This window comes from Clostridium malenominatum (assembly GCF_039521365.1).
Lineage (GTDB): Bacteria > Bacillota > Clostridia > Clostridiales > Clostridiaceae > Clostridium_AW > Clostridium_AW malenominatum.
The window spans coordinates 1,716,723-1,774,393 of record NZ_BAAACF010000001.1; the positions used below are offsets into that span (position 1 = coordinate 1,716,723).

The 57,671-nt window shown below is 31.0% G+C and carries 63 protein-coding genes, 1 pseudogene and 1 riboswitch (1 of these 65 only partly in view); of the genes and pseudogenes, 7 read left to right on the forward strand and 57 right to left on the reverse strand.

What is annotated here, in order from left to right:
* The 5 genes and pseudogenes from ABDZ69_RS08780 to ychF all read right to left on the reverse strand — a co-directional run.
* Positions 1–320: pseudogene (locus ABDZ69_RS08780) on the reverse strand (DegT/DnrJ/EryC1/StrS family aminotransferase); the annotation flags it as partial.
* 18 nt (positions 321–338) lie between these two features.
* On the reverse strand, positions 339–1,511 hold the full coding sequence (locus ABDZ69_RS08785) for a DegT/DnrJ/EryC1/StrS family aminotransferase (RefSeq protein ID WP_343768857.1): 1,173 nt from the start codon (positions 1,509–1,511) through the stop codon (positions 339–341).
* A 26-nt stretch (positions 1,512–1,537) separates the two neighbouring features.
* Positions 1,538–2,737, reverse strand: a complete 1,200-nt coding sequence (locus ABDZ69_RS08790) for a MerR family transcriptional regulator (RefSeq protein WP_343768859.1) — start codon at positions 2,735–2,737, stop codon at positions 1,538–1,540.
* A 104-nt stretch (positions 2,738–2,841) separates the two neighbouring features.
* A complete protein-coding gene (locus tag ABDZ69_RS08795) occupies positions 2,842–2,976 on the reverse strand; it encodes a hypothetical protein (RefSeq protein WP_343768861.1) in 135 nt (44 codons plus the stop codon).
* Positions 2,977–3,035: 59 nt separating this feature from the next.
* Entirely contained in the window at positions 3,036–4,133 is a 1,098-nt protein-coding gene (gene ychF / locus ABDZ69_RS08800) for a redox-regulated ATPase YchF (protein ID WP_343768863.1), read from the reverse strand.
* A gap of 456 nt (positions 4,134–4,589) precedes the next feature.
* Between ychF and ABDZ69_RS08805 the strand changes: the two genes are divergently transcribed.
* Positions 4,590–6,080: an LTA synthase family protein gene (locus ABDZ69_RS08805; RefSeq protein WP_343768865.1), complete on the forward strand. Its 1,491-nt coding sequence runs from the start codon at positions 4,590–4,592 to the stop codon at positions 6,078–6,080.
* 317 nt (positions 6,081–6,397) lie between these two features.
* Here ABDZ69_RS08805 and ABDZ69_RS08810 read toward each other — a convergent pair whose 3' ends face one another.
* From ABDZ69_RS08810 to deoC, 6 genes are all read right to left on the reverse strand, one after another.
* Entirely contained in the window at positions 6,398–7,702 is a 1,305-nt protein-coding gene (locus ABDZ69_RS08810; protein ID WP_343768867.1) for an FtsW/RodA/SpoVE family cell cycle protein, read from the reverse strand.
* Positions 7,693–8,034 carry a PadR family transcriptional regulator gene (locus ABDZ69_RS08815; protein WP_343768869.1) on the reverse strand — a complete coding sequence of 114 codons (342 nt, stop codon included), beginning with the start codon at positions 8,032–8,034 and terminating at the stop codon, positions 7,693–7,695. Before ABDZ69_RS08815 ends, ABDZ69_RS08810 begins: the two co-directional genes overlap by 10 nt.
* 80 nt (positions 8,035–8,114) lie before the next feature.
* Positions 8,115–9,455, reverse strand: a complete 1,341-nt coding sequence (locus ABDZ69_RS08820; protein ID WP_343768871.1) for a hypothetical protein — start codon at positions 9,453–9,455, stop codon at positions 8,115–8,117.
* The gene (locus tag ABDZ69_RS08825) at positions 9,452–10,006 is read right to left on the reverse strand and encodes a sigma-70 family RNA polymerase sigma factor (RefSeq protein ID WP_343768874.1); all 555 of its coding nucleotides are present in this window, start codon (positions 10,004–10,006) and stop codon (positions 9,452–9,454) included. Before ABDZ69_RS08825 ends, ABDZ69_RS08820 begins: the two co-directional genes overlap by 4 nt.
* A 110-nt stretch (positions 10,007–10,116) precedes the next feature.
* The gene (locus ABDZ69_RS08830) at positions 10,117–12,411 is read right to left on the reverse strand and encodes an AAA family ATPase (protein WP_343768875.1); all 2,295 of its coding nucleotides are present in this window, start codon (positions 12,409–12,411) and stop codon (positions 10,117–10,119) included.
* A 114-nt stretch (positions 12,412–12,525) separates the two neighbouring features.
* The gene (deoC, locus tag ABDZ69_RS08835) at positions 12,526–13,206 is read right to left on the reverse strand and encodes a deoxyribose-phosphate aldolase (protein ID WP_343768877.1); all 681 of its coding nucleotides are present in this window, start codon (positions 13,204–13,206) and stop codon (positions 12,526–12,528) included.
* Positions 13,207–13,441: 235 nt separating this feature from the next.
* Between deoC and ABDZ69_RS08840 the strand changes: the two genes are divergently transcribed.
* Complete coding sequence (locus tag ABDZ69_RS08840; RefSeq protein ID WP_343768879.1) at positions 13,442–13,849, forward strand: hypothetical protein; 408 nt, start codon at positions 13,442–13,444, stop codon at positions 13,847–13,849.
* Between the two features lie 28 nt (positions 13,850–13,877).
* Here the strand turns inward: ABDZ69_RS08840 and ABDZ69_RS08845 are convergent, their stop codons facing one another.
* Positions 13,878–16,436: a calcium-translocating P-type ATPase, SERCA-type gene (locus ABDZ69_RS08845; protein WP_343768881.1), complete on the reverse strand. Its 2,559-nt coding sequence runs from the start codon at positions 16,434–16,436 to the stop codon at positions 13,878–13,880.
* A gap of 136 nt (positions 16,437–16,572) precedes the next feature.
* Here ABDZ69_RS08845 and ABDZ69_RS08850 point away from each other — a divergent pair, with 136 nt between their 5' ends.
* Together ABDZ69_RS08850 and ABDZ69_RS08855 are read left to right on the forward strand one after the other, a co-directional pair.
* Positions 16,573–18,213, forward strand: coding sequence for a putative manganese-dependent inorganic diphosphatase (locus ABDZ69_RS08850; protein WP_343768883.1), 1,641 nt, complete (start codon positions 16,573–16,575; stop codon positions 18,211–18,213).
* Between the two features lie 233 nt (positions 18,214–18,446).
* Positions 18,447–19,214, forward strand: a complete 768-nt coding sequence (locus tag ABDZ69_RS08855; RefSeq protein ID WP_343768885.1) for a hypothetical protein — start codon at positions 18,447–18,449, stop codon at positions 19,212–19,214.
* Positions 19,215–19,250: 36 nt separating this feature from the next.
* On the opposite strand, the gene ABDZ69_RS08860 is transcribed toward ABDZ69_RS08855, so the two are convergent.
* From ABDZ69_RS08860 to ABDZ69_RS09030, 35 genes are all read right to left on the reverse strand, one after another.
* Positions 19,251–20,036 (reverse strand): flagellar hook-basal body complex protein, encoded by a 786-nt coding sequence (locus ABDZ69_RS08860; RefSeq protein ID WP_343768887.1) that lies wholly within the window; start codon positions 20,034–20,036, stop codon positions 19,251–19,253.
* 22 nt (positions 20,037–20,058) lie between these two features.
* Positions 20,059–20,841, reverse strand: a complete 783-nt coding sequence (locus ABDZ69_RS08865; protein ID WP_343768889.1) for a flagellar hook-basal body complex protein — start codon at positions 20,839–20,841, stop codon at positions 20,059–20,061.
* Positions 20,838–20,966, reverse strand: a complete 129-nt coding sequence (locus ABDZ69_RS08870) for a hypothetical protein (RefSeq protein ID WP_343768891.1) — start codon at positions 20,964–20,966, stop codon at positions 20,838–20,840. The genes ABDZ69_RS08865 and ABDZ69_RS08870 overlap by 4 nt, the downstream gene beginning before the upstream one ends.
* A gap of 71 nt (positions 20,967–21,037) precedes the next feature.
* Positions 21,038–21,436 carry a DUF6115 domain-containing protein gene (locus tag ABDZ69_RS08875; RefSeq protein WP_343768893.1) on the reverse strand — a complete coding sequence of 133 codons (399 nt, stop codon included), beginning with the start codon at positions 21,434–21,436 and terminating at the stop codon, positions 21,038–21,040.
* A 13-nt stretch (positions 21,437–21,449) separates the two neighbouring features.
* Entirely contained in the window at positions 21,450–22,184 is a 735-nt protein-coding gene (locus tag ABDZ69_RS08880; RefSeq protein WP_343768895.1) for a FliA/WhiG family RNA polymerase sigma factor, read from the reverse strand.
* A 2-nt stretch (positions 22,185–22,186) separates the two neighbouring features.
* Positions 22,187–22,819 carry a flagellar brake protein gene (locus ABDZ69_RS08885; protein WP_343768897.1) on the reverse strand — a complete coding sequence of 211 codons (633 nt, stop codon included), beginning with the start codon at positions 22,817–22,819 and terminating at the stop codon, positions 22,187–22,189.
* Between the two features lie 11 nt (positions 22,820–22,830).
* The gene (locus ABDZ69_RS08890) at positions 22,831–23,703 is read right to left on the reverse strand and encodes a MinD/ParA family protein (RefSeq protein ID WP_343768899.1); all 873 of its coding nucleotides are present in this window, start codon (positions 23,701–23,703) and stop codon (positions 22,831–22,833) included.
* Positions 23,697–24,782, reverse strand: coding sequence for a flagellar biosynthesis GTPase FlhF (gene flhF / locus ABDZ69_RS08895; protein ID WP_343768900.1), 1,086 nt, complete (start codon positions 24,780–24,782; stop codon positions 23,697–23,699). The genes ABDZ69_RS08890 and flhF overlap by 7 nt, the downstream gene beginning before the upstream one ends.
* A gap of 1 nt (position 24,783) precedes the next feature.
* Positions 24,784–26,805, reverse strand: a complete 2,022-nt coding sequence (gene flhA, locus ABDZ69_RS08900) for a flagellar biosynthesis protein FlhA (protein ID WP_343769635.1) — start codon at positions 26,803–26,805, stop codon at positions 24,784–24,786.
* 61 nt (positions 26,806–26,866) lie between these two features.
* Positions 26,867–28,690, reverse strand: coding sequence for a fused FliR family export protein/FlhB family type III secretion system protein (locus ABDZ69_RS08905; protein ID WP_343768901.1), 1,824 nt, complete (start codon positions 28,688–28,690; stop codon positions 26,867–26,869).
* A 23-nt stretch (positions 28,691–28,713) separates the two neighbouring features.
* Complete coding sequence (gene fliQ, locus ABDZ69_RS08910) at positions 28,714–28,980, reverse strand: flagellar biosynthesis protein FliQ (protein WP_343768902.1); 267 nt, start codon at positions 28,978–28,980, stop codon at positions 28,714–28,716.
* A 9-nt stretch (positions 28,981–28,989) separates the two neighbouring features.
* Entirely contained in the window at positions 28,990–29,709 is a 720-nt protein-coding gene (gene fliP, locus ABDZ69_RS08915) for a flagellar type III secretion system pore protein FliP (RefSeq protein ID WP_425544646.1), read from the reverse strand.
* Between the two features lie 53 nt (positions 29,710–29,762).
* A complete protein-coding gene (fliO, locus tag ABDZ69_RS08920) occupies positions 29,763–30,104 on the reverse strand; it encodes a flagellar biosynthetic protein FliO (RefSeq protein ID WP_343768904.1) in 342 nt (113 codons plus the stop codon).
* Between the two features lie 28 nt (positions 30,105–30,132).
* Positions 30,133–30,642: a flagellar basal body-associated FliL family protein gene (locus tag ABDZ69_RS08925; RefSeq protein WP_343768907.1), complete on the reverse strand. Its 510-nt coding sequence runs from the start codon at positions 30,640–30,642 to the stop codon at positions 30,133–30,135.
* Entirely contained in the window at positions 30,639–31,379 is a 741-nt protein-coding gene (locus ABDZ69_RS08930; RefSeq protein ID WP_343768909.1) for a flagellar motor protein MotB, read from the reverse strand. Before ABDZ69_RS08930 ends, ABDZ69_RS08925 begins: the two co-directional genes overlap by 4 nt.
* Complete coding sequence (locus tag ABDZ69_RS08935) at positions 31,372–32,199, reverse strand: motility protein A (protein ID WP_343768910.1); 828 nt, start codon at positions 32,197–32,199, stop codon at positions 31,372–31,374. The genes ABDZ69_RS08930 and ABDZ69_RS08935 overlap by 8 nt, the downstream gene beginning before the upstream one ends.
* A complete protein-coding gene (locus ABDZ69_RS08940; RefSeq protein WP_343768911.1) occupies positions 32,196–32,405 on the reverse strand; it encodes a flagellar FlbD family protein in 210 nt (69 codons plus the stop codon). The genes ABDZ69_RS08935 and ABDZ69_RS08940 overlap by 4 nt, the downstream gene beginning before the upstream one ends.
* Positions 32,406–32,533: 128 nt before the next feature.
* On the reverse strand, positions 32,534–33,541 hold the full coding sequence (locus ABDZ69_RS08945; protein ID WP_343768912.1) for a flagellar hook-basal body complex protein: 1,008 nt from the start codon (positions 33,539–33,541) through the stop codon (positions 32,534–32,536).
* A 76-nt stretch (positions 33,542–33,617) separates the two neighbouring features.
* The gene (locus ABDZ69_RS08950) at positions 33,618–34,013 is read right to left on the reverse strand and encodes a TIGR02530 family flagellar biosynthesis protein (protein WP_343768913.1); all 396 of its coding nucleotides are present in this window, start codon (positions 34,011–34,013) and stop codon (positions 33,618–33,620) included.
* Between the two features lie 2 nt (positions 34,014–34,015).
* Positions 34,016–34,531 carry a flagellar hook assembly protein FlgD gene (locus tag ABDZ69_RS08955; protein ID WP_343768914.1) on the reverse strand — a complete coding sequence of 172 codons (516 nt, stop codon included), beginning with the start codon at positions 34,529–34,531 and terminating at the stop codon, positions 34,016–34,018.
* Positions 34,532–34,542: 11 nt separating this feature from the next.
* The gene (locus ABDZ69_RS08960) at positions 34,543–35,784 is read right to left on the reverse strand and encodes a flagellar hook-length control protein FliK (protein ID WP_343768916.1); all 1,242 of its coding nucleotides are present in this window, start codon (positions 35,782–35,784) and stop codon (positions 34,543–34,545) included.
* Positions 35,774–36,226, reverse strand: a complete 453-nt coding sequence (gene fliJ, locus ABDZ69_RS08965) for a flagellar export protein FliJ (protein WP_343768918.1) — start codon at positions 36,224–36,226, stop codon at positions 35,774–35,776. Before fliJ ends, ABDZ69_RS08960 begins: the two co-directional genes overlap by 11 nt.
* A gap of 18 nt (positions 36,227–36,244) precedes the next feature.
* Positions 36,245–37,549, reverse strand: coding sequence for a flagellar protein export ATPase FliI (gene fliI, locus ABDZ69_RS08970; protein ID WP_343768920.1), 1,305 nt, complete (start codon positions 37,547–37,549; stop codon positions 36,245–36,247).
* Between the two features lie 17 nt (positions 37,550–37,566).
* Positions 37,567–38,334 carry a hypothetical protein gene (locus ABDZ69_RS08975; RefSeq protein WP_343768922.1) on the reverse strand — a complete coding sequence of 256 codons (768 nt, stop codon included), beginning with the start codon at positions 38,332–38,334 and terminating at the stop codon, positions 37,567–37,569.
* Positions 38,327–39,349 (reverse strand): flagellar motor switch protein FliG, encoded by a 1,023-nt coding sequence (gene fliG / locus ABDZ69_RS08980; protein WP_343768924.1) that lies wholly within the window; start codon positions 39,347–39,349, stop codon positions 38,327–38,329. Before fliG ends, ABDZ69_RS08975 begins: the two co-directional genes overlap by 8 nt.
* A gap of 6 nt (positions 39,350–39,355) precedes the next feature.
* On the reverse strand, positions 39,356–40,912 hold the full coding sequence (fliF, locus tag ABDZ69_RS08985) for a flagellar basal-body MS-ring/collar protein FliF (RefSeq protein ID WP_343768925.1): 1,557 nt from the start codon (positions 40,910–40,912) through the stop codon (positions 39,356–39,358).
* 15 nt (positions 40,913–40,927) lie between these two features.
* Complete coding sequence (gene fliE / locus ABDZ69_RS08990; RefSeq protein WP_425544647.1) at positions 40,928–41,185, reverse strand: flagellar hook-basal body complex protein FliE; 258 nt, start codon at positions 41,183–41,185, stop codon at positions 40,928–40,930.
* Between the two features lie 44 nt (positions 41,186–41,229).
* Positions 41,230–41,643, reverse strand: coding sequence for a flagellar basal body rod protein FlgC (gene flgC, locus ABDZ69_RS08995; protein WP_425544648.1), 414 nt, complete (start codon positions 41,641–41,643; stop codon positions 41,230–41,232).
* 38 nt (positions 41,644–41,681) lie between these two features.
* Entirely contained in the window at positions 41,682–42,083 is a 402-nt protein-coding gene (gene flgB / locus ABDZ69_RS09000; RefSeq protein WP_343768931.1) for a flagellar basal body rod protein FlgB, read from the reverse strand.
* Between the two features lie 315 nt (positions 42,084–42,398).
* Positions 42,399–43,226, reverse strand: a complete 828-nt coding sequence (locus ABDZ69_RS09005) for a flagellin N-terminal helical domain-containing protein (RefSeq protein ID WP_343768933.1) — start codon at positions 43,224–43,226, stop codon at positions 42,399–42,401.
* Between the two features lie 73 nt (positions 43,227–43,299).
* Positions 43,300–44,247, reverse strand: a complete 948-nt coding sequence (locus ABDZ69_RS09010; RefSeq protein WP_343768935.1) for an NAD(P)-dependent oxidoreductase — start codon at positions 44,245–44,247, stop codon at positions 43,300–43,302.
* A gap of 181 nt (positions 44,248–44,428) precedes the next feature.
* Entirely contained in the window at positions 44,429–44,770 is a 342-nt protein-coding gene (locus tag ABDZ69_RS09015; RefSeq protein ID WP_343768936.1) for a single-stranded DNA-binding protein, read from the reverse strand.
* A 72-nt stretch (positions 44,771–44,842) separates the two neighbouring features.
* A complete protein-coding gene (locus tag ABDZ69_RS09020; RefSeq protein ID WP_343768938.1) occupies positions 44,843–45,343 on the reverse strand; it encodes a gamma carbonic anhydrase family protein in 501 nt (166 codons plus the stop codon).
* 242 nt (positions 45,344–45,585) lie between these two features.
* A complete protein-coding gene (locus ABDZ69_RS09025) occupies positions 45,586–45,720 on the reverse strand; it encodes a hypothetical protein (protein WP_343768940.1) in 135 nt (44 codons plus the stop codon).
* Positions 45,721–45,909: 189 nt separating this feature from the next.
* Complete coding sequence (locus ABDZ69_RS09030; protein WP_343768941.1) at positions 45,910–46,419, reverse strand: folate family ECF transporter S component; 510 nt, start codon at positions 46,417–46,419, stop codon at positions 45,910–45,912.
* 59 nt (positions 46,420–46,478) lie between these two features.
* Positions 46,479–46,585, reverse strand: a riboswitch (THF riboswitch).
* 129 nt (positions 46,586–46,714) lie between these two features.
* Here ABDZ69_RS09030 and greA point away from each other — a divergent pair.
* Positions 46,715–47,179: a transcription elongation factor GreA gene (gene greA, locus ABDZ69_RS09035; RefSeq protein ID WP_343768943.1), complete on the forward strand. Its 465-nt coding sequence runs from the start codon at positions 46,715–46,717 to the stop codon at positions 47,177–47,179.
* 27 nt (positions 47,180–47,206) lie between these two features.
* Here the strand turns inward: greA and ABDZ69_RS09040 are convergent, their stop codons facing one another.
* The 3 genes from ABDZ69_RS09040 to ABDZ69_RS09050 are packed head-to-tail and all read right to left on the reverse strand — an operon-like array spanning position 47,207 to position 49,699.
* Positions 47,207–47,539 (reverse strand): hypothetical protein, encoded by a 333-nt coding sequence (locus tag ABDZ69_RS09040; protein ID WP_343768944.1) that lies wholly within the window; start codon positions 47,537–47,539, stop codon positions 47,207–47,209.
* A gap of 47 nt (positions 47,540–47,586) precedes the next feature.
* On the reverse strand, positions 47,587–47,775 hold the full coding sequence (locus tag ABDZ69_RS09045; protein ID WP_343768946.1) for a DUF896 domain-containing protein: 189 nt from the start codon (positions 47,773–47,775) through the stop codon (positions 47,587–47,589).
* A 22-nt stretch (positions 47,776–47,797) separates the two neighbouring features.
* On the reverse strand, positions 47,798–49,699 hold the full coding sequence (locus ABDZ69_RS09050; RefSeq protein WP_343768948.1) for a sensor domain-containing protein: 1,902 nt from the start codon (positions 49,697–49,699) through the stop codon (positions 47,798–47,800).
* Between the two features lie 177 nt (positions 49,700–49,876).
* Here ABDZ69_RS09050 and ABDZ69_RS09055 point away from each other — a divergent pair, with 177 nt between their 5' ends.
* Positions 49,877–50,251 carry a DUF1622 domain-containing protein gene (locus ABDZ69_RS09055; protein ID WP_343768950.1) on the forward strand — a complete coding sequence of 125 codons (375 nt, stop codon included), beginning with the start codon at positions 49,877–49,879 and terminating at the stop codon, positions 50,249–50,251.
* A gap of 52 nt (positions 50,252–50,303) precedes the next feature.
* On the opposite strand, the gene ABDZ69_RS09060 is transcribed toward ABDZ69_RS09055, so the two are convergent.
* From ABDZ69_RS09060 to ABDZ69_RS09090, 7 genes are all read right to left on the reverse strand, one after another.
* Positions 50,304–50,996: an MgtC/SapB family protein gene (locus ABDZ69_RS09060; RefSeq protein WP_343768951.1), complete on the reverse strand. Its 693-nt coding sequence runs from the start codon at positions 50,994–50,996 to the stop codon at positions 50,304–50,306.
* A gap of 30 nt (positions 50,997–51,026) precedes the next feature.
* A complete protein-coding gene (locus ABDZ69_RS09065; protein WP_343768953.1) occupies positions 51,027–52,535 on the reverse strand; it encodes a tripartite tricarboxylate transporter permease in 1,509 nt (502 codons plus the stop codon).
* 18 nt (positions 52,536–52,553) lie between these two features.
* A complete protein-coding gene (locus tag ABDZ69_RS09070) occupies positions 52,554–52,991 on the reverse strand; it encodes a tripartite tricarboxylate transporter TctB family protein (RefSeq protein WP_343768955.1) in 438 nt (145 codons plus the stop codon).
* Positions 52,992–53,040: 49 nt separating this feature from the next.
* A complete protein-coding gene (locus tag ABDZ69_RS09075; protein ID WP_343768956.1) occupies positions 53,041–54,036 on the reverse strand; it encodes a tripartite tricarboxylate transporter substrate binding protein in 996 nt (331 codons plus the stop codon).
* A 147-nt stretch (positions 54,037–54,183) separates the two neighbouring features.
* Positions 54,184–55,965, reverse strand: coding sequence for a HAMP domain-containing sensor histidine kinase (locus ABDZ69_RS09080; protein ID WP_343768957.1), 1,782 nt, complete (start codon positions 55,963–55,965; stop codon positions 54,184–54,186).
* 12 nt (positions 55,966–55,977) lie between these two features.
* The gene (locus ABDZ69_RS09085) at positions 55,978–56,676 is read right to left on the reverse strand and encodes a response regulator (RefSeq protein WP_343768958.1); all 699 of its coding nucleotides are present in this window, start codon (positions 56,674–56,676) and stop codon (positions 55,978–55,980) included.
* 154 nt (positions 56,677–56,830) lie between these two features.
* A complete protein-coding gene (locus ABDZ69_RS09090; RefSeq protein ID WP_343769651.1) occupies positions 56,831–56,983 on the reverse strand; it encodes a hypothetical protein in 153 nt (50 codons plus the stop codon).
* A 199-nt stretch (positions 56,984–57,182) separates the two neighbouring features.
* On the opposite strand from ABDZ69_RS09090, the gene ABDZ69_RS09095 reads away from it, so the two are divergent.
* Positions 57,183–57,671, forward strand: the 5' portion of a protein-coding gene (locus ABDZ69_RS09095; protein ID WP_343768960.1) for an HDOD domain-containing protein. It continues 369 nt past the right edge of the window; 489 of the gene's 858 nt are visible here — the first part of the coding sequence; its start codon is at positions 57,183–57,185; its stop codon lies off the right edge, out of view.

The following is a 57,671-nucleotide window of genomic DNA, read 5'->3' on the forward strand; positions in this document are numbered from 1 at the left end:
GGATCTATATCCACGAAAACAGGTTTTCCTCCTTGTCTTGCTATACATGAAGTTGAAGCAAGAAAGGTGAAAGGAGTTGTTATAACTTCTTTACCATTTTTATATCCCATCATGTCTGATAAAAGAATTAATGCGTCTGTTCCTGAAGCTACACCTATAGCGTGCTTTGCTCCCGTAAAGTCTTCTATGGATTTTTCAAAATCCTTTACTTCCTGTCCTAAGGTAGAAATACCGTCCTTTAAAGCACTTTCTATGGCTATTTGAAATTCTTCTCTTTTCTCTGAATATTCTCTTTCTGATGTATAAAATCCAACTTTCATAAATAATCCTCCCTTAAACTATATTATTTCTTCTACAGCTTTTATAACTTCCTTAACCAGATAATCAGCATCCTCTAATGGAAGGATTGAATATACTGGCAGGCTAATTTCATTTTTATATTGATTGTATGCATTTGGATAATCCTCTATTTTATATCCCAAATTTTTATATAGAGTTAACATTGGCAATGGCATAAAATGCACATTGGTAGCTATGTCCTTTTCTGCCAATTTTTCAATAACTTTATTTCTATCCTTCTCCTCAAATCCTTTTATTCTTAAAGGAAATAAATGATAACAGGATTCCTCTATATCATCTTTAGTAAATGGTACAATAGCCCACTCTTTATCTTTTAAGTTATTATTATAAATTTCAAATATTTGTTTTCTATAATCGAGCATTTCTTCATAACGTTTCATTTGCGCAACTCCAATAGCCGCCATAATGTCTGTCATGTTACACTTAAATCCATCCGTTATAATATCGTATTGCCAAGCTCCTGCCTTCATCTTTGATAGAGCATCCTTTGTTTGGCCATGAAGAGCTGTAACCTTAAGCTCTCTTAATAATTCCTCTTTACCTTTTATATTATTGTTAAAGGTAATTCCTCCGCCCTCGGCAGTAGTTAGATTTTTTACTGCATGGAAGGAAAACACATGGAAATCACATTGAGTTCCCACTCTTTTGCCCTTGTATTTTGCACCATAGGAATGAGCAGAGTCACAAATAGTTATGATATCTTCCCTTCCTATTCTTTTTAGCATATTTTTCAACTTATCATAATCTACTGGCACACCAGCATAATCTACTGGCATAATTACCTTTGTACGTGGAGTTATTGCCTTTTCCACTGCATCTATATCTATTAAGAAACTATCCTTCTCCACATCTACAAAGGTTGGTTTTATTCCTCTATGAACAATTACATTTGCCGTAGCTGCATAAGTGTAGGTAGTAGTAATAACTTCGTCTCCTTCTTTTATATCAAATACCTTTAGTAAAAGCTCCATACCTGCAGTGGCACTATTTACCGCTACAGCATAATTTGCTTCACAAAACTTTTTCATAGCTTCTTCAAATTCTAATACTTTCGGTCCAGAGGTAATCCATCCTGATTCTAAAACTTTTACTACTTCATTAATTTCATCCTTAGTTATATCTGGTGGTGAAAAAGGTATCTTTTTTCCCATTACAAACACTCCTTTTATTTTTTTATTTATTTTATAGATTTAAAAAATCCTGTGTCCTTAGTTATGTGTATATAATTTTTATCTTTAATTAAACCTTTTATAATTTCTTCTAATTTAGAAAATTTATCACCTTTAAATACACTCTCAATATTACCTGGCATGGAAAAAATATAATCAATGATGGCGTAACCCTCAGAAACCTCTAAACTATCTTCATATTTATAAATTTCCACATTTTTAAACCACTTATTAAGTCTATCCTTACCGCTATCTAATTGAAACTTTTCCGTTAGTGTAAAGCCCTCCATATTAAGCAAATCCTTATCTACACAAGAAATAATATCTCTCATTTCTTTCATGTGGTTTTTACCCACTGTTGAAGCATAAAATATTCCATTAGGTTTTAGCACTCTTTTTATTTCACCAAGGGCTTTATCTAAATCATTTAAGTGGTATAGCATATGGTTAGCAATAACTACGTCAAAGCTTTCATCCTCATAAGGCAATTCCTGGGCGTCAACTACACCAAATGTAAAATTATGTTTCCATTCCTTTAAGTTCTTCTTAGCATCATTTAGCATACCTTCTGAAAAATCTGTCATGACTATCTGCCAGTCCTTAGATACTTCATTTATATTTTTAGCCCAAAAACTTCCGTCCCCACATCCAAGTTCAAGTATTTTAGAATTTTTAGGTATGTTAAGCTGCTTAAAATACCAAGGCATCCATCCTTCTTTATTTGTACTAAACTTTTCATGTATATTAATCCTAGCTCTTAAGTTAGATGCATTCTTATATTGATCAATCCACTTTTTATCTAAATTTATTAAGTTTATAACCTTTACAAACTTATCCCAGTTTAAAGCTTCTTGTCCTTCTACCATGAGCAATGTTTCATCAATGGCCTTCAATACAGTATGCATATGATTAATCTTATCTTCAATTATTTTCTTTTGAATATTAAGGGATTTTTTAAAATCTTTATCATTTATGTCATATTTCATAATATCCCCTATTTCCTCTAGTGATAAACCTACAAATTTTAAAGTGAGTATTTTTTGTAGCCTACCAAAGTCCTCCTTATTGTACAATCTATAACCTAAATCATTATAAGTGGAAGGCTTAAGAAGATTAATCTTATCATAAAATCTTAAAGTTCTAATAGTCACTCCTGCCTTTTTAGCGAATTGCCCCACAGTATACAATCCATCACTAAGCTTTGCCAAAGTTCTCACCTCTAATATTCATTTTAACCCATGACGTATGGTAATGGTCAATAGTTTTTGAGAAAATTTTTTTAATTTTCTTAGAAATTAAAAAAGAGAACAGATTACTGTTCTCTATCAGCTGATTGTTTTTTTGTTGTTCTATTGCTATTTTTGGCAGATTCTCTAGTAATAGGCGTTTGGTAATTAGCTTTTTCTAGTCTTGCCTTTTTATTATCTGGTTGACTATCCTTTGGCATTATAAATCTCTCCTTTTTAAATTATAGGTTTAAATTTATTATGCCTTTTATGATTTCACTTATACATTAAATCTAAAGTTTACAACATCTCCGTCTTTCATTACATACTCTTTTCCTTCAAGTCTGTAATAACCTTTTTCCTTTGCCGCTGCCTCAGAGCCACATTCTACTAATTTGTCGTAGGCTATAATTTCCGCTCTTATAAATCCTCTTTCAAAATCTGTGTGAATTTTCCCCGCTGCCTGAGGAGCCTTAGTTCCTTGCTTGATAGTCCAAGCTCTTACTTCTTGAACTCCTGCAGTTAAATAACTCATTAAACCTAATAATTTATAACTTTCTTGTATTAACTTATGAAGTCCTGGCTCTTCAATTCCATATTCCTTTAGCATTTCCAGCTTTTCTTCATCTTCTAAAGTTGATAACTCTTCCTCGATTTTAGCGCTTATTACTACAGAACCAGAGTTTTCTTTAGCTGCATATTCTTTAACCTTTTTCACATATTCATTTTCTATATTTCCAGTCATTAAATCTTCTTCTGAAACATTACAAACATATAAAACTGGCTTTGAAGTAATTAAGAAAAACCCTTTTATCATTTCTCCTTCTTCTTCCGTTACTTCTAAAGTTCTAGCTGGTTTTTCTGCTTCAAGATGTGCTTTTATTCTTTCCATTAAAGCAAGCTCATCCTTTGCCTTTTTATCTCCGCTTCTAGCTTGTTTAATAGTTTTTTCTATTCTTCTCTCTAATACTTCTAGGTCGGATAATATTAATTCAAGGTTTATAACCTCAATGTCTCTAATTGGGTCTACAGAACCTTCCACATGAACTACATTTCCATCATCAAAGCATCTAACTACATGAACAATGGATTCAACCTCTCTAATATGAGCAAGAAACTTGTTTCCTAATCCTTCTCCTTGACTAGCTCCCTTAACTAATCCTGCTATATCATAAAATTCAATTGTTGCATATAGCTTTCTTTTTGTATTATACATTTTTTCCAAAACATCTAATCTTTTATCTGGTACAGTAACTACTCCCACATTTGGCTCTATAGTACAAAATGGATAATTCGCCGCTTCTGCTCCAGCTTTAGTTATAGCATTAAACAAAGTACTCTTACCAACGTTTGGTAGTCCCACAATTCCTAACTTCATATATGTTACACAATCCTTTCATCTCTTTAGTTAATTCCTATAAAATTATACTCTAGTAAATATTTTATTTCAAGTGAAAGCATTATAATGTATATTATTTTGTAGTATAATGTAGAAAATATCATATTACGAACTTATGGAGGGGACATGGAAAATTCTAATATTAATTCTTCAAAAATTTTCAAATTTAATTATGCTTTTATATTATTAAAAACAATTCTTTTTATATTGTTAATTTCCAGCGATAAAGGTACAAGTATCTATAACCTAACCTTTCATAGCATGCCCCCTATTATGGTTTATTTAGCTTTTATCTCTATATACCTAAGCTTTTCATTTTTATTTAGTAAGGTTTATCATCCCTTAAGCAATATTGTTCTTAACGGGTGTTTAAGTATTATTTATATTGGAGACTTATGGTACTACAGGAGCAACCACTCTTTTTTAAATTATCATATGTTTAAAATAACAGGGAATTTAGAAAACCTAGGAGATAGTATTCTTGCTATGTTTAGGCCTATAGATATTTTATTTATAATAGACATTTTTATTCTATGTTATATATTTTATAAATCTAGGTCTCAATATAGGAATTTTAGGAAAAACATCTCTTCTTTTTTACTATTATCATTGATTCCTACTCTATATTTAGGTTATGCCCATTATAAAATAGATATATTAGATAAAGGATATTCTAATCAAATGCTTTTTAAAAGGAGCTGGGCTCAAAACCAAACAATGGCCTCCTTAACTCCTATAGGATATCATATTTTTGATTTTTATAATTATTATAAAGATAGTAAACCTTATATAATGAGTACAGAAGAAAAAGAAACTTTGAGCAACTGGATAAATAAAAAAGCTGAGCCTTTTCCTGAAAATAAATATAAGGGCTTATTAAAGGGTAAAAATCTAATACTTCTTCAAGTGGAATCTTTAGAGAACTTTGTTATTAAGTTAAAAGTTGATGGCGAGGAAATAACCCCTAACCTTAATAATTTACTTACAAATAGTATTTATTTTGATAATTTTCATGAGCAGACTCATAATGGCACAACTTCCGATGGAGAACTTTTGGCTAATACATCCCTTTATCCATTGAGAGTAGGTAGTACATTTTTTAGGTATCCAAATAATACTTATATTAATTCTCTTCCTAATATTATGAGTAGGTTAGGATATAAAACTTTAGCAGCACATCCTGATAAAGGTTCCTATTGGAATTGGTTAAATTCTTTAAAATCTATAGGTTTCGAGGAATGCTATGATGTTAGTTATTTTAATATAGATGAAGTAATTGGTCTAGGGTTAAGTGATAAAAGCTTTCTCAAGCAGCTGTCTTCACTGCTCACAAAGCAACCTACTCCTTTTTATTCTTTCTCTATAACCTTAACTAGCCACTCTCCTTTTTTTATACCTGAAGAACTTAAAGAATTAAACCTTTCCCCCAAGCTAGAAGAGTCAAAATTAGGAAAGTATCTTCAATCTATAAGATATACAGACTCTCAAATAGGAGAGTTTATTACCAATTTAGATAAGGAAGGTTTATTAGATAGTTCTATCCTGGTAATTTATGGGGATCACGAGGGAGTCCATAAATTTTTTAGCGATGAAATTAGCTCTATAAGCAAAGATTATGATATAAAAAATAATAATTTAGAAGTTCCTTTTATTATATACTCAAAGGATTTAAAGGGAGAAACCTTATCTACCATAGGTGGACAAGTTGATATCCTCCCTACTTTGTCCCACCTTATAGGCGCAGAAACAGAAGATTATATGTATACCTCTATAGGAAGAAACCTGTTAAATACAAAAGAAAGCTTTGTAATCACTTCCAAAGGTGAGTATATAGGCGATTCTAATGTAAAAGAAGAAATAGATTTTCGTATAAAAGGACTTGATTATAGCGATAAGATAATAAGAGGAAATTTCTTTAAAGAATAGGAGGAGGAACTTTGCTTAATTTTCCTAAATGGTGTTATATATTTATTGCAATATGCTTTTTAATACCTATACTTTTAATTGAAAGCATTATTCCTTGGATTATTTTTTTGTACTTTTCTTATAAATGTATAAAGACTTCTCAAAATAATTTATTTACCTTTAAAACTAAACTAACTAAATGCTTTATGTACTCTTTTGTAGCATGGGCTCTGGGATATTCCTTTAATTTTATGGTACTTAAGGGAACTGCTCTTTTATTTAATAATATTTTGTAAAATGACATGCGGTGCTTGGCACTTGCATGTCATTTATTCTTGTTAATTAATAATTGTAGCCTTACTTGAGTAATTTTTCCTTTTATAAACACTCATCATGAGTCCTATGGAAGCTATATTTAAAACCATGGCCGTACCTCCATAGCTTATAAAAGGGCAATTTATACTCATTATTGGAACTAGGTTTAAATTCATAAGTATGCTCCAGCTAAACTCTATAGAAAATACTGTAGCAAAGGACATTAATATTAATTTTCCATAATTATCTTTTACAACCCTTGAAGTAGAGAATATGCGATGTATAAAAAATATAACCATACCTACTAAGGCTAGAGCAAAAATCCATCCAAAAGTATATACAACGTAAACAAATACATAGTCTGTATGCAATTCTGGCAATAGCTGTAGGCTTTTATCTATGCCATTTCCAAATAGCTTTGATAAGCCTATTAAATTGTTTATTTGGTTATTTATATATCCCATCCCATTGGGATCTTTGCTCATATTTATAAAAGGAGCAATTCTAGCTTTCATGTATGGTGTAGTAATAATTTTCATACTTATATACCCTAACACTCCCCCTGGAAGCAAAAAAGCCTCTTTCTTTTGGAGTTTACTGTTTTTGACTAAAATTAAATACACACCTGTATATATAATAAAACTCATCACAGAAGGCATTAAAAATAACAAAGATGATGGAACTCCATAAATACCTATTAAATAAATTAAAGTTCTAGTACCCTTATCCTTTACCTCCTTCAAAACACCTGGTAAGGATAGGCATATTAAAAACAAAAATACTTGAATAATATCAATGCTGCTATTTCCTATGGTAAAAAACCTTTTTACTCCATGTATCTTATTACCCCAAAATACTGAAAATAATAATAGTAAATTAGCTCCAATAAATATTTTTAAGCAGTGCCTTTCCATTTTTCTATAATCAAATTTATATAAGAGTACAGCAAATATAACTCCCATTACGGAATATATTACAGTTCTTAATGCCATATTTCTACTAAAATTTTCATCATAGCCTACCATGAAAAACATTAAAAATACGCCAATACAACACATTAATATAGAAGGAATTACTATGCCCCATTCTATTTTACCTTTATGTACAATATTTAATCTTTGACCTGCTTCTTCTGGACTTCCCATAGCTTTAATAGATTCTAAAATACCCTCTTCACTATTTAGTCCCCTTTCTAAAGCATCTTCGTATCTCTCTTCAATATGAGATAAAATTTCTAAGGTTATTTCCTCATGAACTTCTTTATTTTTAACTTCTTTAAGAAGGGACTCTATATACTCTCTTACAACTTCAAAATCCATTAATTCCATACTATTCCCTCCCATAACACTCTATCTACAGCACCCTTAAAAAATTTCCATTCTTCTTCTTTTTCTTTTAGATATTCCTTTCCTCTTTCCGTTATTTTATAATACTTTCTCTTTCTCTTATTGTCTCCTTCATTCCAAAAGGATTCTACTACACCCTTTTCTTCTAATCCATGAAGTATTGGATATAATGTGCCTTCCTTTAACATGAACACCCCCGAAGACTTTATTTCTAGCTCCTTAATTATCTGATAACCGTACATAGAGTTGTCCTTAATTAAGCTTAGAATTAAAGTTTCTGTACTCCCCTTTAAAAGCTCTTTATCAAATTTCATAAACTCACCCCTTAAAAAAATGTATACATAGGATATCTATGCATAGATATCCTATGTATACTTTACTTCTTATTCTTCTATTAGTCAATAGTATTTTCTATTTTTACCTTCCAATGACCCTGAAGCTCCGTTTCTGCTTCAATAAATGATAAAGTTATATTTTTCATGCTAGGTTTTATCTCAAATTCAAAATACTCAATACTTTCATCATCAGAAAAATGTGTCATATATCCACGCATTGGCAACTTACTACTGTCTAATCCTATACTTTTTAAACTCTCTACTTTATTCCTATCATAAAAAGTATCTACATATATTCTTATATTATTTTTATCCAACCTCTCAACATTTGTTATTTCCACTTTAAATCCTGCAATACTAAACTGTTTATTTATTTGCAGTTTACCATCACTGGGAATGTCTACTTCTACATTTGCTTTATCTTTATATTCTAATTCAATAAATGGGATTTTTAAATTATAGTATTCTGCATCGTTATTTCCTTTAAAAGTAAATTCACTCAAAGCTTTTCTGTATGCTGATGGATATTTAAGTTCGTATACATTCCCTTTATCATCTGTAACTTTCATATCATATTGAATCTTTAGATCTCTGTATACCTTCGCAAAGCTTATTATTTCTTTGCCTTCTAATGGTGGATAAATTAGGTTGATTTTTATACTATCATCTTCCTTTGAACTTACTGCCGTAATCGCCACTCCGTTTTTCTTATCAGTAGCCCCTATACTTGAATAATTTTCAAAGGATTTAGCCTCTACAAGTGTAATAGGAATTTCTAATTCATCTTCAATAACTATGGTAAGCAAATTATCTTTTCTTAAATCACCTTTGAAAGAATAATATCCTTCCCATGTCCCTGTCCTTACCCCTCTTATTGAATAACCTTTGCTTTCATAAAAACTACCATTACCATTTTTAATTTTTATATGCTCTCCTAATATCCAATTTAATCTCTCCCCATTAATAACTAATTCAATACTTTCTCCCTTTTTTATTACTGATTTTATAATAATCTCTCCACTTTTATAAGGAGTTTTAATAGTTTTATCTAATATATATAAGTTTTCTTCCCCTTCCTTTTCAACAACCTTTCCTATGCCCGGTATAAACTGTAGCCTAGCTCTAATCTCTGCTAATACACTATTAGGCAATAATTGAAAAGAAGATATTATTAACGCAGATGCTATAGAGGCTGCAATAATTTTGTTTTTCATAGTTTTTTTACTTTTTGCTTCCTCAAATGTATTACCTAGCTTTTTAAAAACTCCAGCTTCTATTCTTTTTTTTGTTAGGTCATCAACTACAATATCCTTTACCAAAGTATCCCCCATTATTTCCTCAAACTCATCTATATCAAACTCATCAACTAGTCTAAAAATATCTTTGTCTGTTAGGTTCATATTATCTCCTCCCTTCTTAATTTCGCTAAATGTTCTGCTAACTTTTTTCTTCCCCTCCAAAGCCGATTATCAATGGCTCCTCTGCTCATATTTAATTGATTACTTATATCCTCTATCCCTTGATGAAGTAAATATCTTTTTATAAAGATTTCTTTATCAATTTCATCTAAACTTTTTATCCAATTTACAATCTCCCTTTTATTTTCCGCTGAGACTATATTACCCTCAACCTCTTCTTTAGAAGTAACTTCTAATTCATCTAAGCCTTCAATCTCTTTGTTTTTCAATAACTTTCTTCTGTAATCCAGCGCTTTATACTTACAAATCACCATAACCCATGTTTTAAAACTTCCTCTTTCATAGTTAAAATCATAAATATTATTCCATATATGAATGAATACATCTTGCACACATTCTTCTATATCTTCTTCTTTTCCAACGGAAATCAATATGCTATAGCACACTTTATAAAAAAGGTTTGTGCACATATCCATTAATAATTTAAGACTTTTAGAATCTCTATTTTTTATTTTTTTAACTATTTCATCCAAAATCCTTCCCCCCTTCATTGCTCTTCATATATAATTACGTATTCATTATATAAAATCTCCCACAAAAAAATAAAGAGCATGTTTCTTTTTCACATACTCTTCATTTTTAATTATTTTGATTTTTTATTGTACTTTTTTAACTCCTTTTTTATTTCATCTAATACCTCATTATAAGTTATCCCTTCATCGCCCATTAAAATATTTACAGCGTCTTCAATGGTTTCCATGGTATATATTTTAAAGTTTCCTTTTTCAATTTCTTCTTCTACTTCTTTATTTAAAACTAAATTACCTATATTAGAATAAGGTATAAGCACTCCTTTTCCTTTTATATTATCTAATCTTTTACACACTTTAAAAAACCCTTCTATTTTTTCATTCACTCCACCAATAGGTTGAACTTCACCTATTTGATTTATAGATCCTGTTACTGCAATATTATTTTTAACTCCTACTTTACTTAAAGAGGATAGCATACCTATAACCTCTGCTACAGAAGCACTATCTCCATCCACTTTTCCATAAACTTGTTCAAAACTCAAATGAAAATCTACAGGAATTTTATCATATCCTCCTATTAAATTATTCATATATCCCTTTAAAATATTTATGGACTTGCTATGGATTTTTCCACTTAATTGACTATCCTTTTGAACGTCTATAATATTCCCATCTCCATTATAACAACTGCAAGTTATTCTTACGGGTTTTCCAAAGGAAAAGTATCCCGCATCCAGTACTGTCAGTCCATTTATTTTTCCAATAAGTTTATCTTTTACATTTATCATTATCTTTTTTTCTTCAAAAGCTTCTAAGATTTCTTTTTCCATAATGTCTTCGTGGTAAGATACCTTTATAATATGATCAGGATATATTAAATCTTTAAATTCATTTACAGCTTCATTGTTTGCAAGAAGTATTATTTTTTCCATTTCCTCTATATTGAAATATAACTTATTTTTATTTTCAGATTTTCTAGCTAAATATTTTGCTACCTCATTGATAGCTTCACTACTTAAAGGGAGAATACTATTGTTTTTCTCTATTATATTTAAAGCTTTTAAAAATGAAGACTTAGTTTTATGATCAATTTTGATATAAGGATTATATTGAGCTTTTATTTTAAAAATTTTTTTAAAGTCCTCATCATTATTATATAAAATATCAAAAACCTCATAATCTCCTATAAGTATAACTTTAACATTTACTCCAATAGGCTCTGGATGAATACCACTTAAAGATAATAATTCTAGATATCCTTTATTATAATCTATATCAACCTTTCCATTTATTAAAGCTTTTTTCAAATAATAATAAGAAGACGGATTGGAGAGTAAGTTATTCATTCTAAGTATAATACACCCTTCATTGGCCTTTAACATTGAACCTGCTTTTATTAAGCTTATGTCGGTAACGTAAACTCCATTTTTATTTTCATATTCAATGTTACCTAAAAGATTTGTTACGCTTGGATCATCTTCATAAATGCAAACAGGTTTTTTATTATTGCTATTATCTACAATTACATTAACTCCATATTTATAAATTATCTCTGATATTTCATCTTCATCCTCTTCATAACTCATAGTATAATTTTCTATTAATCCCTTTTCCACACTTTTACACAATTTATCTAAATATTTAATGGCTATAGTTTCTTCACATAATTCTTTTTTATATTCTTCTTTTACTTCAGCCAGCTTTTCTTCCAAGTATTCCTCCATAAGTTTTCTAATATCCTCGATGCTCTCTTCTTCACTATCTTTTATTTTATCTAAAATATCTTGTGCTTTTTCTTTTAATTGAAACACCTTGTTAATTATATTATCTTTATTTTCCTTTTCTAAAGTTTCATATTCCTTTTCGCTCATAGGGTCCCCGTCTTCTTTCATCGGAATAAATGTAAATCCGCCACCTGTAAATTTAATATCAAAACCATTTTCTTCTGCTATTTTTACCATTTCTCCTATTAAATCACTTCTACTTTTTTGCACTTTCTTAAGTAATTTTTCTTTTTCCTTGTTATCAGAAGTATTGTAAAAATCATAAGCTCCTTGATGATAAGCTTTTTGTAGTTCTTCTAAATATTTTTTAAATATTTTACCCTTACCATTAGATAAAAAAACACCTTTAGGATTTCTTCCTTCTAGCTCTAAAACATAACAAATATCCTTAGGCGGATTGCCCGGTAAATTTTCTTCTACAAATTCTTTTATAGCTTGAAGCTTATCTTTTGAAAAATCATCTATTAAAAATACATTAAATCCTTCCTTTTTTATTTCTAAGGCTCTTTTAATATCTCTAAATACATCTTCGTTAGTTACTAAATGCAAATCCATTTCCTTAACTTCAATATTACTAAAATCAATGGAATATTTTACGTCCCTAATATTTAATTCACTCATTCATATCCCCCCTATTCATACCATTAGTATAATAATATTCTACATATTGATTTTTAGTAACATTTTTTTATTATTACTCTCAATAGAAAAAAGCTTGCAAAATTGCAAGCTTTTCTAATATAAATCCTCTTTATTAACATTTTCATTTTCACAAATTTGAACGGAAGCTGACGCACCTATCCTAGAAGCACCTGCATTTATCATATCAACCGCATCCTCATAGCTTCTAACTCCGCCTGAGGCCTTAACCCCCATCTCACTGCCTACAACTTCTCTCATAAGCTTAATATCTGAAACAGTAGCTCCTCCTGTTGAAAAACCTGTGGAGGTTTTCACAAAATCTGCTCCTGCTTCTTTTGAAAGCTTACAAGCCATTATTTTTTCTTCTTCGCTTAATAAACAGGCCTCAATGATTACTTTTACTATAGCCTTATCCTTTGCTGCTTTAACCACTTCTTCAATATCCTTTTTAACAAAGGTATATTCTTTATCCTTAAGTTTTCCTATGTTAATAACCATATCTATTTCTTCAGCACCGTTTGCTATGGCATCTTTTGTTTCAAAAACCTTCACATCAGTTGTATTGGCACCTAAAGGAAATCCAATAACAGTACAAACCTTCACCTTGCTTCCCTTTAATAAACTGCTTGCTACTTTAACATTACATGGATTTATGCAAACTGAAGCAAATTCATATTTTAAAGCTTCCTCGCAAACTTCTTTGATTTTATCTACTCCTGTTTCAGGTTTCAACACTGTGTGATCTATAAATGATGACAATCCATTTTTATTCATGATATCCCTCCAATTGTACTTATTTTTAAGCTTATTGTATTACAATGGCAAAATTTTTACAACCTCTTATATAACTATTTAACTAATCAATTAAAAAACTCTATAACTATCTATAATATATGACAATAAAGGATAAACTATAAATAGAAAAACTGATATATCCTTATTTTAAAATTGTAAATACTATGGTATAATATAGCTAACCTACCAAATCTATTGCAAAGGAGTCATACGTATGGGATTTACAGATAAACTAAATAAATATTATGCAGAAAATTATATAAAAAAATATGGGGATAGATTGGCTCAAGTACAAGGTAATGTAGTCTCCATTAAAGTAGAAGAAAAATCCTTTTTAGGAATTCTCTATAGATTAACAGTTACATTATTAGTAAAGCCAGATAGAAGCAAGAACATAACTAAATGTGTATTTAAAAAACGTAGATGGTTCAAGAAAATTGATTTTATGCAAATTTCTCAAGGCAATTATTTATTAGTTCAAGGATTAAAAGGTAAAAAAGGAAAAGAAAATCGAGAACAAATCGAAATAATGAATATAAGAAATCTAACTACTAAAAAAGACTTGGTACCTATAGAGGGTAAAGAACCTAAGGTTCAAAAGGTTAAAACAAAATATAGATAATAAAAAAACAGGTCCTAGGACCTGTTTTTTATCTTCTTCTATTCCACAAAAGTAAATATAAACTATTTACAAAAGAAATTATGCCAGATAGGAATAGTACTATACACCATTGTGCTAAACTCAGTGGTACTGTATGAAATATTTTTTGTAAAAATGGAATATATAAAATGCTTAAAACCATAGCAATGGAAAAGCCTACAGCAAGAACTAAATAAGTATTTGTAAAAAGCTTTATTTCAAATATAGAATGCCTCTCCGATCTACACTCAAAAACATGTATTAACTGAGACATAACCAAAGTACATAGAGCTAATGTTCTACAAGTTTTTAGATCCATATTATATCTATAACCCATAATAAAAGCTCCTACAGTGCAAACACCAATTAAAGTTCCCCTGATTAATATTTTTTCTTTAAGTCCCCTAGCAAATATACTTTCATTCTTAGGCCTTGGCCTTTGTTCCATTATATCTATATCCGCCGAATCTACTCCAAGTGCCATAGCTGGCAATCCATCTGTAGCTAAATTAACAAAAAGTATTTGAATAGGTAGCATTGGTGTTGGTAAATTCATTAGTGATGCAAGAAACATAGTTAAAACCTCTCCTAAATTACATGATAGTAAATATCTTATAAATTTTCTTATATTATCATAAATAACTCTACCCTCTTCAACTGCCGAAACAATTGTAGCAAAGTTATCATCTAGGAGTATCATAGATGAAGCTTCCTTAGTTACATCTGTTCCTGATATCCCCATAGAAATACCAATATCTGCTTCTTTAACAGCAGGCGCATCATTAACTCCATCTCCTGTCATGGCCACTATATTGTTCTTATTCTTAAAAGCTTTAACTATTCTTAATTTATGATTTGGACTAACTCTTGCAAATACTTTAATATTATCAATAATTTTTAATAACCCTTTGTCATCTAACTTATCTAGTTCTTCCCCTGTAATTACTTCCTCTTCATTTTTTACTATATCTAATTCTTTTCCTATAGCAAAGGCAGTGTTTTTATGATCACCTGTTATCATAACTGGCCTTATTCCTGCCATCTTACATTTAAATACTGCTTCCTTAACTTCTTTTCTAGGAGGATCTATTATTCCCGCAACTCCTATTAAAATCAAATCATTTTCTTCATATTCTCTTGAACCATCTCTATAATTTAATTCAGGTTTATAGGCTAAAGCAATACATCTTAAAGCCTTAAAAGACATGGTTTCCACTGCTCTTAATATTCTACTTTTATAGGTAGAAGTTAGAAGTCTCGCTTCTCCATCAATGATTACATACTTACATCTATCAATTACCCTTTCTGGAGCTCCTTTTAAGTAAATATTAATATTTACCCCCTCTTTTATTAAAACAGACATCATTTTTCTATCTGAAGTAAAAGGTTTTTCATTGATTCTTCTTCCTTTATCTAAAGTGTCTTTTACATCCCTTCCGTCTTTTGCAAAAGCTTTAATTAATGCTTTTTCTGTAGGATCTCCAGATAACGCCCTTTCTAATGTGCTTTCTTTAAAATTAACGTTGCAGTCACTACAATATGTAACGCATTTTTTTAGTAATGGATTTTTATACATTGACTCTTTTTCAAGTTTATGAAAGCTATCATTAAAATACATATCTGTTACAGTCATTTTATTTTCTGTTAAGGTTCCCGTCTTATCACTACAAATAACAGAAGTGCATCCCAATGTTTCTACCGCTGGAAGTCTTCTTACTAAAGCATTTTTCTTAAGCATTCTTGAAACTCCCAACGCAAGAGCTACTGTTACTATTGCTGGTAATCCTTCTGGAATAGCTGCTACAGCTAAACTTATACCAAGTAAAAGCATTTGGTATTTATCATGTCCTCTGCTAATTCCTGTAATTGTTACTACAATACAAATTCCTATACATAGTATCACTAATACCTTACCTAATGAGTTTAATTTTTCTTTTAATGGTGATTGCTCTTTCTCAATATCTTGAAGCATGCCTGCTATTTTACCCATTTCAGTTTTCATGCCTATAGATATTACCTTTCCCTTCCCTCTACCTGTTAAAACTGTGGTCCCCATATAAATATTTTCCTGCTTCCTTGAGCTCTTGTTTACTCCTACAGATTCCCCTGTGAGCAGTGATTCATCTACCATTAATGAGAAATCTTCAACTAAGGTACAATCCGCTGGTATTCTATCCCCGCTTTCAATTATTACTATATCTCCCATAACTAGATTTTCTGCATTGATTACTTTTAATATTCCATCCCTCATTACCTTTGCTGTAGGGGCTGCTAAGCTATTTAAAGCTTCTAAAGATTTCTCTGTCTTATACTCTTGAATAAAACCTAATATTCCATTCATCACAACAATAATAAGTATGGTAATTGCATCCGCCTTCTCTCCCATGAAGCCAGATAACAAGGTAGCAGCTATTAATACCCAAACCATGAAATCATTGAATTGTTGGAGAAATATTTTTAATGGGGAAATTTTTTCCCTACTCTCTAGTATGTTAGGTCCATATTTTTTTAACCTTCGCTCCGCTTCTCTAGAATCTAGCCCAGAAAAAGCATCTTTTTCATATATCATGACTATCCCTCCTGCTTATCGCTAATAGTAATCACATTAAATATATGAGTGAAATGTATAAAATATTTTATTTACTTCAAATTTATATATATTTTTGATATGATTATGTAGATATACTAGTGAAGGAGTGAATTTTATGGATATAGTTTATATAAGCGGTCATAAGCACCCTGATACCGATTCTATTTGTTCTGCCATTGCTTATGCTGAATTTAAAAACAAGACAACAAATCTAAAGGCAATTCCTATAAGACTTGGGGATCTCAATCGCGAAACTCAATTTGTTTTAGATTTTTTTGGAGTAGAATGCCCTGAACTTATAGAAACAGTAAAGCCTCAAATAAAAGATTTAAATTTTGATATTATGCCTCCTATTCATCCTGAAGCCTCACTTAAAATGGTTTGGTCTCTCATGAAAAAACACAATGTAAAAACTCTTACTGTAGTAGATGAAGATGATAAGTTAATTGGCCTAGCTTCTATTACAAATATTACTTCTACATATATGGATATTTGGGATAATGCTATACTTTCAAAAAGTAAGACTACTTTAGAAAACATCATTGAAACTTTATCTGCAGAGTGTATTTATTTAAGCGAAAATACAAAATACTTTAATGGTAAGATTGTAATTACAGCTATGCATCCCGATAATGCTCGTGAAATAATCGAAGAAGGTGATATTGTAATCTGTGGAGATAGAGAAGATGCTCAAGAATTAACTCTAGAGTGCAAAGCTTCTTTAATGATAATAACAGGCAAAAATAGTATAAGTGCTAATATTTTAGAAAAAGCTAAAGAAGTTAATTGCTCTATTATAGTAACTCCTTATGATACCTTTACCACTGCTAGATTAATACCTCAAAGCATACCTGTAAAATATGTTATGTCTAGTGAAAATTTAGTAGTATTTCAAGAGGAGGATTTGATAGAAGACGCAAAGGATATTATGATTGAAACCAGATATAGAAGCTATCCTGTAATAAATACAGAACATAAAGTTCTTGGAAGTGTTTCTAGATATCACCTTATTTCTAAAAATAAGAAAAAGGTAATATTAGTTGATCACAATGAGAGAACTCAATCTGTACCTGGCCTGGAAGATGCAGACTTACTTGAAATAATTGATCATCACAGAATTGGAGATATTCAAACAGGTTCCCCTATTTACTTTAGAAATGAACCTGTAGGTTGTACTGCAACTATAATATCCTCAATCTTTTTTGAAAATGGTATTAGACCTTCTAAAAAGATTGCAGGTATCCTCGCTTCAGCTATTATTTCTGATACCCTACTATTTAAATCGCCTACTTCAACTAATACGGATAAATTAATGCTTAAAAGATTAAGTGAAATTGCCGACATAAATGTGGATAGTTTTGCTAGTGAAATGTTTAAAGCTGGAACCTCATTGCAGGGTAAATCCGTTAATGAAATTTTTAATCAAGACTTTAAGACTTTTAAAATGAGTTCCCTTAAGGTAGGAGTTGGTCAAATAATAACCATGGATAGAGAAGGCTTTAACTCAATTAAAGCTGACATGATTTCTTATATGGAAAGTAAATGTGAAAGTGACAATTATGACTTATTAATACTTATGGTTACAGACCTACTTAGAGATGGGTCAGAGCTTCTTGTAACAGGCAATGAGAAGCATATAGTATCTAAGGCCTTTAATAAAGCTATAGTAGATAATAGTTTATATGCTGCTGGGGTAATGTCTAGAAAAAAACAAGTAATACCACCTTTAACCACTGCTGCTACAGAACTAAAATAATTAGTAAACTTATTAAGCCCCTTTACATATAATAATACTGATTAATATATGTGGAGGGGTTTTTATGTATTGTAAATATTTTTATCCTATTACGCCTATGGAAAAATTCTGTCCAAAAATAAAGTTTCATATTAAATTTAAAAAGGTTAATATGAAAGAATTAATAGATTAGAATTAAAGGGAGTTTCTCTGCATATTAATTAATAAATAGGTTAATATGGAGGGATGAAACAATGGGGGTAGGCTATTTACTAGGGTGCTTGCTAAGTTTAATTTTATGGAAAATTGATAGGCAATATGTTTTTAGTGTTATTAACTCTAAAATCAGAAAGATACTTAAAACTGACTTTTTAATTACTGCATTTTATATAATTCTTTTGGTATTGCTATATTTTTTATATAGATTAAGTAATAATAAGGAACTTTTAAACTTTATAACTTCATTTTTAGTAATAGACATAAGTAATACTGAAAGGAAAAATCTAAAAAAAAGAGAAAAGGTTCATTTTTACGATTCCATTTCTCTAATATCTCGTTCAATTGTTTGTGGATTCATAGCTCCAATTATGTATATACTTTTTTTTGACAACTATGTGGCTTTAGTATATGCACTTATTTATAATATAAGTTTACAAAATAACATATTATTCTTTAACTTTGTATTTAATATTTTTACAATAGTTCCCTCTTGCTTTGTTCAGATTGTTTTATATTTAATATACCTATGTAGAAACAAAAAAATTTCTATAGATTTTAAGGGAGATTATCTTTTAAACTTCTATATGAAACCTTTGCTTAACGTAGATATTTTAGCTGCATATATAGAATCTGTAAATTTTTATTATTGTTTTAATGACAATAATACAGATTATATAAAAAGCTATGGAGAGTATACTAATAAAATTGATGATATTTGTATTAAAGACTACTTAAGTATTGCTTATAGTATATGCATGGTTTGCTTTGTTGTTTTTTTTATAGTAATACGAAAATTTAACTAAAAAGGATTTTGCCATGCAAAATCCTTTTTTAATAAACTATCTTCCTCTTAAGTTATTAACCATTCCCCACATTTCATCTGCAGCTTTAATTGCTCTTGAACCAAATTCAAAGGCCCTTTGAGACAAAATCATATCTGTCATTTCCTTTGACACATCTACATTAGACCCTTCAACAAAGCCTTGCAATATATTAGCATTTGAAATAGTTGGAATAACCTCTTCTCTTGCAACATAAAGATTCTCTCCCACAGAAATAAATGCGTCATCTCCTACAGCATTGTAGGTATTTATTTTTCCTACTTCTCTTAAACCACTATTGTTCGAATCATCAATTTTGGCAAATAAACTTCCATCTTCTTTTATTATAAAATTATCCTTTGTAAATTTAATTTCCTCTTCTTCTTCAAAAAGCTCTATAGATAGTTTGTTTCCATTCTTATCCATAAGTTCTCCATTATTATCAATGTTAAAGCTACCAGATCTAATGTATCTATATTCTCCATTTTTTGTTTCAACTCTAAAATATCCTTCTCCATCTATAGCTAAATCCGTTTTAATATTAGTTTGAAGTAGGTTCCCTTGAGATTTATCTCTTATCCAATTTGCTGTCCTAACTCCTGTACCTGTAATTAAGTTTTTATTTTCTCCCCTATTAACTGGATATCCTCTTCTGTCTAAGGCCTCAGACATAAGATCTTTAAAGGTTACATCCATTCTCTTATAACCTTCTGTATTTACATTAGATAAATTATTTGATATAGAATCTAATTTATCCTGTTGCGCTGACATTGCACTTTTACCATTCCAAAGTATTCTAAGCATTTAAATCACCCTCATAATCAAATTATCTTACAGAGCCTAGTTCATTTACTGCTTTTCCTAAGGTTTCATCAATAGATTGTATTAGTTTTTGGTTTGTTTCAAAACTTCTAATAACAGTCATCATATCCACCATTTCTTTTATCACATTTACATTAGATTTCTCAACCTGGTATTGTCTAACACTAATATTATTAGTTTCTCTTTCATTTTCCCCTCTATAAATGTTATCACCAAATTTCTGTAAACCACTGTAGTTTTCGAAATCTACAGTATAAAACCTATATAAGGGACTTCCCTCCACATTTAAATTGCCTTCACCATCTAAAACAAAATTATTGCTTTCTATTCTAATAGGCTCAATTTCCTCAGTTTCCAAATTGACACCTAACACATTGTCACCACTGCTGTTTACCAAATACCCTCTAGAATTTACATGAAAACTTCCATCTCTAGTATAATATCTATTAACTCCAATTCCGTCATTTCTTTCTACTGTAAAAAATCCGTTGCCTTCTAAAGAAAAATCTGTTGCCTTATCTGTTTTTTCAAAGACTCCTTGAGTAAAATTAGTGTTTACATCGTCAATTTTACTCCCTAAGCTAATTTCTCCTAAATCCTGTCTGTAGTTTTTTCCATTTTGAATTTTATCATAATTATATAATAAAACCCTATCAAATTCTTTTACAGATAAGTTTCCACTTTTAAATCCAATAGTATTTACATTGGCTAAATTATTGGTAATTACTCCTTGCTTACTCTCTTGAGTAATCATGCCTGAAACTGAGGTGTAAAGACTTCTTATCATTTGCTAATTTCCTCCTCTATTAAAACCTTCATATCTTCTGGATACTCCATTCCCATAGAACGTGCTCTTTTTTCAATTTCATAAGGACTTATTTGATAATTTATTTTAGCGCCTATCATAACCATAGTGCTAAATACTATTCCTATGCCTACTCCTAATAAAAGCTTCTTATCACTTAGAAAAAATATTACTTCTTTTATTTTAGATATAATTCTTTTATTAATAGCAATTCCCCCTTGCCTATTTGGAGCTTCTGAGCAATATCCTCTAAAGTCATTCCTTTATCCAATAATTCTCTAACTTCATCTATTTTAACATTATTCTTTTTTTCTGATTTATCATATACTTCATTATGTACTATTTCTCTAGGCTTTTCTTCAGGTATTACTTCTTTCTTTATATTTTCATTTATAATTAGTTTTATTTCTTCTAGCTCCATTTGAAGGTTAAAAATAGCATCTTCTATTTCTCTTGTAGAGTTTACACTTTCTTTTTCATCATTCACAATTTTAGTAAAGGACCTACTATCCTTTTTTAAAGCTATCACATTTATACCTATTAATAAAAAACCGAATATTAATAAAATTATAGTCATATTATCACCTAATTTAGCTTTCTAAATTATATTTTAATTTTTTAAGCTCTCCTCTTAAATTTACAATGGCCCTACTATGTAATTGGCAAACTCTTGATTCTGAAACCTCAAGTATCTTGCCAATTTCTTTTAATGTTAATCTCTCATAGTAATAAAGGGATAATACGGTTTTATCTTTTTCCTTTAAGTTATTTAAAGCTCTCTCTAAGTGCTCCAAAAGTTCCTTTTCCTCTAAAGTTTTCTCGGGATTTGGGCTCTTTTCATCTATAATTGTTCCCATTAGTGGAATATCATCATCCTCAGAAAATATTAAGTCTTCTAGGGAAACAACGGAAATATAATTTATATAACTTTCAATTTGTGAAACCTCTTCTACTGAAATGCTTAGTTCTTCACTAATTTCCTTTATATTAGGCTCACTAAAATTTTTCTTCTGTAATTTTTCTACTGCTTCATTATATCTATTTAATTTATCTATGGCCCCTTTAGAAATAGGACTGATTTTTCTTAACTCATCAATCATGGAGCCTTTTATTCTTATAGAAGCATAGGTTGAAAATTTCATACCTCTCGATTCATCAAATTTATTTATAGAATCCATAAGCCCAATCATACCATAACCAACTAAATCTTCAAATTCTATATGTTTAGTTTTCCCAATAATAATTCTAGATGCGATATATTTAACAAGAGGTATATATTGTTTTATTATTTCTTCTCTCATCCCAGGGCTCATTGATGCATTCATTATTAATCCTCCCTTGGTGCATTTTTCCTTTGCTCTCTCATAATTTGAAACAGCAGTCTCACAATTTTTTCACTGGTTCTATTATCAACATCTATAAATGCCACTCCACATATATTTCTTTTATCTTCTTTTTCTACTCTTATAATTTTTCCTTTTAAGTGAAGCTCTTCATCTTTCAAAGTTAAAGAAATGGCTATTATATCTCCACTATACAGCTCTTTAGTAGTGGATAGCTTCATGCCACCTGCACTTACATCTAATGTAAAACCTTCGAAAAACTGCGCATCTTCTGAAGAATCTATTACAGAACAAATTGCCTTAGATACTGTAAGAACTCTTACATAATTTCTTCTTTGAATTTTAATAAAGTTTTTAGGTGTTGCAATCAAAATCATCATTATTCTATCGATTTTTCTTCCAACCACCACCGTGTGAAATTTAAAAGTTCCCTTATAAGAATAGAAAATTCCTTCTACCTTCTCTCCCTTTTTTAAGGGTAAATACATTCCTTCCTTAACTGGAATACTTATACCAATATGATCATCGTAAATATCTTGAATATTACTTTTATAAATTCCATCCTCCATTAATATTTCAATTTTTCCATTGACTGTAAATTTAATATTATTCGTCATCACATCATCCCCTATGAAAAAATACTAAACAACTTCTTAAATAAACCCTGAACTCCTACACTATCGCCTAAACTTATTTCACCTACTATTTCATTTGCGATAGAATTAATCTCTTTTGCTACGTCTGAATTAGGGGAGCTTATTACGAAAGGCTTTTGCTTTCTAACTGCCTCCACCAATTTTTTATCATCTGATAAGGCGCCTAAATATTGCAATTTTATCTCTAAAAAATTATTAACTGTGTTATTAAATTTGTTATAGGTTTCCATTCCTTCTCTTAAATTAAAGGTCTTATTTACTACAACTTTTGCTGAAGATTTTATTTTAAAATGATTTACAACCTTTAGCAAACAGTAAGCATCTGTAAGAGAGGTTGGCTCTGGAGTTGTTATTACAATTAGCTCATCTGAGCAAGCAATAAATCCTAATACATTCCTACTTATTCCAGCACCCGTATCTAGTATAACATAATCTAAATCGCTTAAAGAAGTTAATTTTTTTAAAAAGCTATCCCTTTTATCCTTTGGAATATCCTCAACTGAGGTAAAACCAGATCCCCCTGGCAATAACTTAACCCCATGAGGACCTTCAATCACTACATCCTCAATCTCCATATTATTAAATATTATATCCTTAATATCATATCTAGGTAAAATACCCATCAACACGTCATCATTTCCCATACCAACATCTGCATCAAAAATTAATACTCTTTTTCCTTTCATTTGAAGGGTAATGGCTAGATTTACAACAAAATTGCTCTTTCCCACTCCGCCCTTACCAGAGGTAACTGTAATAACCTTAGGACCTTTTCCCTCATGTTTAATCTCTTTTTCTTCTACTTCTTTAGCTAATTTTCTCAGTGTTGCCGCTTGATCTAGCATATACTATCCTCTCCTAATATCAAATTCACAATTTCATCCTTTGACATAATCATTAGGTCATCAGGTACACTTTGTCCAACGGTAACATAGCTCAAGGGCTTTTTAGCACTTTGTAGTATATTTAATATAGATCCATAAGAAGTAGTTTCATCTAGCTTTGTTATTATAACATTATTAAAACCTAAAGGTTTATATCCTTCGATTATTGTATTGATATCTTTATTCTTTATAGTAGAACTAATTACTAAATGTATATTTTCAGTATTAATCTTATCAATTAACATTCTTAATTCTGAAATTTGCATTGCATTTTTAGAACTTCTTCCTGTAGTATCTATGAGTATTGCGTCGTAGTCTTTCATGCTGTCTAAAGCTTCTTCCATATCCTTTTGAGTAAATACCACTTTAAAAGGTATATTCATTATATCAGCATAGGTTTGAAGTTGCTCAACTGCCCCTATTCTATAAGTGTCTATAGTAATCAATCCCACTTTTTTCTTTTGAATCAAAGCCAGGCTTCCTGCTAGTTTTGCAATGGTAGTCGTCTTACCTACTCCTGTTGGACCTACTAAAACTATTTTTCCTTCAGTTAAATGTTTTGATGTGTGTATCATTTCTTTTAAAACTAATTTTATTTTTTCTATGGATTCGATGTTTTCTTCTATGTTATTTATTTCTTTACTTATATATTTAATAATTTCATCGTTTAAATCTGTATTTTTTAATATTGATTGAAGAGGATTCTTTTCTTCCTGGTCTCCCTCTCCTCTCACAATTTTATCCATCATTAATTTCATTTCCTGAAGCTCTTTATATATATAGTTTTCCTTATCCTCATCTTGATTTTTCTGAACTATTTTTTTAATTACCTCTATACCATCTTCTAAAGGTTTTTTTTCTTCTTTTTCGCTATTATCCACCGCTGCTGTAACTTCGATTGCCTTTTTTTGAAAAAAACCTAAAAATCCTGGTCTTTTTACTTTTCTTTGGCTTATAATAATAGCTTCTTTTCCAAGTTCATATCTAATTCTAGTTAAAGCTTCATTCATGTTGTTTACAATATATTTCTTAATTACCATCTTATATTGTTACAACTCCTTCAGTTTGAATTTCTATATCATTTGGTATTTCATTTATAGATAACACATATAAATTAGGGAAAACCATCTCTGTAAGTTTTCTAAAGGCTGGTCTAATTTTCGGTGATACCAAAATCACAGGTTGATTTTCATAAAAAAATGTACTCTCTACAGTATTCTTTAATGAATTTAATAACCTTCCAGTCTTATCTGGATCAATGGCTGGAAATGAACCTTGAATAGATCTTTGTATATTTTCAGAAAGAAGCTCTTCTACATCTGGAGAAAGAGTAATCACCGTTATAACTCCTCTTTCATCTACTAATGGATTGCATATACTTCTTCCCAGTGAGAATCTAACATACTCTGTTAAAAGTTCAATATCCTTTGTACTTCTAGAGTTATCCGCTAATGACTCCAAAATAGTAACCATATCCTTAATGGAAACCCTTTCTTTTAAAAGGTTTTGAAGTACCTTTTGAATTTCTCCAACGGTCATTAAGTCCGGTATTAATTCTTCAACTACTGCATTATATTTTTCCTTCACTGAATCTACTATCATCTTAACCTCTTGTCTTCCTAGCAGCTGATAAGAGTTATTTTTTATAGTTTCAGTAAGGTGTGTTACCATAACAGTAGTAGGGTCTACCACTGTTAATCCCTTTATTTCTGCCTCTTCTCTGCTATCTTTGTTTATCCATATTGCAGGAAGTCCAAAAGCGGGTTCTACAGTTTTTATTCCTTCTATACCATATTCACCATTACTAGGATCCATGCACAATAACATATTTGGCATTAAATCTCCTTTTGCAACAACAGTTCCTCTTATTTTTAATACATATTCATTGGTCTTAAGTTGTAGGTTATCCCTAATCCTTATAGGCTGCACAACTATACCCATTTCAATAGCACATTGCCTTCTAACAGAAGTAATTCTTTGAAGTAAATCTCCTCCTGAACCTTCATCAGCTAGAGGAATTAATCCGTATCCAATTTCTATGTCCATAGTTTCTATATTTATCAAATTCATAACATTTTCTGGTTCACGGTTTTCTATTTCTGTTATTTCAATTTGTTCCTGTTCCATTTGCTCTATAACCTTTTCATTTTCATCTTTGTATAAGAAATATGCTCCTACCCCTGTACTTATAGAAAGTATTAAAAATGGAATCTTAGGAAGTCCTGGTACTAAAAACATGGAAAACAATATAACTGCTGCCATAGCTATTACTTTAGGAAAGGTAGTTAACTGTTTACCAATGACATCTCCAAAATTATCATCGCTTCCAGAACGAGTAACTAAAATACCTGAGGCTGTGGATATTAAAAGAGCTGGAATTTGAGAAACTAGACCATCTCCTATGGTAAGCATTGTAAAGGTTTTTGCAGCATCTCCTATGCTCATTCCCATCATTACGCTTCCTATAATTATTCCTCCAGCAATATTTATTGCTGTAATTATTAATCCTGCTACAGCATCACCCTTTACAAATTTTGAAGCTCCATCCATGGCTCCATAAAAATCTGCTTCTTGTTGCAGTTTTTTTCTTCGGTCCCTTGCTCCAACTTCGTCAATAAGCCCTGAGTTTAAATCTGCGTCAATACTCATTTGTTTACCAGGCATAGCATCTAATGTAAATCTTGCTGATACTTCTGATACTCTTGAAGAACCACTAGTGATTACAACGAATTGTACAATTATTATGATTAAAAATATTATAATTCCAACAACGTAGTTTCCACCAACAACAAAACTCCCAAAGGCAGCGATGATTTCCCCACCTTCTCCTTCTCCTAAAATTAATCTTGTAGAAGAAAGATTTAAACCTAATCTAAAAAGTGTAGTAACTAAAAGTAATGTGGGAAAGGATGAAAATTGCAATACTTCCGTTGTAAACATTGTAATAAGCAGTATGATTACGGATATGGTTATATTTACCGCTATCAATATATCTAAAACAAGTGACGGCAATGGTATTATCATCATCATAACAATACCTATTACTCCAAACGCTACTAACATGTCAATATTATTTTTTATACTAGTTCTGTTTTTAAAGTTTTCCAAGTGAACACCGCCTTAACTATTTCATCTTCATAACTAGTGCAAGAATTTGAGCTACAGCTTGATACATTTCTACTGGTATTTCTTCATCTACTTCTACTTTTTCATACATAAGTCTAGCTAAGGGTTTATTTTCGATAATAGGCACATTATTTTCCTTTGCCTTCTCCCTTATTTTTAAGGCTACATAATCCGCTCCTTTAGCTACAACCATTGGTGCCTTATTTTCCCCTTCCTTATACTTTATAGCAATGGATAGGTGTGTTGGGTTGGTTATAACCACTGTTGCGTCTGGTACAGACTGCATCATTCTTCTCATAGCCATCTCTCTTTGTCTTTGCCTTATTTTCCCTTTTATTTGAGGGTCACCTTCCATTTGTTTAAATTCTTCTTTAATCTCTTGTTTACTCATTCTCATTTCCTTTTTAAATTGAAACTTTTGAAATATAAAATCTGTAAGGGCAATTGCCAACATAATTAATGTTATTCTAAAAAATATTTTTAAGGCTAATTCTCCAAACTGTCCTAATAATACAGGAAATCTTAGATTATATAAATTTACAATGTAAAAATAATTTCCTACTATGAACTTGTATCCCACAAAACCAACTATTATAACAATAGATAGAGATTTTATTAACTCCATTAAGGATCTCATGGAGAACATTCTTTTAAATCCATTAATAGGATTTAATTTTTTAAAATCTGGTTTTAATGGTTCCTTAGTATAAATAAATCCTGTTTGAATAAAGTTTGCAAAAATACCCATTACCATAATTGGCACTGTAATAGGTAAAATAGTCAATGAAAGCCTAGTTATAATAACAACAGATATATTTGCTAAAGTTTTGTAATTTAATTCAATGCTTGTGAAATCTTGCAAAAATGCTATCATTGTTTCCTTTAAATTCCCTACTACAAACTCTCCGGCTAAAGATATTATTAATGTTGAAATTAATAGAGTTAATCCAAGATTAACGTCCTTACTCTTTGCAACTTGTCCCTTTTTCCTTGCCTCGCTAAGTTTATGAGGTGTAGCTTCTTCTGTTTTATCATCGGAAGCAAAAATTATAATAAATGGTACTGTATTAAAAATCCCCCGAAATAATTCTGGTATTTTTAAAAAATTACTTTTCATTAAATTTATGAAAATAGGAAGTGCAAAAGTAAAGGTCATAAGCCCTACCAAGATTTTAATTGGCAATCCTAAAATCATTATATTTAGTTGGGGGACTGTCCTTGCCATAAGCCCCAAGGTTAAATCTGTAATTATAATTATCAATACTATTGGTATTGCAATTTTCAAACCTAAACTAAAAAAATCTATAAATATTTTTGTAACTATACCCGATAATGAATCTAGAAGTAAAAACTTTCCTAAGGACACATATTTATAACTTTCAATAAATTGATATATTAGAATATGATGAACATCCAAAATAAAAAACATTATTAAACTACACCAATATAATAATCTTTCTAGCAAAGTAGAATTGGTATTAGTATTAGGATCTAAAGTGGACATCATAGAAAAACCCACTTGTACATCCATAAATTGACCAGCCATTCTAACAGACATAAAACAAAGTTCTGTTATATAGCCTAACACTAGACCTGTAATTATTTCATTTACTCCAGACATTACAAAAGGAAATATGTCATTTATAGTTCCTACATAAGAATAATCTATTCCTGGCAATATTATGAAAGATAATATTAATGAAAATCCTATCTTAACCATTACAGGTGTCCCTTTGGGGAAAAATACAGGTGTTACTGTAAAGAAGGCTAAAAATCTTAAGAATATCATTATTAAAGCTGTATAAAAAGCAACATTTATCACCTATAACACCTACTTATTTTTTACTAAACTATGTTTGAGATTATTTCAAATATTCTCTCTGTAAATTGGACTAATTGATGTAGCATCCAGCTTCCAGTAAGCAGTCCTATTAAAGCTATAGCAATTAATTTAGGCACAAATGTTAAGGTTTGTTCCTGAATTTGAGTTGTTGCTTGAAATATACTGATTATTAAACCTATTACTATAGATGTAATAAGAATTGGAGCTGCAACCATTAATCCCGTAGTTATTGCATCTTTAACTATGCCAATTACTAAGTTTTCACTCATTTACCCACCTCATTTAAAGCTTAAAATTAAGGATTTTACAACTAAATACCATCCATCTACCATGACAAATAATAAAATCTTAAAAGGTAATGATATCATAACTGGTGGCAACATAAACATTCCCATAGACATAAGAACGCTGGCTACCACTAAATCTACTATTAAAAAAGGTATGTATAGCAAAAACCCTATTTGAAAAGCTGTTTTTAATTCACTTATAATAAAAGCTGGAACTACTATTTGAAGAGGTACGTTTTCCCTAGTCACCTCTTCACCTACTTTACCCACTTCTAAAAACAGCTTCAAATCCTTTTGCCTTGTTTGCCTTAACATAAACTCTCTTAAAGGTTTAGCACCTTCCTGGAAAGCTACTTCTTGGGTAATTTTATTATCTAAAAAGGGTTTTAAAGCCTTTGTATTTATCTCATTATATACAGGAGACATTATAAAAAAAGTAAGAAATAATGCTAGTCCAATTATTACTTGATTTGGTGGAGATTGCTGAGTTCCCATAGCATTTCTCAAAAATCCTAATACTAGTATAGTTCTAACAAAGCTAGTCATCATAACTATAAAAGATGGCAGAAGAGATAATACTGTAAGAAGGATTAAAAGTTTTATATTATCTACATAATTTTGTGGTGTAGTTGAATTATCAACAGATATATTTACTCTAGGAATGGGTATTTGTCCTGGCGCTGCATATACCTTGCTGTTAATCCCTATCATAAATATTAACGCCACAAAAGCTATTATAAATAAAATAATTTTTTTCTTTTGTTTCATATCTTCTCTTCCTTCTTTTCCTTTATTTTCAAAAGTAAATCAAATTCTTTTTTACTCTCTTCTAATTTTTTTAATTCTTCCTCTTGAAGGGAAAATAAAACTTCAATCTTTCCTTGAGTAGAGGATATAACGTAGCCTTTTTCTCCAATTTTAACCGCTAATATAGAATTATCCTTTGTCAAGGGTAATCTATCTAACACCTTCATATATCTTCCATTTTGAATCTTCCCAAGTTTTTCTCCACCAAACTTTAGTGAAAAATATATTAAAAAAATTATAAAGGGTAAAAATATTATAATTTTACCAATAGTAATTATAAACTGCAAATCTCCATTCATATTTATACTTCCTTATTATATAGTAAAGCTATTGTACAAGAATCTCTGTAAAATACACATTGTCACATAATCCTTCTTTAAACATTGGATTTATCTTATTTAATATTTCTACTTTAATTTTTTCTGTCCCTTCCGGTGAAAAATCCGTATGCTTTTTAGATCTAATTACGGTGTTAACAGAGTCTAGAATAACAGCTTTTTTAGCTTCTAATTCCTTCAGCATTTTTTTGTTATTGAAACCCACATGGATTCTAGCCTTTAAAAATCTTCTAGCATCTGCATCAGATAGATTTAATAAAAATTCTCCTAAATCATAAGTGTATTCCGATACTGCAGGTCTATACATGTTATTATTGTTAAAATTATTATTATTCATATTTACATTTATATTTCCTTGATTATTTCCATTATTATTTTTTTTAGAAAGGACTAAGTAACTTCCAAAAGTCCCTCCTCCAATTATCACGATTAAACATAGAATGATTAAAATTATTCTTAATTTATTTCCTCCACTTTTTTCCACTTTCTTTTCGCTCAATTAACATCAGTCTTCCTTTCTAATGAAACTATAACTATATTAACTCTTCTATTTTTTGCCTTATGCTCTTCTGAATCATTTGGGAATATTGGTTTATATTCTCCATATCCTGCAGCAGTAAATTTAGCCGGACTTTGCTTTTTTACCTCAACAAAGTATCTTAACACATTAACTGCCCTTGAAGTAGACAGTTCCCAGTTAGAATCATACTTATAATTTTTTATTGGTACATTATCCGTATGCCCTTCTACTATAATTGCATTTGGGAAATTAGAAATTAGCTTATTGAGTTTATCCAATATTGGCTTACTATCTTCTTTTATTTCTCCCATTCCACTTTCAAATAATATATTGTCTTTTAATTCTATTATTACTCCAGAAGTATCATTTCTAATAGTAACAGAGCTTTGCAACTCATTCTTTTGAACAGCTTCTCTTACCTTATCATAAAGCTCATTGTTTTTTCCTCCAGTGGCCATTCCTGTTTGAATTGTTTCTCCAACTAAAGGTATGTCTCCATTTTTCATGTTAAAGTCAAATATAGTTTGACCTGCATCACCTGATAGAACACTTTGAAAGGCAGAAGCAATTTGCTTAAATTTAGTGGCATCTACACTTGAAAATGAGTAAAGAAGAACGAAAAAAGTTAATAATAGTGTAACTACGTCCGCATAGGAAGCTAACCATTCATTTCCTCCTCCTCCGCTATCTCCACTATCTTTTTTTCTTCTAGCCATTCTCTGCCACCCCTTCTTTTGGTGCATTAGAAGCATATTCTAATCTTTCAGCAGGAGTTAAATATGAAATTAACTTTTCTTCTACTATTCTTGGATTAACTCCAGATTGAATAGATAATATACCCTCTAGCATCATTTCTCTAATAGAAGCTTCACTGTCGCTTTTCAAAGATAGGTTAGAACCCATTGGGTTAAACACCATGTAAGCTAGTAAAGAGCCATAGAAAGTAGTAACTAGGGCTTTTGCCATACCACTTGCTATCTGACTTGAGTCTGTTAGATTCGCAAGCATTTGTATAAGACCTATTAAAGTACCAACCATACCAAAGGCTGGTGCATATCCTCCCCAAGCTCTTAACATATCTGCTCCTATTTTATGTCTTCTTTCCATTTCAGAAATCTCAAGTTCTAAAATATCCCTAATAGTATCTGGTTCTATACCGTCAACCACCATTTGAAGGCCTTTTTTTAAAAAGTCATCTCCTATTTGATTTATTTCATCTTCTAGAGATAAAAGTCCTTCCCTTCTTGCCTTTCTTGATAAATCTATAAATTGGAATATGGTATCTATACTTGATTTTTCACTTTCTTTAAAGGATTGTACCATAATTTTTATTAATTTATTAAAATAACTCATAGGATAGGTTATGAGCATGGCTGCAAAGGAACCTCCAAGAGTAATTGCAATGGAAGCTGGATCAAAGAAAAGCTTTAGCTGACCAAAGTCATATTCTGTAAGGCTTTTCATAGCCATTGCCCATATTAATAAAATACTCCCAAGCACTATACCTATAAGCGTCAATAAGTCTCTCTTCTTCATCTTTTAGATGCCTCCTGAATATTAACTGTATATATATTCCTTTTATACAAAACGATTTTCTGGACAATAGTATCTAGGGATTCCTTTACTAAATACTTTCTTCCATTAACTAAAGTGATAACACTATCTGGCACACTTTCCATTTTTTCAATATGTTCATCATTTAAAATAAATTTCTTGCCGTCTAGTCCTGTTAATTCAATCATAGGTCTCCCCCTTCCTTCAGATTTTTAGATGTTTAGATATTTAGATGATAGTTAAGGATAGACTTCTGCATAGCAGAAGTCTACAATATCTACCCATCTACCATCTAACATCCATTATCTAACAAAAACTATCTTTTCAAGTTAACCAGTTCTTGAAGTATTTCATCCCCAGTAGTAATTATTTTACCATTTGCTTGGAATGCTCTGCTGGCAACAATCATTTCAGTAAATTGTTCAGCTAAGTCTACATTTGACATTTCAAGCATTCCTTGGATAACATCTCCATATCCTGCTTCATTACTCTCATCTGCTCCAACACCACTTCTAAATACAGCTTGTCCAGAGTTTGCTGTACTTGAGTATAGATTTTTCCCATCTTTTGATAATCCAGCTGGATTTTTAAAGGACGCTGTTGCTAATTGTCCTATACCTCTTACACTATTATCACTTAAAACAACTTTTATTAATCCATTTTTATCAACAGAAAAGCTTTTAACTCTTAGTCCAGCCACTTCATCTGGAATTGCTAAAGGAACTAAGTTACCTGTAGTTTCAATTGTTACCCCAGGTTCATTAACATTTACAGCTTCATCTATCACTGGCTTACCAGTTTCATCGTCATATTCAATTTCACTTCCCTCAAGAGAATATCCCATAACTCTATATCCATCAGATGTAACTAACTGACCAAATTCATCCAGTGTAAAAGCACCATCTCTTGTGTAAGATAATTCTAAGGTGTTTTCTCCATCTGCGTTTTCAGTGTCTATTACTCCACCTTCACCAATTACTATTCCTTCCCCATCTCCCATAGATCCTCTAGCTACTACGAAATATCCTTCTCCATCTACAGCAAAATCTAGATTTCTACTAGTTGGTTGCATGTTTCCTTGAGTCATTGTGGAATCAATACCAGATACTTGAGTTCCAAGCCCTACTTGACTGGGATTTGTTCCTCCAGTATTAGTACTTGGTCCTGTAGCTCCCTTTAAGCTCTGACTTAACATATCTTGAAATCTAACCCTTTGTGTTTTAAAAGCAGTAGTACCTACATTGGCAATGTTATTACCAATTACATCTAATTTAACTTGATTGGCTTTAAGCCCACTTATACCTGAATACATTGATCTTAACATAGTTTTAACCTCCAAAGTTAATTTAATTTACCCTGTATCTGTCCTTCAACAGGATTCGGCTTCCTTAAGGTCCAGCCTATAATATTACTAAACTATCAATGTTTGTAAATATATTACCCTGACTTTCATCCTTGCTCATTGCTGTTATAATAGTTCTATTTTTAATGCTTGCAATTAGAGCTACATCCTTGTATAAAATTACTCCTTCTCTACATCCCTTTTGTCTTGCACCATCTATTGCATCATTTATTTTTTTCATATCTTCTTCAGTAATTTTAATATCTCTTTCTAACAATCTTTGTGTAGCGTGCTTAGAAATGGTAACTTCATTATCTTTACTTATCTCTTTTTTTAACACTTGTTCAAAGTTACATGAACCATTATTATTACATTCTTTAACTTTAGGTTTATTAGAATAAGGTTGTAAGTTTTCAATATACTGAAGTTTACCATTTATAATTCTATAACTCATATTTATTCAACCTTACTTTCCTCATTACCTGGTGTTTCTGGATTCTCTGGTTCTCCTTGTGGTATATCTATAAGTTCAATTATATCTTCAATTTTAAATTGCTTAATTATAGCCACAGGTTGTCCATTTTCATCTTTTCCTTCGCCTACTAAAACATTAATTTTTATATTGTCTCCATCCTTTGATACTCCAGTAACCTTTCCCATATATAAGTTACCTTTTTCATCTACTCTATTTAGCATTACTCCTTTATTAATTAAAGAAGATGCTCCCATAAACCTCATAGTGCTATTTAAATTAGCCATCTGCTCTAGGGATGAAAATTGAGCCATTTGAGAGACAAATTCTGTTCCGTCCTTAGCATTCATTGGGTCCTGATTAGCTAATTCAGCAGATAATATTCTTAAAAACGCATTTTTGTCTAACTCTTGTCCTGGCTTTCTAATAGGAGTTCCTTTACTAGTTTTATCACTATTAGTCGTAGCATTTACTCTTTGAGATATTGGCAAATCAGACATACCTTTTCCTCCTAAGCTAAAATATTTACATTTCTCAAATCTTCACTATTATTCTCCTGATCCATTTCTGAAATCTCTCCAATGGAAGCTATACTTCTACTTTTATGTTCTTTTCTATCTTCTCTAGGCTTATCTTGGTTGTTTTCTCCTTTAAAGAAAGTAGCATCTTCATATAAATTTAACGTGAAGTTTTGAATTTTAATTTGTGAGTTTTCTAATTTGTTATTTATTTCATTCAAATTTGCATTTATCAAATTATAAGCTTCTTTATTAGAAGCTGTAACGTTAGCCTTAATTTTGCCATCTTCCATTACTATGCTAATAACCATTTCTCCAAGTTCCTTGGGGTTTATTTTTACTGTTAAATTCTTCAAACTTCCGTTGTCCATGAATTTTACAGTTTTTACAATGTCATCTACCATAGTTTCTTTTTTGATTACAAGTTCTTCAACCTTAATATTTTCAGTAGAAACCTCTAGCTTATTTGTTGGTGACGCCATTAGGTTAATAGGTTTAAAAACAGTATCCTCTTCTTTATCCTTTACAAACTTAAAAAGAATTTTTTCTTCCTTTATTTCTGGATTATCCTGCTCTTTGGAGAAATAATTTTCGTTAAAAGATTTATTTATTTTAAGTTTTTGCATAGTGTTAATTCCCATGTCTTCCTTAAAAATAGCAGTTTTAGAGTTTTGGTCTTCATTAGTGTTTTTCTCATCCTTTAAACCCTTTACTAATGAATTAAAAATTTTACTAACTTCTACATCTTCTTTAGAATCTATAGGAACCATGGTCTCTATCTCTTCTTCTACTTTTTTAATTAATTTTTCAATAATAGGGTTGCTGTCTTTTAACGCTTCTTTCTCTGGTAAAACCTCTCCATTTAATATTCTATGTAATATTGAGTCTAGCTTTACAACCTCCTCCTTAGAAGTAAATAAATCTTTAGAATTAAGAGCTATCTCTTCGTGAGGTATATTTGCATTGTTCTGATTAAAAAAGAACTGTAATAACATTAAGGTGTCTTTAAAATCTAACTCTTCCACATTTATGTTTTCTAAATCTAGGTTTTCTAATGGATTTTTTTCTGTTTCACCATTTTTTGCATTAACCTCTTTACTTACTTTTTTGGTTTCTGTAAAGTTATTTAACACTTCGTTAAAATCTTTTTTTTCTTCTTTAGGAGCTTTGCTTGGGGAAGACGTTTGTGTTTTTGCAGCTAACTTATTTACAATCATATTTAAATTATCTATCACTTATTTCACCTCCTTTCAAGTTTCTAATAAATCCATAAAGTGCAAATTCATCATTTGCCCTTTGTTCCCTTGCTTCTTCTTCTTTTAAATAGTTTTTAAAACCTTTGTCCTTTAATATCTCTACAGTTTTTCTATCAACTTGGCTTTTTTTAAGCTCTTCCCTAGCTATTTCTACTTTATTTTGCTTTTTTTCTAAATCTAAAGTGGCAGTTTTAATAGAAATAGTTAAATTGCTTAAATATTGCTGTCTCATTTTTCTTTCCACAGTGGAACTTTCATTTTCTATTACATTATGCCTCTTGTAAGAATCTTTTAAGTCATGTAGCTTGAACTCCGCCTCAACCTTTTCTCTCTGGGTTTTTTGAAAAGCCATTTTACATTGCTCTTCTTTGCCCACTCTAATATCTAGTAGCTTTTGAAGCCTAAAATTATATCTTTTCATAAAAACTATCACCTTTTACTATGAATTAAACAAATTTATAAGAGAATAAACCGTATCTTTAAAGGTGCTTTGTTCATTTACACCTTGTTTTAAAAAAGAATTAATTCCATCAATGTACTCAATTGCTAAATCAATTTTTTTATTGCTTCCCTTAACATATGCTCCTATATTAATTAAATCCTCTGCCTCTTTATATGTAGCAATTAAATCTCTTGCAATTGATGCCACTTCCTTGTGTTCATCCTGTGCAATCTCTGACATAAGCCTGCTTATACTGCTTAAAACATCAATAGCTGGATAGTGATTTTTAGCAGCTAAAGCTCTAGATAAAACTATATGTCCATCTAAAATCCCTCTTACTGCATCTGAAATTGGTTCATTAAAATCATCCCCATCTACCAATACCGTATAAAAAGCTGTAATAGAACCTTTATCAGACATCCCCGCTCTTTCCATAAGCCTTGGAAGCATAGCAAATACAGAGGGAGTATATCCCTTAGTTGCCGGTGGCTCCCCAATGGCTAGCCCTACTTCTCTTTGAGCCATAGCAAATCTAGTTACAGAGTCCATCATAAGTATTACTTTTTTTCCTTCATCTCTAAAATACTCTGCAATTGCAGTAGCTGTAAAAGCTCCTTTAATCCTTACCAAAGCTGGTTTATCTGAGGTAGCGCATACTACTACGCTTTTTTTCATCCCTTCTGGGCCCAAATCCTTTTCAATGAAGTCTAAAACTTCTCTACCTCTTTCTCCAATTAAGCATATTACATTTACATCTGCTTCAGCATATTTTGCTATCATACCTAATGTTGTACTTTTCCCAACACCACTACCTGCAAATATACCTATTCTTTGGCCCTCTCCACAGGTTAAAAATCCATCAATAGCTCTTACCCCAGTAGAAATAACATCCTTAATTCTTCTTCTTTTCAAAGGATCTGGAGGTTCTTTATCCAATGGGTAAAAAACTCCTCCCTTTAATTCTTCCTCTGTTAAAGGGTTACCCATGCCATCTAGTATTTTCCCTAATAAATCATAGGAGCACCTAGCGCTTAAGGGTCTTCCTGTAGGAACTATTTTGCATCCTGGTGCAATACCAATTAGCTCTCCTAAGGGCATTAATATTACATTATCTTCTTTAAAGCCTACTACTTCACAGGTAATGGGAAAATTCCTCTCATTATATATGGTACATACCTCTCCTATAGACGCCTTGATTCCTTCTACCTCTATAGTTAAACCAATAACTTTTTTTACCAAACCCTCTCTATCATAAAAAGTGGCTTCATTTAATTTTTTTCTTATGGATTTAAAGTCTATCATCTCTTGTACCACCTTAACTAGACATTGAAAATTTCATCTAATTTTTCTATTATTGATTGAATATTTATATATATTTTCCCATTATCTTTTTCAATAGAAGCATTTCCTTCTTCCGTAGAAGAATCTTCTATAAGAAATATATCTCCTTTAAAAACATTATTATTTCTCCACAAGGAAATTTCATCTTCTATTTTATTTTTATGTAAACTGTTGCAACGTATAATTACTACTTTAGACTCCTTAACCTCATCTAATAGGTTGGAAATCATAGCATTTAGTCCATCTTCTTCTTTAAGTTCTTTCAAAAGTACTGAAAATGTGATTTCCTTTATTAATTTTCTTATTTCTTCTTTTTTATCTTCTAAATACATAACATATTCTTCTTTTGCAGATTTAATAATATTGGTAGAGGTTACTTGAGCATCATTAATTAACTGTTCTTTTTCTAAATTTGCTTTTTTTATATTTTCTTCATAAGCAACTTTATAAGCTTCAGCATAACCTTCTTTTTCTCCTTTTTCAAAGCCTTCTTTATAAGCTTTAGGATAAACTTCGCTTTCAATTTTTTCCGCTTCTCTATATGCCTCAGCTAAAATCTGATCCTTTTGCTTTCTTGCACCCTCTAACATTGCTTTAGCTAAGTTTTCATAGCTTTCTATGGCTTCTTTTGCATTAATTTCCCTTTGAGATTTTTCATAGTTGTTTCTGGGTGGTTCATAATCTATTGTTATCTCCTTTGAACCGTTACTTACGACGGTGGTATTTTTTAATACCTTACTACACAATGATTGCATCCTCCCCACCTCTAGATATTACTATTTCTCCAGCTTCATCAAGTCTTCTTATAACACTAACAATTTTTTGCTGAGCTTTTTCAACATCCATAAGCCTTACAGGTCCTAAGAACTCCATATCTTCTTTCAATGAAGCAGCAGCTCTTTTAGATTGATTCTTAAATATAACATTTGCTACCTCCTCTGAAGATCCCTTCAAAGCTAAGGCCAGTTCCTTTGTCTCTACTTCTCTTAATACTCTTTGAATTGAAACATCATCTAATGTAATAATATCTTCGAATACAAACATGGATGCCTTGATTTTTTCAGCCAGTTCTGCATTTTCTCTCTCTAAGGATTCTGTTATATTTCTCTCAGTAGCTCTATCCACTTGATTTAATATATCAACAATGGTAGGAACTCCTCCTATAGATTTCATTTCTGACCTAACCACTGAAGATAGCTTACCGTCTAAAACCTTTTCTATTTCCTTTATAACCATAGGCGACGTATTACTCATGGTCGCTATTCTATAAGCAACTTCTGCTTGTAGATCCTCGGGTAGTGCAGATAGTATTTGTCCTGCTTTATCCGATTGGAGATAGCATAATACTAGAGCAATTGTCTGAGGATGTTCACTAGAAATTATATTCAAAAGCTGATTCGCATCAGCCTTTCTAGCTATGGCAAAAGGTCTAAATTGCTGAGTAGCTTCTGTAACCTTTTCTAAAATTTCAAGAGCCCTTTGACCCCCTAAAGCTTTAGCTAGTAAGTCTCTTGCATATCCTATACCTCCCTCTGTTAGGTAATCTTTAGCCTTATTCATTTGAATAAATTCGTCAAGTATTCTTACCTTTTGGTCTGATTTTACAGAGGTAATATTAGCTATTTCATAAGTAATCTTTTGTATTTCTGCTTCAGGTAATTTTTTAATTATTGCTGAAGCAGCTTCAGGTCCCAGTGTAATAAACAAGATTGCAGCCTTCTGCACTCCCGATAATTTATCAAAATCTCCACTTCTCGCCATATGCTATCACCTCTCATCTTCTGCCAACCAAGCCTTAATAATTTCCGCAACTTGCTCTGGCTTCTCGGTAGCATATTTTCTAATTTCCTTTTCAACATGGGTCTTTTCATCTTCAGTATCTAGTTGAATTGGCTTAAATTTAGGTTTTTCGTCAATTGGAGTTTCATCATCTATTATCATGTTTATTCCACTCTCTACATCATCATCTTCTTTTCTCTTTCTTCTTAACATAACAAATGTAACTATTAATAATAAAATGATTCCTGTACCTATTCCAATATTAGTATATAACTTCATCTTCTTTGCTTTTTCTTCTTCTTTTGCCATTTCCTCTAAATCTTTATTTATACTCTCTAATCCTTTAGTATCGAAAGGTAATCCCTCCACACTAATTAAATCTCCCCTGTTTGCACTTAATCCAACAGCGGAAGAAACTGCATTTGTTACAGAATTTCTTGTGGCATTGTCTAAAGCTCCATCTAGTATTACAGAAACCGTTAATCTTTGTACAGATCCCGGCGCTTTAGCTTCTTTACTAATTTCCTTTGACACTTCATAGTTTTTTGTAACTTCTTCATGGGTGGTAGAAGTATTATTATCATTATCATCATTTCTATTACCCATATTGTCGTCTACTGGACTTCCACTATTTGGAGCCTGGTTATTTTGTGTAGTCTCTTTAACAGTGTGCTCACTAACTACTACATTATTAGGGTCAATTATAGTACTTTCCTTTTGTACTGCATCAAAATTCAAGTCTGCATTTATTTTTACTCTTACTCGATCTTTTCCATAAACAGCCTCTAACATGTTAATAACCTTATTTTCTAAGGTCTTTTCATAATTTCTTTCTAAGGCTTGTTGCTTTTCTGTGGCTCCTGCCATATCTAAGTTATCATCTTCAAATAAATCCTTACTTAAACTTCCTGTAGTATCGTTAACCTCCACATTTTCCTTTGGAAGATTTTTCACACTACCTGAAACCAAAGTTACAATAGCTTTAACTTGTTCCTTTGTGATTTTTTTATAAGGTTTCAATTTTAATGTTATTGAAGCCTTCGCTGGAGTCGTATCTTTTATAAAAGCACTATCTTCAGACATAACTAAATGAATTCTAACATTGTCAATTTCGGGAAAACTTTTAATAGTCCTCTCCAATTCTCCTTGTAGTGCTCTTTGATAGTTTATTTTCATTTCTGCATCAGTAGTTCCAAAATTACTTTTATCTAAAATTTCAAAACCTTGACTACCATTATTTATAGGCACTTCAGATAGTATTCCCATTCTTAAGTTGTCTACATTTTCTTTAGGTACTAATATTGCGTTACCTTCAACTTTGAAGTTTTCTTTATTTTCCTTTAACTTATTATAAACAGCTCCCATATCAGCGCTATCTAAATTTGAAAATAAAATAGCATATTTAGTGCTAGTCAAACTTATTCCTAAATAAATTATAGTGCCTAAAATTCCAGCAAAAATAACACCATAAGCTATCTTTTTTTTATTACTCCACTTGCTAAAGGTTTCTTTAAGTTTATTTATCCATTGGGATAGCTTGTTCATCAATAGCACTCCTTACTATAACTGCATTCTATTAAGCTCCTGATATGCCTCAACTATTTTATTTCTTACTTGAACCGCTAATTCTATAGACATTTTTGCTTCTTCAGCATTTATAGTTACTTCATGAATATCAATATCTTCACCTTTTATAAAAGCTTCGGTGGATTTTTCAGATTGAATTTGCTTATTATTTACATTATCTAACTGTTCTTTTAATAATCCTAAAAAATTATTTTCTTCTTTTTTAATATGTACGTTTTTTTCTTCAAACATCTTCATTCTTGGTATAAATTCATTTATTTTCATATTTCAAGCACCTACTTTCCAATTTCTAAAGCTTTCATGAACATAGATTTTTGTGAATTAATAGCATCAACATTTGCTTCATAAGCACGGGTTGCCACAATCATATCCGCCATTTCATTTAATATATTTACATTAGGCATTAATACGTATCCATCTTCTCCTGCGTCTGGGTGGGATGGCTCGTACACTCGCCTTAGTTCAGACTCATCTTCTATAATTCCAACAGCCTTAACTCCTAATAATTTCTCTTCATTTTTTCCTGTATTTTTGTTTATTTCATTAGTCAAGTTTTCTTGAAAAATAGCTACTTTTCTTCTATAAGGCATCCCATCTTTTCCTCTTGTAGTTGAGGCATTAGCTATATTAGAAGATATAGTATCCATTCTAAGTCTTTCTGAAGAAAGTCCACTAGCACTAATTCTCATGTTATTAAACACTTTTAACAAATTCTATACACCTCCAACTATCTACCATTAATTATATATCTTTTCATAGATAATCTATTATTTAGTCCATTAATCAGTGCGTTGTACATTAAAGTATTAGCCGCTTGATTAACTTTTTCCAAATCCACATTAACATTATTCCCATCTTGCCTCATACTAGAGGTTTCGTCCTTTTTAACTTCAATTTCATTCTTCGGAGAGTTCACATCTATATGGGATTCTCTAGTTCTTTTCATCTCCAAAGCTCCTGTTGCGTTCTTTAAATTTTCCTCAAATACCACATAGTTTCTTTTATAATTTGCAGTATTTACATTTGCTATATTGTTAGATATAATTTTTCCTCTTTCTGTAGAGGCATCTAAGGCTTTTTTGAAGAGATTATAATTATATCTATCTATAGACGTATTGTTAAAACTCATTATTATCACACTCCAATATACTATAAAATTAGATTTTTTTCTATAAGATTCAGTTTTATTACCAATTTCAACTATTATTTTCCTTAACTTATTACATTATATTATATTTTCCAATTAATTTCTATATTAACTTTAATATCTTTTTTATTTTAATTAAATTTTTTATTTTTCCCTAGCATTCATAGTCAATTATATGTATATTTCGCTTGATAATTACATTTTACATTAGCTAAAGCTACATAGTAAAGCTTATTTTGATTTTATTATGTAAAAAAAAGAAGATTGCCAATATTTATTGACAATCTTCTAATATAATTATCTACTTCTTACATTTTCTAATATTCTTAATACATCTTGAGGAAATTTATTGGATTGAGCCATCATGGCATTACCTGCTTCTATAAGCAAACCAGTTCTTGAAAACTCCATCATTTCTTCCGCCATATCTGCATCTCTTATTCTACTCTCTGAGCCTGTAACAGAGATTTCAAATTCACTTAAACTATCCAACTCGCCTTCAAAAAGATTAGTCATAGCTCCATACTTACTTCTTAAGTCTACTATATTGCTGGATACTTCATCTACTATGTTTAGAGCCTTATCTATAAAATCATTTGAATTTATATCCAAAGCATTTATATTACTTAAATTGCCATCTGGCGACAAATCCATTAACGGTATGTTTGCGGTATCCCCTACATTAGCATCCATTTGTGTCAACAAATGTCCATTAGAATTTAAAAGCTTAACACCATTAAATTCTGTGTTATTTACTACATCTTCATAGCCCTGAATCATCTGGTCTATTTCTCCTTTAATTTGGAGTTTATCATCTTCACTAGTGGCACCACCTGATTGTATAACCAGTTCCCTAATTCTTCCTGTAATGGAATTCAAAGAATTTAACGCTCCATCTGCAGTTTGAAGCATACTTACTCCATCTTGCAAATTTCTCTGAGCCATTTGCATACTTCTTATTTGTATTCTCATTCTCTCACTTTTAGCTATACCATTAGGGCTATCTCCAGCTTTTGTTATTTTTTCTCCTGAAGATATGCGTGATAATGCTTTGCTGTTTTTGGTAATATTTTTTTCGTACTCTCTATATATACTTAAAGAGGAAAGATTATGATTTAGTCTCATTCCATATCACTCCATTGAATATTTATTGTATATATTATCGTAACTATTAATCCTATCTTTAATACAAATATTATTAAATTACATTTTGAGGGTTTCCATCTATCCATTTTCTAATATTAGTTACTACTATTTCAGCCCTTCTTACCATAGCTTCCTTAGAAGCAAAACCTATATGCGGAGCTACTGTAGTATTAGGCGAGTGAAGCAATGGATAATCTAGAGGTAGCGGTGGTTCTATGTCAAAAACATCAATACCAGCTCCAACTATCTTCCCTTCCTTTAACGCCTCCGCTAAAGCCTTATTATCTACTATAGGACCTCTAGCAGTATTTATTAAAATTGAATTTTTCTTCATTAACTCTATTTTCTCTTTGCTTATCAAACCTTTAGTTTCCTGATTTAATGGAATATGTATAGAAACTATGTCACTTTGGGATAGAACTTCATCTAAAGACAGCTGAGAAATACCCATATCTTTTAGGAAAGGCTTCTGAGATCTATTATAAGCTATAACATTACACCCAAACACCTGGGCAATCTTAGCCACTTCAATTCCTATGGCACCTACACCAATTATCCCTAAGGTTTTACCACGAAGCTCGCTTTGAGAGTATCCTTCTTTAGTTTTCCCTTCTCTAGTAACTTTATCTAAGGGAACTATGTTTCTTAACAAAGATAAAATTAATCCAAAAGTTAACTCCGCCACTGCAGGAGTACTATATCCAGCAGCATTGCAAACTAAAACATCTCTCTCTCTACAAGCCTCTAAATCTACATGATCTACTCCAGTAAAGGCTACAGAAATCATCTTAAGTTTGCCCGCAGCTCTAATAACTTCTCCTTTTAAAGGCATGTTTGCAATTATTAGCACTTCAGCCTCCCTTACTCTCTCCTTTAAAACTTCTACATCATCCACTCTACTATAAAATATAACTTCGTTAGCTTGTCCTAAGTGATTTTGAATTAATAATTTTGCATCACTTTCAGCCACTCCTAATGATTCTAAAACAACTATCTTCATTTATAAATCCCCCTTTAAAAATTGTGGTACAAATTTTTTAGATTTTTAGTTTTCTAGTTTTTTAGATTCTTAGTTATGGAGAAAATTCCTCTGGAATTTTTATCATAGAAATTCTAGAAGAATTTCCACCTTAACTAGCTAACTATCAACTAAAACACTATAAAATTACTTCGTAATTTTATTAATTTGCTTCTTCAATAATTTTACTATGTTCCATAAAATTAATTTGTTCAGCTACTACTTGAGTCATATATCTTCTTTCACCATTCATATTTGTATAAGATCTTACGTTTATTCTTCCTAAAACACTTACCAATCTTCCTTTAGTTAAGTCAGGCACCATAGTTTCCACTGACTTTTTCCAGCAAGATATAGGTATAAAGTCCGCTTCTCTTTCACCTTTGCTGTTCACAAAAGGTCTTTGAACCGCTATGGTAAAATTTAGTAACGGGGTTCCTTCATCACCAACATGTTTTAATTCACAATCTTTAGTTAATCTACCAATTAATAAAACTTTATTCATATTTCCACCTCTGACCTATGTTTTTTTATAATTATAACCATTTATAACATTTATAATCAGAGGTTTTAAGATTTATTTATATTTATTAGATAAACTTACATATTTTGCTGCACTTTCAGTTAATTTTAGCTTTTCTTCATCAGTTAGCTCTCTAATAATCTTAACCGGAGAACCCATACATAATACTCCATCAGGTATTTTTTTTCCCTCAGGTATTAAACTTCCAGCACCAACTAAAGTTTGCTTTCCAATTACAGCATTATTTAATACAATGCTCCCCATACCTATTAAGGAACTATCCCCTATGGTACATCCATGCAATATTGCTCCATGACCTACTGTTACATCATCGCCTATAACCAATGGTGAGTTTCTTTCTACATGAAACACACAATTATCCTGTATATTAGTATTTTTCCCAATATTAATAGAATTCATATCCCCTCTAATAACAGCACCAAACCAAACATTTGCCATTTCTTCAATTTTCACATTTCCAATTATAGATACATTTTCTGCTATGTAACAACTACTATGTATGCTAGGAATTTTTCCATCATATTCTCTTATCATATACTTTCTCCTTTGTTGGATATAATCGTACATAAATAATTATATAACATAGATTTTTTATTTTCAAATATAGCATCTGAATTAAAATAACTATAACACTATGAGTATACCAAAGGAGCTGCCAAAGGGGATTTTGGCAACTCCTTAAATGGGGGTTAAAAAATAATATTAAATTGATGTGATTCATTAGGTATTTTAATTATTAACAAGTTTCCATATTTTATACATTGAATTTAAACTTTTCACTCTATAGGCTCCCCATTAAAATTTTCATACTTTGGAGGATTCTTCTCATCTCTTTTTCTTGCTCTATCCGGCGGTTTTACACCATCATTTTTGCCAGACTTTTGATGCTTATCTCCTCTATATGCTCTCATAAAAAATCTCCTTTCAAAATATATTTACTACTATATATTATTCTGTATTTTTCAATTCTTATTCTTGAACATTTATATCATATATTTATTACCTAGTTTTACAACAAAAAATATAAAAGGGATTTTGCTTTCACAAAATCCCATCACTAGCTAAATAACTAAAAATCTTAAAAATTAAATAACTAAAAACTAATTGGTTCTTATTTGACTTAAATAGTATCCACCAATAGTTTTCCAAGCTACATATATGGTAACCACTCTAACAGGTAACTCTATAGCATTTTTTATAACTCTAGGTCCTATTAATGCATACAAAGCCTTTCCTGTAGTCATAGAAATCCATAATGAATTTAAGCCTAGATTAACAAATATAACAACAATCGCTGTTGCTATAGCCATGTTAACTATATTCTTAGGTCTCTTATAGACAACTAGTCCATAAATAGCCCCTGATAAAGCTGTGCTTAGAGTAAATCCCGGAAAAAAAGCACCTTTAGGGAAAATAAGCATCCCTAAAATATCCGCTATGGCTCCAGCAGCACCTCCCCACAAAGGACCAAACATTATCCCTACCATGGCTAAAGGCAAAAATCCAAAGCTAATTCTTAGTATTGGGGTTTCAACAGCTAAAAATCTTGTAAGAACAACCTGCAATGCTATGAAAAAGCTAATAAATGTAAGTTTTTGAGTTTTTCCCATAACTCAACCTCCTCTCTTAGTTAGCAATATAAATTGCGGATAGAGAGTATACACCCAATGTTAGCGGAATGCGGTTATTACATCGCAAAACTCAATACTCTAAGTTTTTTCGTCTAGTGGCAACTTCCCGTCCAACTAGCACTTTACGCGCAACACCTACTCTAACCAGCAAATTATTGATTTAATTATATAACTTTTTCGACAATTTGACAATATATAAAAAAATAATTGTATAGTATGTCTTTAAAGTGATAGAATTAAAATATAATATCAATAACTAGGAGGTGAGTATATAATGGCAGAACTAATACTTACAGAGTCCGCCAAAAAACTAATTGAAGAAGAGCTAGAATACCTTAAAACAGTAAAAAGAGTGGAAATAAAGGCTGCTTTAAAAGAAGCTAGAGCCCAAGGAGATTTAAGCGAAAATGCTGATTACAGTGCAGCAAAAGATGATCAATCCTTAAATGAAACCAGAATATTGGAATTAGAGGGACAACTAAAGAACTGTATAGTTGTAGAAAGCTCCTCAGAAGAAAACGTATTTGATCTTAACAAAAAAGCTATCGTAAAATTTTATGATGTGGAAGAGGAAGAAGAGGTTACTTTGGTAAGTTCTGTGGAAGCAGATTTAAAAAATATGAAAGTAAGTGTAGACTCCCCCTTAGGAAAAGCCTTATACAAATTAGAGGTTGGAAAAAAGACCTCTGTCCAATCACCTGACGGTGCTTATGATATAGAAATTATTAAAATAATATAAAAAGTAGTCCAATTTTTGGACTACTTTTTATATTATCCTCTTATCAAAGGATTCTGAGCTTACGTACATTTCAAACAATGCCATTGCATCTTGAGGGCTTATTTTGCCGTCTGAAAGCTTTCTATGCAAAATGTATAAACTAGCATTCATTTCAGGGTCAGTAAACTTAGTTTCCCTCATTTTTTGCTCTATTTTCTCCACTAATGTCATTGTATTATCTTCAAGTATTTCTTCTATTATGTCTAAGAGTTCTTCTGCCTCTTTTAAAACCTGCTTGTCATTAGCCAGTACTTTTATAGCATTAGCTCTAGACTGTATTTTTAAAATAATTTCTTCACTAACTATTAACTTATCCCTCATGGTACACCTCCAAAGCACTATATTTATATTATATCATAAAATGGTATTTAATCCCTAGTTTTTTTATTAGAAACTGCTCCTAGCCCCTCTAATTGTATTCTAAAGTTATTTCTAAAATTCTGTAGATATTTTTCTCTCAATTCCTTTTGCTCTATTTTCTCTTCTGCTGTAAGTCCTTCGTTTTGACTTTTTTTATATAAAAAATTTATTCTCTCTAGCAATGCATTTATATCCATAATCATCCTCCAATTAAATATCTTATTTTTTTAAATCCGTTAATAATTTTTTTACATTGTGAAGATCTAAAGGCTTACTGAAGTAGTAACCTTGAATCCTATCACACCTCATATCTTCAAGTAAAGTTACCTGTTCTTCTTCTTCCACCCCTTCAGCAATTACTTCCATGTTAATTTTATGAGCAAGTTTTATTATACCATGGGTAATATCCTTGTCGGAGTTATTCTTGCTTATATTATCTATAAAAGACTTATCAATTTTCAATGTGCTTATAGGTAGGTTTTTTAAATAATTAAAGGAGGAGTACCCTATACCAAAATCATCCAAAGCAACTTTTATATTTAAATCTCTAAATTCTTTTAATACTTTAATATTATTTTCTAAAGATTCCATTAATATAGATTCTGTTATTTCAAACTCCAAATACTTAGGATCCACACCGGTTTCCCTTATTATCCTTTTAACTCTATCACTAAATCCTCTATTTTGAATTTGAACTGAGGATAAGTTTATAGCCACTCTGCTTATGTTATGGCCATTATTCACCCATTCTACTATTTGCTTGCAAACCTTGCTTATAATCCAATCACCTATAGAAATTATAAGGCCCGTCTCCTCTAATACCGGAATAAATTCCACTGGAGATACAGGACCAAATTCATTGCTTTTCCACCTTAAAAGAGCTTCAAACCCTACAATATCCCTATTCTTTACATCCACTTGAGGTTGATAATGTATATCTAACTCTCCTTTTTTTATAGCATTTCTTAACCCTTTTTCCATCTCAACTCTTTTTTCAATTTCACCCTTCATTTCTTGAGTGAAGAAGGAATAATTATTTTTACCTATCTTCTTAGCCCTATACATAGCTACATCAGCATATTTAAGTAAGGTGTCTACATCTGTAGAATTATCAGGGAAAACACTTATTCCCATACTTACAGAAACATTAACGCACTTAGAATCAATAAGTAACGTCTTATTTAACCTTTTAATTACATTCTCACAAAACTCAACTGCTTCTTTATACTCAGAGTCCATTGGAAGAAAAATAACAAACTCATCTCCACCAACTCTTCCAATTTGTTCTTTGCTTCCTAAGTAATTAATTAGGATCTCAGAAACCTTCTTTAGTAATCCATCACCACAATTATGACCAAGAGTATCATTTATTCTTTTAAAATTATCCAAATCTAAAAATATTACACCTATTTTTCTATCTGAATTTATGTATTCCACATTCTCCATGGCTTTTTTTAAATTTTCATTAAAAATATTTCTATTAGGCAAGTCTGTTAAATAGTCATAGGAAGCCATGTGCCTCATTTTTTCTTCCGCTAATTGAAGTTCGTTGTATTGTTCTCTTAAGGCTGCTTCTGTAGCTGCTAATTCTTCATATACAGCAGAAAGTTCTTCATAGCTCTTTTGTAGTTTTTCTTCCATTAATTTGTTTTTTGTTATATCCCTTGAAATAGAAGAAGTTCCTATTCTTCTACCTGCTTCATCCATGACTGGAGACACAGTTACTGAAATGTTTATTTTTTCTCCGTCTTTTCTTAGCCTAGTAGTTTCTATGCACTCTATACATACATCATCTAATTCCTCTTGTATAAACCTAGGAAGTTCATATAATTTTTCCTCTGGAAATAAAATAGACACATTTTTACCAACTACTTCCTCTGCTGTATATCCAAAAATATTTTCCGCACCCTTATTCCAACTTAATATATTTCCAAGTAAATCTTTGCTAACAATAGCATCCTCTGCATACTTTATAATTGCTGCTAATTTTCTATTATCATCTTTCAATTTAGTTAATTTTTCTATGGTTTCATTTTTATTACGTATTATTGATTGAAGGTTTATTATAATTATTAAAAATACACTTACTACTAAAATCATTGCCATAGCCTGTTCAAACATCACATTCCTCCATTCTACACTATACATTATACATATTTATTGTTTTAACCACAATATACTACGATATTTTTATATAATTCTTAATAATGTCGCCTTTTTAAAATTGTATAATCCTTGAATTTATGGTACAATCTCTTTGTGGATTAAAATAGTATATTTACGTAAGGAGAATCAGTTATGGTTTTAGAACATATTATGGGATCATCTATTACTCTTGTAATTCATCTACTGGAAGCTATGGGAACCTTTATAATAATATTTGGTGCCGGAAAAGCTTTTTTTAATTACCTAAAAGCTGCAACAAAGGCTGAAGAAAAATTAATCAATCCTTCAATTAAAATTGATTTAGCAAATGCTCTAGCCTTAGCTTTGGAATTTAAGTTAGGTGGAGAAATTTTAAAAACAGTTATAGTAAGAACCTTAGATGAAATGTATATTTTAGCTTCTATAGTGGCATTAAGAGCCATCTTAACCTTTGTTATTCATTGGGAAATAAAATCCGAAACCAAAGAACATGCTGCCCTTGAAAAAATTGCAAAACAAATGGACTAGCTTTAAAAGCTAGTCCATATTTATTCACACCCCAAGGAGGGCCTTAGGGGCGTTACACAGTACTTATATTGCACTCACTAGTGCTAATTTCCTTCAACACATTTACCATTTTTACATTTCTTGGTACTAAAATTGTATATATACTAGAAGAATGAGCTTCAATTTCTTCCTCTTCAATTAAATATTCTATATTTTTAATTTTTATATTATTTTCAGCGAAATATTTTTCTAACTCTTCTTCCATTCCATTTTCATTTAAACAATCAATTCTAACTTTAAAAACATTGAACTTTTCGATAAACTTATTTTCAAATTTTTTTAGTGAAACCAAAGTAATAACTACACTTAAAGCAGCAAGAAGACTTAAATAATAATACCCCCATCCTACCGCAAGTCCAATACAAGCAACCACCCATAAACTGGCTGCCGTAGTTAATCCTTTAACGGAACCTCTTTCATGAATAATTGTGCCGGCACCTAAAAACCCTACTCCACTAATCACTTGAGCTCCCATTCTCCCCACATCCCCCTTAAATACAGCAACTAGTTCACGATTAACATTCATTTGTTGTATCATTTCATTCATGGAGGTAACTTGTATCATAGAAACTATAGTAGCCCCTACACAAACAAGTATATGAGTTCTAAATCCTGCTGGTCTATTATTAAACTTTCTCTCATATCCTATTGCGCCACCGATTACTATAGCCATAAATAGCCTAAAAACTATGTGCCGTATTTCCACACTCTTCGCCCCCTTTTAAAGAATATAATATTAATTTTCTAGGCTTAAATCCGCCTTTTCTTCCCCTCTTTTTTGTAACTTCTCCATAATATAAGGAGAAAATAGTGAAAACAAACTTAACCCAATAAGAACCCAGGTTATAGTACCTGTAAATAAACTTCCAATGTCACCATGTTTCATAATCAAAGTCCTTCTAAGTCCAGTTTCACCAATGGGCCCTAAAATTAAGGCAAGTACTATAGCCGCGGGATTCATTTCAAATTTCACTACAAAATAACCAATTATTCCAAAGACAAACATCACAAAAACATCTTGCACACTATTGCTTATAGCATAAGATCCAACTACACTTAAAGCAAATATTATGGGAATTAAAATTCTATCGGAAACCTTTGATATTTTAGCAAAAAGCATGCAACCATATAGGCCCTCAATAAGCATGAAAATATTAACTATTACAAATCCTGCAAATAGAGTATATGTAATATGTGCATTGGTAGTAAATAAATCTGGACCTGGTTGTAAGCCTTGAATAAGTAGTCCTCCAAGCATAACAGCAGTAACACTTTCTCCTGGTATTCCAAGGGTTAATGTTGGAATTAAGGAACCTCCCGTAACTGCGTTGTTAGCAGCTTCCGATGCGGCAACAGCTTCAATAGACCCTTTTCCAAATAGTTCTTTTTTCTTTGAAAATCTCTTTGCTTCATTGTATCCCATAAAGGCTGCAATACTAGCTCCTGCTCCTGGAAGTATTCCAACTATATTTCCTATTACCGTTGAACGAAGACAAGTAGGAAGAATCTCCTTTAATTCCTCTTTACTTAGCATTATTTTATCATCAACTTTCACCATTTCTCCAACTTCTCTTATTTTATTTTCAGCTAAAATTAAAACCTGAGACATGGAAAATAATCCGATTAAAGCCGCAGTAAATGGAACTCCTGAAAGAAGGGCTGGTTGTCCAAATGTAAATCTAGGTCTTCCTAGCATAGGATCCATGCCTATTGTAGAAAGAAGTAATCCTAATGCCCCTGATAGTAACCCTTTAATCATAGATTTACTGCTAACTCCTGCTATAATAGTAAGTCCAAAAATTGAAAGCCAAAAATATTCTATTGGACCAAATCTTAAAGCAAGTTTTGCAAGTACTGGAGAAAATAAGTATAGTGATATAGCACTTAATATTCCTCCGATAAAAGATGCAATTGTGGCTGTAGCCAGTGCCTTACCAGCCTTCCCTTGCTTAGTCAATTCATAACCATCAATAGCAGTAGCCGCAGCTGCTGGTGTTCCTGGAGTACGAATTAATATTGCTGTAATAGAGCCCCCAAATATAGCTCCACAATAAACTCCTACCAAAGTAATTAAAGCTGTATCCTTTGGCATTCCAAAAGTAATCGGTATAAGTAATGCTACTCCCATGGCAGCAGAAAGCCCCGGTAATGCTCCAATTAATATTCCAACTCCTACACTAAGTATAGAAGCTATTAAATTAATAAAAGTAAGTGCCCGGGCAAATCCCATTAAAACTTCATTCATAATCTTCACCTCTCCTTATTAAACTAAAAATCCTTTGGGTAGCGGAACTTTAAGCAAGTATACAAATACTAGATATATGAATGCGGAAAAGCCTAGAGTAATTAACATAGATTTACTCCTCTTAACCTTAAGTGCAACTAAACAAAACACAATATATATCATTGTACTAGTAAAATAACCCAATACATCCATAAGAATTACGTAGGCAGCAGCCGATGAGAATACAATAGTAAATTGCTTCTTTTGAAAATCTTTAAACAAAGGTTCTGACTTACCACTTTCTTTCTTAGCTCTTATATTTGTATCTATTAAAAAAACTATTATTAAAAAAGTAAGTAGTCCTAATATAAATAATGGATAAGTTCTAGCCTTGTCTGGCAGCCTTAGGGTCAAAATAAAAAACACTACGGTTATGGCTGATAATATACCTGCTAAAATATAATTATCTCGTTTCATAAATGTCCTCCTTATTTATAATTTAAATGGAGGTTAAACCTCCATTTATCTAGTTCAAGTTAAGCTGTGGAACTATTTCTTTTATGTATTTTTCATCCTCATCAATATATTTCTTAAATTCTTCTGGACTCATATATTTTAATGGCATATCAGATTTTTCACATTTATCGATTAAGTCTGGTGACTCCATGGACTCTTTAAATACATCGTGAAGTTTTTTAACTATTTCATCTGGTGTTCCTTTCGGAGCAACAACCCCTCTTGCTGAACCAAATAGTACATTATATCCCTTTTCCTTTAAAGTTGGTATCTCTGGGAAGCTCTTTAACCTTTCTTCAGTAAACATAGCTAGGATTTTAAGTTCTCCTGATTTTACCAGATGAGAAACTTCACTTATTTTTGCAACACAAGCCATAACGTGGTTTCCTCTTAAGGCAGCAAGCATGTCCGCACTTCCTCCAAAGGGAACGTGAGTAACTTTAATATCCGCTTCCTTAGCAAAGTGAGCTGCACCAATATGATTGGATGCTCCTGTACCGTTGTTTGATACTGTAACTACATCTGGGTTCTCTTTAGCATATTTTACAAACTCTTCAAGAGTACTTAATTTACTATCATTTTTTACAACCAATACTCCTGAGTCATATACAAAGTTTATTACTGGAACCACATCATCCTTTGCATAAGAAGTTTTTCTATCTATTGGTAAACTTACAAAAGTAGGTAAATTAATAAACCCAATAGTATATCCGTCTGGTTTAGCCTTAGCAAGTTCTGTATATCCTATTTCTCCATCTGCTCCTGGTTTGTTTACTATGATTATAGGTTTTCCTAATTTCTTCTCTGCTTCTGCCGCAAGAATTCTCGCTCCTACATCTGTACCTCCTCCTGCCTTAAAAGCAACAATTAAGTCGATATTCTTATTTGGAAAACCATCTGCTGGATTTGTTTTATTTGAACTTGTTTGAGATGAACAACCAGCAAGTGCGGCAGTAGATATTACCGCTCCTAAAAGTAAAGTCAACAGTTTTTTTGATAGCTTCATACTAGAATCCCCCTTAATATTTTTAATATTATACATGTAAAATTAACTTTCTTAACATAATATTAACACAACATTAATATTTGGTCAATTATAAATATTCATAAAAATACAACCCTATTGCTAACAGCATAGGGTTGCTCTATATTCTTATATTGCATTTTGTGGAAGCTTTATAATAAATTCACTACCTTTTCCTAATACACTTTTCACTTTAATATCTCCACCAAAAGAGATTACAATGTGTTTTACCAAGGAAAGTCCAAGACCTGTTCCCCCTTCCTTCCTTCCTCTACCTTTTTCGACTCTATAAAATCTTTCAAAAATTCTCGGTATATCCATAGAAGGAATACCTTTACCGCTATCTTTTATAGATATAATTATATTATGATACTTTTCAAAAGCGTTAATTTGTATACTTCCGCCTTGCACATTATATTTAATAGAGTTATCTATTAAATTTATCATCATTTGCTTTAGCAAAGTTTTGTCCTTAACATACATAATTACATCTTTTTCAATATTAGTATTCCAGTTTATATTTTTACTTTTTATCATATCCCCAAACATAAAGTATATTTCACTAATCATGGAGCTAATATTAACAAATTCTTTTAGCTTATATTCTTCATCTTCATTTATCTCATCTTTATGTTCTATTCTAGAAATTAATAATAACTCATCTACTAGCTTTATAAGTCTTTTAGTTTCAGAATCTATAATACCTAAAAATCTATTATTTGTATCTAAATTTTCTACGTCATCCATTCTTAAAGTTTCTACAAATCCATTTATAATAGTTAAAGGAGTTTTAAGTTCATGAGATACATTAGAGACAAAATCTTTTCTTAAGTTTTCTAGTTTCTTAAGCTCCGTAATATCCTCCATAAGTAGCACTACGCCAATTGGTGTAGAATTATCTTCCTCTTTAATCAAACTAGATAAAATTCTTAAAGTTGTTGGCTTTTCATTATAAATAACAACTTCACACTTTTCACTCTTTCCTCTTGAAAAAGTATCCCTAACAATTTTTATTATATTATTGTTAAAAATAACTCTGTTTAACTGTAATCCCAATACTTCCTTATCCTTTAGATTAAACATCCTTTTCCCTAATGGATTCATAAGCATAATGTTGAAATCCTTATCAATAGCTAGTACACCTTCGGACATACTTTTTAAAATAGAGTGCATTTTTAAATTATTATTTTCCACCTCTTCTACCATGTCTTTAACTTTACAACTCATGAAATTAAAATTATTTGCCAGCTCTTCAATTTCATCTCCTGTGGATACCTTAACTTTTTTTCCAAAGTGTCCAAAGGCTATGGCACTGGTAGCTAAGGTAAGTTGCTTAATTGGTTCAGTAATGCTATTTGTATAGCTAAAACCAATAAAAGAGGCTATAGCTATACTTATGACAATAGAGAAAAGTATACTCATAGAAATTATCTTATAAATATCATTGACCTCATCTAAACCCATAGCAACTCTAGTTATAATTTTTCTTCTCCCAAATTGAAACATAGGAGCCGCCACATAGAGCATTTGCTTATTTATTTCATTACTATATCTTTTCTTGGAGCCAACCTCTCCACTGATTGCTTGTATTACTTCTGGTCTAGTATATTTATTAGAAAAAATAATGCTATTATTATATGAATCTGCTAGAACTTCACCATATTCATCTAAAAAGGTAACTCTCACATTTAGTTCTTTAGCATAATTTTGACTTAATTTATGAAAAATAATATTTTCTTTTTTCTCATGCTTTAATAAAATAGATTGATTTATTAGATCCGACTTTATAGTTAAATTATCTATTATCTTTTTTTCATAAAAATTATGCACTAAAGTTAAGGATAAAAATCCAGTAGTTAAAATCCCTACTAATATTAGAATTAAATAAGTTGAAAAAAGCTTTTTTTTCATATATTCACCTTCCTACTTAATCTTGTATCCTAACCCTCTTACCGTTTCTATATAAACTGGATATTTATCATTATCTTCTATCTTTTGTCTTAGCTTTCTTATGTGAACATCCAAAACCCTTGATTCAGGCATAGCTTCTCCTGGCCATACTTCACCAATTAATACTTCTCTAGTTAAAAGATTGCCTCTACTTTCAGCCAATACGCTTAAAAGTTTGAATTCAGTAAGAGTTAAATCTAGAACCACTCCATTTTTCTTAACTTCATGCTTTTTAGGGTCTATTTCTATATCTCCAATGACTATAACTCCAAGCTCTCTCTCTTCACCATCATCCTTCTCAACTCTTCTTAACACAGCTTTTATTCTAGCAACTAGTTCTCTTACGCCAAAGGGTTTCGTTACAAAATCATCTGCACCAAGTTCAAGGCCAATAACTTTATCTGCTTCCTCTCTTTTTACCGTAAGCATAATAATAGGAATATCTTTAGTGATTTTATTATTTCTTATTCTTTTACAAACCTCGTATCCATCAATACCAGGCATCATAACATCTAAGATTATAATATTAGGTTTTTCAGCTTCCGCAAGCTTAATTCCCTCTTCACCGTTATATCCATATATTACATCAAATCCATTTTGTTCCATATTATACTTTATAAGTTCCACAATATATTCTTCGTCGTCAATTAATAGAATTTTTTTCTTGCACATAAAATTTTCCTTTCTAATTTCATGAAATATGTATAAAATTAGTATATCAGAAGGAAGGTGGAAGTCAATTAGAGAGAAGTAAAAAAGCCAGAGCTTTCACTCTGACTTAATTCTCCATTCCCCAATCACTAGGGTGTTTACTGACAATTAACTATTACTTATCAAATAATCCACCTGACTTTTTATTTCTCATTGCTTTTCTAGTTCCCCCAATATTTTTATCTGGTCTTTTCATGGCTCCTTGCTGGGAACTTTTATTCTTTTTTTCTTCAATTATTTTTTTCATTAGTTCAATATTTTTATCCAATGTTTACTCTCCTATCAACTATGTTATAAATCTGCAATAGGATTATATCACATAATTTATAAGTTTGCATCCCTAGAATGCATACAGAATCACTTTGTTATTTTTAATTAAATTATATTCTATATTAAAGATATTTAAGGATATAATTTTTTATACGATACTTATATGGGTACATAAAATTTAAATAGGAGTTGAAATAATGGAAATGATAAATTTAAAAGATTTGGCCATTAAAGTAGAAGAAATCCCTATTCTGCCTGACAGAATAAATAAGATTATTGAAATTACAGAAAATCCTGATTCCGATATAAAAGATTTGGAGGATGAGATATTAAAAGACCAAAGTATTACATCTAAAATATTAAAGCTTGCAAATTCAACATATTATGGTTATGCTAAAAGAATTTGCACCATATCAGAAGCAATTGTCCTATTAGGGTCGCAGACTATAAAAAGTTTGGTGCTAACTTCAGCAGTAAGCAAACTTCTTATAAATGAGCTTCCTGGAGGATATCATCTAGGAAAATATGATTTATGGAATCAATCCCAAAGCTGTGCTATGATTTCAAAATTTATAGCTTTAAAAATTCATTATCCCTCTCCTGAAGAGGCTTATATTGCAGGGCTTTTAAGAGATATTGGAAAGCCAATACTAAACTTTTATGTTTCTCAAGAATATAATAGCATT

Coding starts and splice junctions, on each gene's coding strand:
- ABDZ69_RS08840 (WP_343768879.1), top strand. CDS start 13,442: ATGGGATTTACAGATAAACTAAATAAATATTATGCAGAAAATTATATA.
- ABDZ69_RS09030 (WP_343768941.1), bottom strand. CDS start 46,419: ATGGGAAAAACTCAAAAACTTACATTTATTAGCTTTTTCATAGCATTG.
- deoC (WP_343768877.1), bottom strand. CDS start 13,206: ATGAATAAAAATGGATTGTCATCATTTATAGATCACACAGTGTTGAAA.
- flgB (WP_343768931.1), bottom strand. CDS start 42,083: ATGAGTTTTAACAATACGTCTATAGATAGATATAATTATAATCTCTTC.
- flgC (WP_425544648.1), bottom strand. CDS start 41,643: ATGAGAATTAGTGCTAGTGGACTTTCTTCAGAAAGACTTAGAATGGAT.
- ABDZ69_RS08935 (WP_343768910.1), bottom strand. CDS start 32,199: ATGAAGAAGAGAGACTTATTGACGCTTATAGGTATAGTGCTTGGGAGT.
- ABDZ69_RS09005 (WP_343768933.1), bottom strand. CDS start 43,226: ATGAGACTAAATCATAATCTTTCCTCTTTAAGTATATATAGAGAGTAC.
- ABDZ69_RS09080 (WP_343768957.1), bottom strand. CDS start 55,965: ATGAAAAAAAAGCTTTTTTCAACTTATTTAATTCTAATATTAGTAGGG.
- ABDZ69_RS09040 (WP_343768944.1), bottom strand. CDS start 47,539: ATGAGGGATAAGTTAATAGTTAGTGAAGAAATTATTTTAAAAATACAG.
- fliI (WP_343768920.1), bottom strand. CDS start 37,549: ATGATAGACTTTAAATCCATAAGAAAAAAATTAAATGAAGCCACTTTT.
- ABDZ69_RS09055 (WP_343768950.1), top strand. CDS start 49,877: ATGGTTTTAGAACATATTATGGGATCATCTATTACTCTTGTAATTCAT.
- ABDZ69_RS08860 (WP_343768887.1), bottom strand. CDS start 20,036: ATGCTTAGAATACTTTGGAATGGTAAAAGTGCAATGTCAGCGCAACAG.
- ABDZ69_RS08850 (WP_343768883.1), top strand. CDS start 16,573: ATGGATATAGTTTATATAAGCGGTCATAAGCACCCTGATACCGATTCT.
- ABDZ69_RS09070 (WP_343768955.1), bottom strand. CDS start 52,991: ATGAAACGAGATAATTATATTTTAGCAGGTATATTATCAGCCATAACC.
- ABDZ69_RS08805 (WP_343768865.1), top strand. CDS start 4,590: ATGTTTAAAATAACAGGGAATTTAGAAAACCTAGGAGATAGTATTCTT.
- fliJ (WP_343768918.1), bottom strand. CDS start 36,226: ATGAAAAGATATAATTTTAGGCTTCAAAAGCTACTAGATATTAGAGTG.
- ABDZ69_RS09010 (WP_343768935.1), bottom strand. CDS start 44,247: ATGAAGATAGTTGTTTTAGAATCATTAGGAGTGGCTGAAAGTGATGCA.
- ABDZ69_RS08810 (WP_343768867.1), bottom strand. CDS start 7,702: ATGGAATTAATGGATTTTGAAGTTGTAAGAGAGTATATAGAGTCCCTT.
- fliP (WP_425544646.1), bottom strand. CDS start 29,709: ATGATAGGGATTAACAGCAAGGTATATGCAGCGCCAGGACAAATACCC.
- fliO (WP_343768904.1), bottom strand. CDS start 30,104: ATGAATGGAGATTTGCAGTTTATAATTACTATTGGTAAAATTATAATA.
- ABDZ69_RS09075 (WP_343768956.1), bottom strand. CDS start 54,036: ATGAAGCTATCAAAAAAACTGTTGACTTTACTTTTAGGAGCGGTAATA.
- ABDZ69_RS08795 (WP_343768861.1), bottom strand. CDS start 2,976: ATGCCAAAGGATAGTCAACCAGATAATAAAAAGGCAAGACTAGAAAAA.
- ABDZ69_RS08845 (WP_343768881.1), bottom strand. CDS start 16,436: ATGATATATGAAAAAGATGCTTTTTCTGGGCTAGATTCTAGAGAAGCG.
- ABDZ69_RS08890 (WP_343768899.1), bottom strand. CDS start 23,703: ATGCTAGATCAAGCGGCAACACTGAGAAAATTAGCTAAAGAAGTAGAA.
- ABDZ69_RS08955 (WP_343768914.1), bottom strand. CDS start 34,531: ATGTCTGATTTGCCAATATCTCAAAGAGTAAATGCTACGACTAATAGT.
- fliG (WP_343768924.1), bottom strand. CDS start 39,349: ATGGCGAGAAGTGGAGATTTTGATAAATTATCGGGAGTGCAGAAGGCT.
- ABDZ69_RS09085 (WP_343768958.1), bottom strand. CDS start 56,676: ATGTGCAAGAAAAAAATTCTATTAATTGACGACGAAGAATATATTGTG.
- flhF (WP_343768900.1), bottom strand. CDS start 24,782: ATGGTAATTAAGAAATATATTGTAAACAACATGAATGAAGCTTTAACT.
- ABDZ69_RS09015 (WP_343768936.1), bottom strand. CDS start 44,770: ATGAATAAAGTTTTATTAATTGGTAGATTAACTAAAGATTGTGAATTA.
- ABDZ69_RS08880 (WP_343768895.1), bottom strand. CDS start 22,184: ATGAATGCATCAATGAGCCCTGGGATGAGAGAAGAAATAATAAAACAA.
- ABDZ69_RS09065 (WP_343768953.1), bottom strand. CDS start 52,535: ATGAATGAAGTTTTAATGGGATTTGCCCGGGCACTTACTTTTATTAAT.
- ABDZ69_RS08875 (WP_343768893.1), bottom strand. CDS start 21,436: ATGACTATAATTTTATTAATATTCGGTTTTTTATTAATAGGTATAAAT.
- ABDZ69_RS08870 (WP_343768891.1), bottom strand. CDS start 20,966: ATGGTTATGATAGGCGCTAAAATAAATTATCAAATAAGTCCTTATGAA.
- ychF (WP_343768863.1), bottom strand. CDS start 4,133: ATGAAGTTAGGAATTGTGGGACTACCAAACGTTGGTAAGAGTACTTTG.
- fliQ (WP_343768902.1), bottom strand. CDS start 28,980: ATGAGTGAAAACTTAGTAATTGGCATAGTTAAAGATGCAATAACTACG.
- ABDZ69_RS08865 (WP_343768889.1), bottom strand. CDS start 20,841: ATGATAAGAAGTCTTTACACCTCAGTTTCAGGCATGATTACTCAAGAG.
- ABDZ69_RS09050 (WP_343768948.1), bottom strand. CDS start 49,699: ATGTTTGAACAGGCTATGGCAATGATTTTAGTAGTAAGTGTATTTTTA.
- ABDZ69_RS08950 (WP_343768913.1), bottom strand. CDS start 34,013: ATGAGTTATAGAATTATAAATGGTAAACTTCAGTATATTGAAAACTTA.
- ABDZ69_RS09045 (WP_343768946.1), bottom strand. CDS start 47,775: ATGGATATAAATGCATTGCTAGAGAGAATAAATTTTTTATATAAAAAA.
- greA (WP_343768943.1), top strand. CDS start 46,715: ATGGCAGAACTAATACTTACAGAGTCCGCCAAAAAACTAATTGAAGAA.
- ABDZ69_RS08930 (WP_343768909.1), bottom strand. CDS start 31,379: ATGGCTAGAAGAAAAAAAGATAGTGGAGATAGCGGAGGAGGAGGAAAT.
- fliE (WP_425544647.1), bottom strand. CDS start 41,185: ATGTTTGAAGAAAAAAACGTACATATTAAAAAAGAAGAAAATAATTTT.
- ABDZ69_RS09020 (WP_343768938.1), bottom strand. CDS start 45,343: ATGATAAGAGAATATGATGGAAAAATTCCTAGCATACATAGTAGTTGT.
- ABDZ69_RS08820 (WP_343768871.1), bottom strand. CDS start 9,455: ATGAACCTAACAGACAAAGATATTTTTAGACTAGTTGATGAGTTTGAT.
- fliF (WP_343768925.1), bottom strand. CDS start 40,912: ATGAACAAGCTATCCCAATGGATAAATAAACTTAAAGAAACCTTTAGC.
- ABDZ69_RS08940 (WP_343768911.1), bottom strand. CDS start 32,405: ATGATTGAATTAACAGGACTAGACGGCAAGAAATTTATTTTAAATGAT.
- ABDZ69_RS08855 (WP_343768885.1), top strand. CDS start 18,447: ATGGGGGTAGGCTATTTACTAGGGTGCTTGCTAAGTTTAATTTTATGG.
- ABDZ69_RS08785 (WP_343768857.1), bottom strand. CDS start 1,511: ATGGGAAAAAAGATACCTTTTTCACCACCAGATATAACTAAGGATGAA.
- ABDZ69_RS09025 (WP_343768940.1), bottom strand. CDS start 45,720: ATGAGAGCATATAGAGGAGATAAGCATCAAAAGTCTGGCAAAAATGAT.
- ABDZ69_RS08885 (WP_343768897.1), bottom strand. CDS start 22,819: ATGACGAATAATATTAAATTTACAGTCAATGGAAAAATTGAAATATTA.
- ABDZ69_RS08945 (WP_343768912.1), bottom strand. CDS start 33,541: ATGTTAAGATCAATGTATTCAGGTATAAGTGGGCTTAAAGCCAATCAA.
- ABDZ69_RS08815 (WP_343768869.1), bottom strand. CDS start 8,034: ATGAAATTTGATAAAGAGCTTTTAAAGGGGAGTACAGAAACTTTAATT.
- ABDZ69_RS08830 (WP_343768875.1), bottom strand. CDS start 12,411: ATGAGTGAATTAAATATTAGGGACGTAAAATATTCCATTGATTTTAGT.
- flhA (WP_343769635.1), bottom strand. CDS start 26,805: ATGTTAGTAGCGTTTGGAGTAATAGGTATTGTTATGATGATGATAATA.